We start from the raw sequence: 56,235 nt of genomic DNA on the forward strand, positions 1-56,235 counted from the left end.
AGATATATCTCGAAAGCAGCTATCGCGTTTCGCAGCGTTGTTATAGACTATTTCGGTGCAATGTCCAAACCAATTGATGAATGACCATCCCGAAGACCCCGCTCTCCATTGTATGTGAGAGCGGGGTCTTTTCTTTTAGGGTATCCGCTATGCCTATTTCCGCCAAAAAAGTTGAACAGTTTGCCTTCTCCGTAATATTGAATTCAATCATTCTTTCCAGTAATGAGAAATCAACCGGCCCATCCCACCGGATACGCACCAACTCCTTGGTGTGATCATAACCGGCCTTCGCAATTTCATTGGAAAAATGATTAATCCCAGCCTTTTCAGGCGCCACAGCCAAATGATGTTTGGATACACTAAATCCAATAATAAATGTGCCATGATCGGTAAACATGGGCTGATTCCACGCTATTTTTGGTACTAAATGTGGGTACTTCTTTGTAATCCACTCTAGAATTTCTTCCGTTCGATCCCGATGTCCCAGGTTATCAATTCGTGCTAGATATTCTGCAAAAACGTCCATGTGATCTTCTCCTAACCCAGATTTAATTCGCATACTTAATCTTGAAAAACCCTCTGGTCCAGATTTACCAAAGGGTTGAAATAATATACTGGTTATGACTCAATATAAGCAGCAGAAGTAACGATATTGATTTTCTTCGTTGTTGCACTCCAAAACAAAACTAAACCGTCATTGGTTTCGAAAGAACTCAAGATGGGATTGATTGGGCAGCTTTAGAGCATAATTTTCAAAGCAATATGATTAAATTTTTTTATACTATCCCACGTTTCCATAATCCGTTAGGAACTCCGTACACGGCAAAAGATAAGCAACGACTGGCAGAACTCGCCAAAGCCTATGACGTTTACATCGTTGAAGACAATTATCTAGCAGATCTGGAAACAAACAGTAATTCTGATCCAATACACGCGTATCATGGGGCCAGTCATGTCATTTATCTCAGAAGTTTCTCCAAAGTGCTGTTGCCTGGATTAAGGATTTCTGCTGCCGTTGTCCCCAATTCACTAATTCCATTAATGCAATGGCACAAATATACAGCGGGTTTAAGCACCTCAGTGCTATCCCAAGGTCTGCTTGAGAATTATATGAGTCGGGTATGTACGATCATTATGCAAAGCAGATGAAATCCTTGTATCATGAGCGCATTAAACATCTAAAGGAAGTTTCACAGCAATTACTACCCAAAAATGAAAGAACGTCTATCGTCTACTTGAAAGCGACTTACATTCGGCTGATCGTGAGGTACGTAAGTCCTCCACCCGGTAAAATATCCGTTTTATTTTGGCTGAACACCCGTATGTCAATAAAAGAATCGGCCTCCAGCTTCAGTTCAATCGTTCCACTCAAAGCACTGTAGTTCGGCCCGCCAATCACCCGATCATCAAGATAAGCATACGCCGAGCTGCCGGCAACCTGTTCATCATTCACATGGAGCGCCAGCCGTGTACGATTGCCATCCACTTGAGGATCTGTTGAAATATAGGCTTGTATTCTGTACTTCCCGGCTTGTTTGGCCCGCCAACGGCTGCCCGTTGCCTCAAACTCGGTCAGTTCATCATAGCTGATCTGGTTGAAGTTTACCTTCTGCCAACTGCCTGCGAGGATATTTTGTCTTGCTCCCAGATAGGCTTTGACAAAGGTTTTATCCAAATGCTCGATTCCGTTGTTCGAATATTTCTCCACGAGCAGCAAAGCCTGCCCTGTCCCGTTGTTTTTATAATAACGGTTATCCACATAATTGAAATCCAAATGCGAACGAAGCGTCGCCTGCTGAGTGGATGAGCTGCCGGAGAAGGAAACCAGATTCCTCAAATTGCGTGGATATCCACCCACCTCATCCACTAAAATTTTTTTACCAATGACCACATCTACAAAATAGTCACATACTGACCAGTAGTTGTCGTCGTTTTTGTCCTTGAATTTGTCCGCGATAGCTAAAATGGAGTCGCGAAGAGCGACATTCTTCGTCTCCTTCGTGGCACCAATTTGAATAAAAGACGGAACCGTCACTCTATGTTCTAAGCTTAGCCCCTCAAACCAGCAGCCTATAAATTCGGCATTCATAAAATCATCAATTCGAATGGGTATATCACTTGAGCTTCCGTCCTTAATGTGCTGGCTGGCCAAAAATCTGGCGCCATTGGAGCTATTCAGATCGAGCGCCGTATCATTCCCCAGTGTAAAAAGCGCAAGGCTGGTAAACTGTGAACTTCTGTTCTGCAAGTGAATACCCGTTTTATTGTAATTAATCTCCGTACAATTAAATAAATCCACATCGCTTTCGTAGCCCCAAAAGCCCGTCTCAAAATGCTCAATCAACACATTATCCAGCGTAACTCCGCCGCCCTTCCAATCTTGAATGCCTAAAGTACCTTTTCCATAATATCCGCGCTTTACTTCCTGAGAAAAAGGATTATTTAATGATGCTCGATCCGTCCCTTCGTACCGGATGGCAAGGTCATGAAACTGTACATTTTGAAAGCCGCTAAACGATGGAAGACTCTCGTCTCCAATTTGAAAACAAGGACCCGTACCATAGTATTCAATTGACGTAACCCCCTTACCCTGCCGGTATCTGCCCTTATGAATGCCAAAAATGCGTACGCCCTGTTTGCGAATCTGAAGGGTGGAGGTTATTTTGTATCGTCCACTTGGGATATGAAGTATGGAATAGTCGGGAGTCTTATTGATCAGTTCCTGCAAAGCTGCCGTATCGTCCTGGACACCGTCACCTGCTACTCCAAACCAGCTTGCATTTACACTACGTTGGATGAATTCCTTTTCAATGCTTTTAAAATTTTCATTTAATTGCTGCGGCGTTAGCTCTATGCCCGTACCACTCAAATTCAACTTCAAACGATCTGTGAAACGATCCGTCACCCGAGCACCCCCATTTATAAAAACTTTGAAAATATATCTTTCAGACAGAGCTGAAGGATTTTGCATTTTCTTAGCATGGACTGAGTATATGCACGGGACAGCTTGCTCTACACTTCGAGAAAATGAAAATGAAAAATTTTATTATTGTACAAAAAGATACATTTTGTATAAAATAGATACATATCGTATCCGGGTGGTGAATGTGTGAAGACTGTCCTTACAGTGGTCGGTTTACTGGCTTTTTCCATTCCTTATGCCTGTCAGGGCTTGTCTCCCAGAGTGATCGCAATTTCCCTGCTTATCCTGTTGTTTAGCTATCTGATGCTGTTGCCCTCGCTAAAGCCACTGATCGCAACCTTGGCTGATAATCCGTTGCTGACCTTGCTCATGATGTACATAGCTGCCTCCTGTTTATGGGCTGAACAGGAACAGACCTCATCCATGCTGATGGTGCTTAAATTCGTTACTTTTTCCACCTTCGGACTTTATCTGGTTACCCATTATACGACGCAAGGCTGCATCCGCCTGCTGGTCATTACGTTAAGTATTTTGAGCGTACTCAATCTACTGGCGGTAGTGCTCGTTCCCTCCTTTGCCATTCATGGGGGCGTCGAACATACAGGGCTGTGGAAAGGCATTTCCGGTCATAAAAACACACTGGGAACGCTCTCTCTGCTATGTTTTGTTTCACATGTCATTTATTTTTTCAGGGGAACACGCAAAGCTTTGCATGTTGGCTTTGTTTTGCTGAATGCCTTACTGCTCATCAAATGCCAATCCACCACCTCGTTGCTGCTCACTTCTTCCCTGTTCACGTTCATCCTGTTTATATTGCTATTCAAAAGAATCCGAAGCGTTGCGCTACGTGGTTTCTTCATTAGCAGCTCCTGCCTGCTTGTGCTTTTGGGTCTCGTGTTCGCCTTTAGTTACGGGGATGCGATTGCATCGGAATTCGGCAAGACAACAACCTTGACTGGAAGAACAGAGATCTGGCAGGGGATTGCAGGCGCCATTGGCAGTCACTACTGGTTTGGTTATGGCTACGGCTCCTTCTGGGCAAACCGGCCCAGCATCTATGCAAATGGAATCCGATTTGATCTGACAAGCAGCCACAGCGGGTTTCGGGATCTGTGGATCGATATCGGCCTCACAGGACTGTTGGCAACCATCACACTCGTCATAACCACTTTATTTAAATTCAGAATCGGTAAAACCGATATGTACACATGGCTGACAGCAGCTGTCTTTTTCCTATTCATTGTATTGAACAATATTACGGACAGCCGCTTTCTGAATTCTCTAGCCATCTACTGGATCATATTCGTTGTTATTGTGATCAAGGTACAGGAACGGCATAGACTGACAGTAGCAGAAAAGGCGATTACGACAGGCATACAGCACGCCTCCATCACATTAGGAACTACCAACCGAACAGCACGCAAAAAAGAACCCCGTTTTCCTACGCCTTAAATGGCGTTTGGAACGGGGTTCTTGGGATGTGACAACCTACATTTGTGGAATAATCGCCAATACGAGATTCAAAAATTTCTCACGTACCTTCTCTGCTGTCTCCATTACTTCATCGTGGGACAGAGGCTGATCCAAAATGCCTGCCGCCATGTTCGTGATACAGGAGAAGCCCAGCACCTCAATGCCTGCATGACGGGCTACAATGACTTCGGACACCGTGGACATACCCACTGCATCTGCACCCAGTGTGCGCAGCATAACGATTTCAGCAGGTGTTTCATAGTTTGGACCCAACAATCCGGCATATACGCCTTCCTGCAAGCTGAAGCCCTGCTGAGCAGCGGTTTGCTTGGCAATCTCGCGCAAGCGACGGCTGTATGCCTCCGACATGTCAGGGAAGCGAACACCCATAGCCGCATCATTCGGTCCAATCAGCGGATTTTGTCCGGTCAGATTGAGATGATCCGAGATAACCATCAGATTACCCGGCTCGTAAGACGTATTGACACCGCCTGCCGCATTCGTCACCAGCAGACTTTGAATACCCAATTGCTTCATGACCCGAACCGGAAAAGCCGTAAGCTGCGGGCCATAGCCCTCATACATATGGAAGCGGCCCTTCATCATAACTACAGCGCGACCTTCAATGGTACCTAGCAGCAATTCTCCTTCATGACCTTCTACCGTCGATACGGGAAAATGGGGAATATCCTGATAAGGAATACTAATTCCATCCTGAATCAAATCGGCCAGAATGCCAAGACCCGAGCCCAAAATAAGGCCGATTTCCGGACGGATTCCGCTCTTGGCACGGATATAATCTGCTGCTTCCTGAATCGTAGCTTGGTTGGCTGTTGACATCAATATCTCTCCTGTCTTGTACAATCGTTAGTTATAGTTGCCGTTATCGTTATTACTGTGATCGTTACTATAATGATGACTACAATCATCACCATTAGTAAATCGTCTCGTCATATACGATCCTTGCTGTCGCTGGATGGACGATTGCCGCCGTGCGGGTGATGCTTTTCGTAGACTTCCTTCATACTTCGCTTGGCTGTCTGCGCATAAACCTGCGTCGTGGACAAATCGGCATGGCCCAGCATCTCCTGTACGGAGCGCAAATCCGCTCCGCCCTCCAGCATATGTACCGCAAAAGAATGCCGCAGGGTATGCGGTGTAATATCCCCGCTTATGCCTGCTTCGTGACCATACTTCTTGATCATTTTCCAGAAACCCTGTCTGCTGAGACGCTGACCGGACACATTGAGGAACAAGGCTTCCTGTTCTATCTGAGCCTCCTCACCCTGCCCGGACCGCAGCAACAACGCACGCTGCTCGTCCATATACGCTTGTGCCCACTGCGATGCCTCACGGCTGATCGGCACGACACGCTCCTTTCCCACCTCACCGCCACAGTGAACGAAACGCAGATCGGTGCGTACATCACGCACGTTCAGGGCGATCAGCTCGGATACACGGATGCCTGTCGCATACAGCAGTTCCAGCATCGCCTTGTCTCGTCCCCCTTGCGGGGTGGAAACATTCGGCGCTGCCAGCAGACGCTCTATCTCATCCTGCGTGAGCACAGAAGGCTTCTTTTTGTTGGCCTTCGGCAGCTCCAGCAAGACAGACGGATCATGCCCCGTAATCCCCTCCCGAATGAGAAAATGGAAAAAGGAGCGGATAGAGGCTACGCTGCGCGAAATCGTCGCTGCGGCTTTTCCCTGTTCCTTCAAATGTCCCAAATACAGCACCAGATGGGAGCGTTGAATATTGTCCGGCTGCTCAATGCCACAGCTTTCAGCGAACTCGGCAAACTGCTGCACGTCCCGCTGATACGCTTCCAATGTGCTGGGCGACAAGCCCTTTTCGTCTTCCATATATCGAACAAAAGGTTGAATATACATTTTCATGAGTTCCAGAAGTCTCCTTGTCCTGCATACAACGGTTCAGTCAGATCAGCCTCAGCATCTGCTTTCTTCGAAAACGGCCTCCGTGTCATAAGCGGGTACAAGCTCAACTGTATAGGCTATTCTCCATACCAGTAAAAGAAACGTAAACGCTCCGACACTGCCGTCTTATGCTCAGATACGTCGGATAATTCCTGCCCGCCGAATACCTTGACTGCATGTCCTTCAGGTATCCGGTAATGATCCACAGGTGTAATCCAATCCCTGAACAACCCAAGGCTATAGTAAAACATACATGCCAAAGCCCCGAACAGTATGACCAGACGGAGCCATTTCAGTCCTCTCCGCAACGATAGTACCATGTGAATCAGCCGCCTTTTTTCCAGATTATAGGCCCTATTAAGGCTCTCTATGGAAGGGTATGACAAGCTGTTCCTTTTTATACCGCTTAATGTCGTATAGCAGATCCTGAACCAAAAAAGCTCCCCCCGAACGCGTCTTCGCCGGTGAGAGCTTGGGTTGTCAGCTTATTAATCCTGAGATTTGTTTTTCTTGGCTTTACCCAAAAATTTCTGGGCGGTCGTATCGTTCTTCGCCTTGCAACGATAACAAATACCGTGAAAGTCCAAACGGTGGTCCACTACGGTAAAGTTATATTCCCGTTCCAGACGCTCTTCCAGCGGTCCAAGCCAGTCCTCAAGTATTTCATCCACACTGCCGCACTGCACACATATCAAATGGTGGTGGTGATGCTTGGTCGTATCGCCGCGCAGGTCATAACGCGCAACGCCATCACCAAAATTGATTTTCTCCACGACGTGCAGTTCACTTAGCAGTTCTAGGGTACGGTATACGGTTGCCAGACCGATTTCGGGAGCTTTCTCTTTAACGAGCATAAATACATCTTCCGCACTCAGATGATCATCTTCGTTCTCAAGTAAAACTCTGACGGTGGCTTCCCGCTGAGGCGTTAGTTTGTAGCCCTGGGATTGCAGCTGCTGCTTAATTTTTTCGATCCGTGCTTCCATGTGTCTCCCTCCCCCTGCAAAAGCTACTGCCCACTGCACTTTTTTTCACTCCTATTATTATAGGGGGTCTATACAAATAAAGTCAAACATTTTGAAACGGAGTCAAGGAGACACGGAAGCAGTCAGCATAGGAGTAACCCACTGCATCATAACCGGGGTGATCCAAGTTTCAAAGGACGCGCTTCCAACGAGGAGCAACATCATTGCAGCGGTCAGCCCTGCGTAGGACAGCAACGGACGCAGCATTCCGTCAGATGGCCGTGTAGCGAGTATTTTAGTTTTGATCATATGAATGGAAAAGGTCATCGCAGCCACACTGCACACGAGCAGTACCGGAATGACGATTAAATTGTGGGGAGCCACGGAGACGAGGGAAAATAACAGCCCCTTCCACGAATATTGTCCTACCATATACCCTACCGAAAATCCGATCAACACACCCTTGAGGAAATTCAGTACGAGAATGCCAGGAAGACCGATGACCGAAAGACCACATACCCAGATTAAACCGACCCATTTTAGATGTAGAGACACACTATCCCAAAAGGTTGAGGTCGCTTGCGTACCAGCAAAGCCCTGCTCATTTTGATTAACGGTCACAAAAAAATCCTTCAGATAACGCGACAAATCCTGAAGCTGCTCCAGCGAGAGCGCGTTCACCATCAGTGCACCAAAGACGACTCCCACCAGAAACAGCACGGCCAAAAAAACATAATACGGCGTCTGGTCCTTTAACGTATGACGAAACCATTGCATCGGCGTCCTGCCCCTTTCAACTGCTTGTTTATCCAAAAAACAACCGTAATCCGACGGCTGATGGCTAGGGTTCGGGGCAGCTTGCGCTGCAAAAGAAGATTCACGAGCGATGTGCCAAGCCAACGGCATAGATATTTAATGGTTATGAACAAACAGACGCCGATATGACTTTAATAGGACATGACTTTATGGGGACAAGACTTTACTAGGACTTGGCTATTTTGCCGTAGGTTCCGCCACCACCGGATACGAGGGAAAGTCGTCCTTCCCGGGAAAGGACAATTTGCTCTGCCAACACTTCTCCGACAACCGCCGCCAATTGTTCCTGTGCGACCTCATGTAAAATATTCATTTCTGTTCCGAACGCATTCAGCAGATGGTTGAGCTTGGCTTTGCCCAGACCGGGGATAAACTCCAGCGGAATCTGGTAAATGTACGGTGGACGATGCGATGGAATCACGGGTTGCTCACGGTCAGCAATACTCCATATCCGATCCAGTACGCCCCGCACCAGCTTGGTATGACCACAGGCAGGGCAGCGTTCGTCCGCCATCTCTTGCTCATCCATAATCGTACCGCAGCTTTGACAGTAGGAACGATGGTACTTGCCCAGCTTCGGATTTAATCCGTAATTGGCAGACACCCGTCGTCCTTCCCGACGCTCCAAAGCCATTCTGAATTCATCAAAGCTCGGCTTTGCCATGGATAATTTGTTATACTCCCGTCCAATTTTGCCGAGCGAATGGGCATCCGAGTTGGTCAGGAAGCTGAAACGGTCCAGCTCCGATATCAATCCGGCCATAGACGAATCCGCACTTAACCCCAGCTCCACCCCGCTAATGAGCTGCATATCCAACAGTTCCTCCATACGGGCCGCAGAGCTGCCGTATATGCCCTTGTGAGGGGTGAATACATGCGCTGGCACCATTATGCCTCCACGGCCGTAAATTTGCTGCTGTAGCTCGCGTGGTGGAGCATAGATACGCTGCGAGCTGAGATTGACATTTTTCATGTGCCGAGCCATCCATTGCGTAAAATCCTCCATCGCCGCCAAATTGGGAAAATAGGCCAGGATGTGCGCCTCGGGACGACCTTCCGCCCGAATCTCCAACTCCGTTCCCAGCAGCACAACCGTATCCCGGTACGCGATACCGCCACCCCTGATTTCCGCCATTTCACCTGTTTGCAAATAAGCGTGGATATCCTCCTGCACGTTCGGGGCATGGCAGTCAATGATACCGATCAGTCCGATCCCCTTGCGACCAGATGCTTCCTTGGCAATGTTGGCAAAAGTCAGCTCCCGACTGCCGCTAATTTTGACCGGATCTCCCTTTTCCGTTCTGCCGATATGAATATGGAGATCAGCATAGTAATCTGTAAGTTCCACCGTATTTCCATTCATACCGCTTAGAAGCTCCCTGTGTGTTGGTGAAGCTGCCACGCATAGACGGCCAGAATCGTTTTGGCGTCACTAATCCGACCTTCGCGAATGAGTGCCTGTGCTTCCTCCAGCGTCACCTCAAACAGCTCCAGAAACTCATCCTCATCCGGTTCCATTTCTCCCAGTTCCAGTTCTTCGGCCACATACAGATGAATGATTTCATCCGCAAATCCGGGAGAAGTATAAAAGGAATGTAGCAGCTTCAGCGACTTGGCAGTATAGCCTGTCTCTTCTCTCAGCTCGCGTCCCGCCGCTTCCATTGGATCTTCACCCTTCTCCAGCTTGCCTGCCGGGATTTCCACCTCACAGCGGCCCATCGCCTGTCTGTACTGATCCACGACCAGCATTTTCCCCTCATGCAGCGCCAACACGGCCACCGCCCCCGGATGCTTCACGATTTCACGCTTACCCGTGGAGCCGTCGGGAAGCTCTACCGTATCCACCTGTAACGTAATCACCTTTCCTTCAAAAATGGGCTGCGTGGATACCGTTTTTTCCTCCAACGCAGGATTGGAATAAGGCTTGCGGTCTGGGTTGTTCACCTGTTCGTTCACTAGATTTTTCTTTTGGTTGTTCATCGGTATGTTTCCTCCTTCGTCATCTATCTTTTCATTGACTATCGCCAACTTTAGTCTAACTTGTCCACTTCGGACATATGGTGGTATTATAACAAATTTCCCTGTTCAAAGGAGATTCGCCAATGAAAAGCTACCGTACCGAAAGCACTCTCCATATTGTCGGCAAAGCCTGGCAAATTCAGGCCCTCCTGCGGCAATGGCAAAAAGAACACGGCTCCGCTGCCACGATCGCCTCGCTCATGGTTCCAAAAAAGGTTCAGGTCTAAAGACAAGGGAACGCTGTTCCTGTCTTTAGCCTGAACCTTATGTGTATCGTCCGAGTCTTACTTCGTCGCCTGTTGAATAAGAGCTACGACCACCTCGGCAACCTTCACCAGATCATCTGCCTTGATTTTTTCCTGTGTCGTATGAATGTTCTGGTAACCAACAGCCAGATTCACCGTGGGAATTCCCAGCCCGTTGAATACATTGGCATCCGAGCCACCACCGGAATGGAAGGTCGGTGTTGCCAGCCCCAGCCCTTGTATAGCACGCTGCGCTACCTGTACAATTTCATCATGCTCCGTAAAGCTGAATGCCGGATAAATGACTTCGCTGCGGAATTCTCCCTGTGCACCAAATTCACGCGCGGTAGTTTCCAGTGCTTCACGCATATGCTGGATTTGATGATTAACCTTCTCCTGTACAATACTGCGTGCCTCTGCCCGGATCAGCACAAAATCGCATACCACATTCGTTGCTCCGCCGCCCTCGAAGCTACCGATGTTAGCAGTTGTTTCCTTATCAATCCGTCCCAGCTTCATGTTGGAAATGGCCTTGGAGGCTACTTGAATGGCACTGATGCCATCTTCGGGATTTACACCCGCATGAGCAGATTTTCCAGTAATTTTCATTTCAATACGAGCCTGCGTTGGCGCAGCCACACAAATGGAGCCTACTTCACCATTGGAATCCAATGCATACCCAAAGTCCGCATCCAGCAATTCCGGTTTCATTGCCCGTGCGCCGAACAGACCGGACTCCTCACCTGCCGTAATCACAAACTGAATTTGTCCATGGGGAATTTTCTGCTCACGCACGACACGAATCGCCTCGAACAAAGCGGCAATCCCTGCCTTATCGTCTGCCCCCAAAATGGTTGAACCGTCACTGCGAATCCAGCCATCCTCACCCAGCTGCGGCTTAATGCCTTTGCCTGGTGTAACGGTATCCATGTGGCAGGTAAAAAACAATTTAGGTGCTTGCTCCGCGCCTTCCGCTTTCCAGGTTACGATCAGATTACCCGAACCATGTCCGGTTCTTTCGCGGGAATCATCTTCTGTTACCTCCAGCCCAAGTGCATTGAATTTTTCTTTCAGAACACGCGATATTTCCTGCTCGTGCTTGGTTTCGCTATCCACCTGTACGAGTTCCATAAATTCTTGTACGATTCGGTCTTTCACTACTTTTACTGTCATTGAACTTCCCTCTCTTTCCCGTTTACGCTACAATACGGATAGATAGTCTTATATCTGACTTAAACCTATCCTAAAGGAGTTACACATGCCGAACAAAAAATGGGTTCGTTTTTTCGTCTACATTATGCTCGCCGCGATGATTGGCTCTACGCTATTCATGGTGATTGAGCCGTTGATTATGCCACTATAATGGATTGCGCCGCTCAAGATATTCTCCCATCCCAGTGCTCCATGGAGACTGTAGGCGGACAAGCTGTGGCGCAAGAAAACAGGCGGGCTTCCGTGTACATCACAGAATAGCCCGCCTTTGCTTTATAGGAGGAAATGACTTTGCCATTCCGCCGCAAATGAAAATTGCTCCTCAAAGTAAGGTACAATCTCCTTCGCAATCTGCTCCACTGAAAAAGTCTGCTGTGTGCAGTCCTCCAATGAAGTTACTCCATATTCCTGAATTCCGCATGGAACGATACCCTGAAAGCCCTCATGCTGTATCCCTGATTTGATATTGAAGGCAAAACCATGACTGGTCACAAAGCCCCGACGGTGCTTACATTTGTTGAATTTGACTCCTATGGCCGCGATTTTAAGATTCCCGACCCATACCCCTGTGTATTCAGGCTTGCGACTTCCTTCAATACCATAGGAAGCCAGCAACCGAATGATCACCTCTTCCAGACTCCTGAGGTATCCGTGCAGGTCAAGCGCCTTCTGGTTGCCCAGCATAAGCAGGGGATATCCGACCAGCTGCCCCGGCCCATGATATGTAATGTCTCCCCCACGGTCAATCTGAAAGATGCTGATTCCCTGAGCTTTCAACTGCTCCGGCGTGAGAAGCAGATGCTCAGGATGCCGCTGAGAGCCAATCGTGTAGGTCGGCGGGTGCTGGAGAAGCATAAGCGTTTCCCTCGCCTCCCCCGCATCCAGCTTCCCTACAATATCCTTCTGGACATCCCATGCATGGGCGTACTCCATCCTAGTCGTATAGGTTACATCCAGCGGTCGTCTGTTCACGGCCTGTCACTTCCTCTCCGTCCATTTACCCAACTGTTCGGATGATTAGTACAGCTTCGTATCCAAGGTGTAGCCTTCCAGGTTTTCTTTGATCCGTTGCAGGAATCGTCCGCAGATCACACCATCCAAAATGCGATGATCCAGCGACAGACACAGGTTAGCCATTGAGCGAACCGCGATCATATCATCAATCACCACTGGTCTTTTAACGATGGATTCAAAGGTCAGAATCGCAGCCTGCGGATAGTTAATCACCGGATATGACAGTATTGATCCAAAAGAGCCAGTGTTGTTCACAGTGAACGTCCCGCCCTGCATATCGTCCAGCTTGAGCGTACCTTCACGTGTTTTACGTGCCAAATCGTCAATTTCACGCGCCAGTCCGGCAATATTTTTCTGATCCGCTTTTTTAATAACAGGTGTAAGAACTGCGTCCTCTGTACCCACGGCCAACGAAATGTTGATATCTCTTTTGACGATAATTTTGTCTACAGCCCATACCGAATTCATGATCGGATATTCCTTGATGGCATTCACGACCGCTTTCATGAGGAAAGCCAGATACGTAATATTAATGCCTTCTTTTTGCTTGAACTCGTTTTTGATCTTGTTGCGGAGCATCACCAGATTGGTCACATCCACCTCAATCGTCGTCCAGGCATGTGGAATTTCAGAGACACTTTGCCGCATATTGCGGGCGATCGCACTGCGAATCGGTGTAACGTCGATAAAATACTCCGATCTGTTATTGTTGCCACCCTCAACTTCGATCGCAGGAGCTTTCGGAGCTTCCGTCAAATGAATGCCGCTGTTGCGCACCGAAATTGCAGGGTCCATATTTTGAATCGGTGTACTATGCTGAACAGCAGACTGCTGTCTTCCGGCAAAAGGAGAGCCTTGCGCTGGTGTCGTTGCAGTTGGCTGTTCGGATACCCCTGCCTGAGCGGGACCACCCTGTTGTACATAATTCAGCACATCTTTGCGAGTAATTCGTCCACCCATGCCTGTGCCTGTCACCTGATTCAGGTCTATGCTGTGCTGAGCAGCCAGCGTTTGCACCGCCGGAGAAAAACGTCCCCGCATGGATTGATCTGAGGCAGCACCCTGTTGGGATTGTACTTGTGTTTGTGCGTTGCCTTGAGGTGCTGGCGCAATGGGAGTCGCTCCAGTTGATGCAGCAGGTGCAGCCGACTTCGTCTGAATACGGCAAATCAATTCTCCAACGGCTACCGTCTGACCCTCCTCTGCCAACAGATCACCCATAATTCCGTCCAATGTCGATGGAATTTCCGCGTTCACTTTATCTGTAATGACCTCGCAAATCGGTTCGAATTGCTCCACCGTTTCGCCAGGTTGTTTCAGCCATTTTGCAATTGTCGCCGATACAAGCGATTCTGCCAATTGGGGCATGGTCACGTCGGTCCATTGTTTTTGGTCTGACATTTTTTCAACTCCTTAACATCATAGGAGAGCGCGTTTTACCGCAACCCCCGCTACACTTTTGGAATGCTTTCGTCCAATCTGCTCTATATTAATACATTGCAAGACGGCGCATCGCTTCCTTAACCTTATCCTTGTTCAACATATAAAACTTCTCCATCGGCGGGCTGATCGGCATTGCAGGCACGTCTGGAGCGCACAGGCGCTCAATCGGCGCATCCAGCTCGAACAGACATTCCTCATTAATAATAGCGGATACCTCGGCACCGATGCCGCCCGTTTTGTTGTCTTCATGCACGATGAGTACCTTGCCTGTATGCTTTGCAGCTTCAATAATGGCCTGACGGTCTAAGGGCTGGAGTGTGCGCAAATCCACAACATGTGCGGTAATACCCTCTTCCTTCTCCAGCTCCTCAGCAGCCTGCATAACAAAATGTAGCGGTTGGCTGTACCCGATGACCGTAATATCGTCACCTTCACGCAGCAAATTGGCTTTACCAATCGGAACGATGTAATCATCATCAGGTACTTCACCCTTGATGAGCTTGTAGGATTTTTTGTTTTCAAAAAACAGCACCGGATCAGGGTCACGAATGGCTGCCTTCAGCAATCCTTTGGCGTCATAAGGTGTAAAAGGCGCTACAATTTTCAGACCCGGTGTGCCAAAAAAGATAGATTCCGGACACTGTGAGTGATACAAACCTCCAAAGATCCCCCCACCGATGGGCGCACGGATTACAATAGGGCAGCTCCAATCGTTGTTAGAGCGATAGCGAATTTTAGCTGCTTCACTAATAATCTGATTGGTTGCAGGAAGCATGAAATCCGAGTATTGCATTTCGGCAATTGGCTTCATTCCGTACATGGCCGCACCAATCGCAACTCCGGCAATAGCCGACTCTGCCAATGGCGTATCCAAGACTCGCTGCTCACCGAATTGATCCATAAGACCCTTGGTGGTCGTAAAGACACCACCCTTAACACCAACATCCTCGCCTAACACAAAAACCGTTTCATCCTTCTCCATTTCTTCCTTCATGGCAAGACGAATCGCATCAATATATTCCATAACCGCCATAATTACCGGCCCTCCCCATCGCTGTCAGCATAAACATGCAGTAGCGTATCTTCGGGCTTGGGAAAAGGCGCATTATCCGCATATTCAATCGCTTCCTTGATCTCGAGCAGCAGCTCAGCAGACAAATCCGCATCCTTGGCCTCATCCCAAATGCCGCATTCCAGCAAATAATTTTTCATACGGGCTACGCCGTCCTTGGCCCAGTTCTCATCCACTTCCTCTTTGGTCCGGTAAGCCAGATCATTATCCGAGGTGGAGTGAGGAGACAGGCGGTACATCATCGCTTCAATAAGCGTTGGCCCCTCGCCACGAATAGCACGTTCACGCGCTTCCTTGACGGCTGCATACACTGCCAGCGCATCGTTACCATCGACCCGAATCCCAGGGAATCCGTATCCCAAAGCACGGTCGCTCACCTTGCCTGCCATTTGCTTATGAACCGGAACTGATATCGCATATTGATTGTTTTCACACATAATGATAACTGGCAGCTTCTGCACACCTGCAAAGTTACAGCCTTCGTGAAAATCCCCCTGGTTGCTGGAGCCTTCACCAAATGTAACGAACGATACAAAATCCTTCTTCTGCATCTTGGCAGCCAGCGCTACACCCACTGCGTGTGGAACCTGCGTCGTCACCGGACTGGAGCCTGTCACAATACGCAGCCGTTTACTGCCGAAATGACCGGGCATCTGCCGGCCACCGCTGTTGGGATCATCCGCCTTGGCAAATTGCGACAGCATCAGTTCGCGTGGCGTCATACCAACCGCAAGTACGAATCCGTAATCCCGGTAATAGGGAAGAAAATAGTCCTTCTCCCGGTCCAGTGCAAAAGCCGCACCAACTTGTGCCGCCTCCTGCCCAATGCCGGAAACGTGAAAATTAATTTTCCCTGCCCGTTGCAGCAGCATGTTGCGCTCATCAAATCTTCTTGCGAGCAGCATATATCTGTACATGTCAATAACTTGTCCGTGAGTCAGTCCCAGCTGTTCATGTCTGAAGCCAGCATCTACAGCGCCTTTTGAACTCATTGAGGCACCTCCTTAAGTGTCAAACATCCTAACTACCAGCACCTAGTACCATCTTGTCTTAAAACCTGGTACTAAACTCTGGCTAACCCCATTATAATCCTTTTCTCCCCAAAAAGAAAAGCACCGATTTATTAAGATAAATTATATCCCTATCGCCTGTCCATCAACCGCCAGCATCGCTTCTCCCAAAATCTCCGACAATGTTGGATGCGGATGAGCCAGCTGTCCGACTTCCCACGGCGTAGCATCCAACAGCTGCGCAAGAGCCGCCTCGCTGATGAGATCCGTTACATGCGTACCGATCATATGTACACCGAGAATATCATTTGTTTTCTCATCGGCAATCACTTTGACGAAGCCGTCCCGACTACCGTACACCAGCGATTTTCCGATAGCTTGAAAAGGGAACTTCCCTGTCTTCACCTGATGTCCACGCTCACGGGCTTCTTGCTCCGTCAAGCCGACACTCGCTGCCTCAGGACGTGTATAAATACAACGTGGAATCAGATGATTCGGTACGCTGTGAACCACTTCGCCCGCCAGATGATGGACCGCCAGCAGCCCTTCATGGCTCGCTGCATGCGCCAGTTGTAAGCCCCCGATGCAATCCCCGATCGCATAAATATGCGGCTCATTCGTCTGCAAATGCTCGTTAACCGATATAAAGCCACGCTCTACTCGGATATCCGTATTTTCCAGCCCGATATTTTCCACATTCGCCTGACGACCTACCGAAATAAGCAGCTTGGAAGCGCTGATTGTTTCGGTTTCGTCCCCCTTTTGCACGTCAATCTGTACGCCTTCCTCATCCTTACCGTACGTTTCAGCCAGCACTTGCGAGCCCGTCAGCACCTTGACTCCACGCTTGGTTAACAGGCGCTGCATTTCACGCGAAACGTCCTCGTCCTCGGTTGGAATAAGCCGATTCGCCGCCTCAACCACCGTAACCTCCACGCCAAAATCGTTCAGCATGGAAGCCCATTCCACGCCAATAACGCCACCACCTACGATAATCAGGGAAGCGGGCAGTTCTTCCATCGTCAACGCTTCGTCACTGCTCAAAATAAATTCGCCATCCGGCTCCAATCCGGGCAGTACACGCGGTCGTGATCCCGTTGCAATAATAAGATGGGCAGGAACAATCGTCTCCATCTCGCCATCTTCCAGCTCCACGGCAACTGCACCGCTTTTTGGTGAAAAAATCGACGGCCCAATTACGCGTCCTTTGCCGCTCAGCACCGTGATTTTATTTTTACGCATCAAAAATTGCACGCCCTGATGTAGCTGCTCCACAACGGCTTCCTTGCGCTCTTGTACCTTAGGGAAAACAAGCTGCGCTCCCAAGGTCTCAATGCCGTATTGCGCACTTTCCTTGATGGTCGCATATACTTCCGCACTGCGCAGCAAAGCCTTGCTCGGGATACATCCACGATGCAGACAGGTTCCACCTAGCTTGTCCTTTTCAATAATAACGACTTCCTTGCCGAGCTGGGCTGCACGAATTGCTGCCACATATCCCCCGGTTCCTCCGCCTAAAATTGCAACATCACAATGTATAGTCATGCTTCTCCTCCATTAACATTGATTATATATAGCTTATTGTACTCTCTTTATTTCTCTGTACAAAATATAGTGTTTATGCATAGACTACGGGCCGTTTAGCAACCCGCTCGCGGCATCTGACATATATTATTCATACAAGGCGTCCCGTAACTTGGTAGACATCCTCGGCGTTTGGGCTGATTTGGCCCGTAGCGCTTTGCGAAACGATTCATTTTGCTTGCGCAGAAGATCAAGCTCTGTCTCCAGCTCCGTGATCAACTCCTGAGCCTGTGGGCTTACCAGACCTTGCTCCAGCAATGCTTCTTTTTTGGCACTATAATCCGTATCTTTTTGGTCCATGCCTGTCCCCTCTTCCCTTTATTCCACTACACTTCACCTTATCATGCTCACGGCAACAGAGCAATGACATCCACCTTTACGTTCAAAGAATAGATATACAATAACATGTCGAAAAACAATATATTTTCTCTAGTCTGTTTGCTGCACATTATGGTAATCTATAATGGCCTTTTCTTTCGGGAATAATAGATTCACAGCGTTATGCGCATGTTACAGAGAGGGGAATTCGCGTTGCACAGAGGACGAATTACGATCATTACAGGCCCCATGTTTAGCGAAAAATCCGGCGAACTGATTCGCCGCTGTCAAAAATTAATTCAATACGGGCACCGTAAGGTGGTCGCTTACAAACCGGCTGAAGATAACCGCTACGCCAAGGATGAAATTGTAAGCCGCATCGGATATCGGCTGCCCGCCATCTCCATTCCGAAAAAGCTCACAGATGAGCTCGTTCAGCGGATTTTGGAAGAAACGAAGGATGCCGATGTGGTCGCCTTTGACGAAGTACAGTTTTTCAGCCGTCATATTATGATGTTAGTGGAAGAGTTAGCCTACTGTGGCAAGCATGTGATTGCAGATGGACTCAATCTAGACTACCGGGGTAAGGAATTCGGATATGTCGGCGGTTTACTCGCCATGGCAGATGACATCGAAAAGCTAGCTTCCTTTTGCGCCGTATGTGGAAGTTCGGAAGCTGTATATACCCAGCGTATGGTGAACGGAAAGCCTTCCACTGTAGGACCCATCGTAATGATCGGCGACTCAGAGGCGTATGAGCCACGTTGCCGTAATTGCTTTATACCACCCCATAAAGTGAACTGCGATTAGCACAAAAAATTTGCCGTCAGGCTGCGATAAAGGCACGACAACCAGCGGATTTTTTCTTGTATTTTTTTGGAACGATTCGAGCAATTGCCCCGTATATCCAGTTAAGCTGTACAAGTTTTCTTAGTTTTCGTTTGAACACTATGACCATGATATTATCGGGGGGCTTACTTATGAGTTTTTTCAACAAGATCTTGGCAAGCGCAGGAATCGGTTCAGCTAAAGTCGATACATTGGTGGACCAGGCCGTGTATGTCCCTGGCGAAGAACTTAGTGGCATCATGCGTATCAAAGGCGGTAAAATTGATCAGGAAATCGGCAAAATTGACATCGAACTCAAAACAGAATATATCGAAGAGCACGATGACAAGAAGACTACTTCCACCTGCTGCATCGCTCGGGTCAAGGTATCCGACGGCTTTCATTTAAAGCAAGGTCAGGAGCTTGAAATTCCTTTTTCTTTTCGGTTGCCATTAGAAACACCTGTCACTCATGCCAAACAGCCCGTATGGCTGGATACAGCATTAGACATCGGTATGGCCTTGGATCCGACCGACCGTGACTCGCTCAAAATCGAGCCGCATCCCTATATGAGTACGGTGTTTGAAGCCGTTCACCTGTTGGGCTTTCGATTCCGTTCCTCCACCTGCGAACGTCATCCCAAGCTGGGACGCGGTGTTCCGTATGTACAGGAATTTGAATTTACGCCCGGATCGGAATATGCACGCGATATCGAGGAGCTGGAGCTAATTATGCAGTTGGAGCCTGAAGGCGTGCATGTGCTTGTCGAAGTGGATCGCAGAGGTAGAGGATTGTCCGGCTGGCTGGAAACTGCCTTTGATATGGACGAGCGTCATGCCTGGTTGAGCTTAAGCAAGCAAGAGCTGTCTTATGGACCAGATCATATCGCAGATGCGCTAGAGGAACTGATCGACAGACAGCTTCGATAAATATGTTGATATAACAAAAAATCCCCGCCGTTTAAGTCACGGTTGGGGATTTTTATGCTCTTCAAAATACTCTGCCATTTCCATATCATCTGCATCGGCTAAAGTGGCAGCATGTCCTGCCGTTCCGCCTTGTGCTTGCAATCCTTGCATACCCCGTATAGAGAACCATTGTCATCTGCGTAAAAGGTTAATTTGTCTTCTTTTTTACAAAAGGAGCATTTTTGCTTGCCCGTGCCCTGGATAGAGTCAGACAGTCCAAACCCAGATTGGACTTGAATACTAGCTGCATTTGTATTCGCGCGGGAATCCGAAGATACCTTAGATTTGGACACGTTTCCGGTCCGGGATTGTCGGGCAGACTTACGAGGACGAAATTCAACGACATTACTGTTCCGCTGTCCATTCACTTGTTTTTTGCTGCTGCGACCACGCCATGCCATAACAATCCAACCCAACGCCACCAACAACACGCCGACGATCACCCAAGTTAGACTATTCCACATGCCTTCATCCCCGCCTTTGCTTTAAAATCGTTTGGTTTGCTTCCACTTCCTCGTACAGTACAGCCTTTATTCTGTTTCGTCTAACGGAATCCCGTTCAATGCAATAACCTTGCCTATGACCTTATTCATTGAAACATATCCGAGAAAACGACTGTCTGTGCTGTTCATCCGATTGTCTCCCAACACAAAAATCATACCTTCCGGTACAACATTCGGCTCACCTCTTAACGGGAAATTAAGCATGTTAGGTAAGTCGCCTTTTTACAAATTGTACATCATTCTTCTGGAAAACGATAATATCCCCTCGCTGAAAACTGTTTTCCTTGTAATAATGCTTATCCACTGCTATATGATCCCCTGCCATCATAGTAGGCTGCATCGAAGGCCCATCCACTGAGTATGACTTTACATCATCACTTACATTGATAATACCTAGTGCTAAACAAAAACAGTCACCCCCCGAGAGGATGACCTATTCAAAAAGCATTTATCATTTACCATAATTATCAATATATTAGCATATCTGCGGTTAGTGGGCTATCTTTTTTAATCCTTCCTAATTTTCTTTGGAGTTTCGACTACAGGAGGTTTTTTAGTGACTTTCAGATAACATTCGGCACAAATCACAATTCCTCTATACAGAACGATCGACTTCGTACTGTTACAAAATAGGCAATAGTGAAAACGGGAATGAACTTTAAGTTTGTGTGAATTCTCCATCATAAATAACACTCCTCTTTTTAATATGTAGAACGAATTACCTTTGAACTCCTATTTGGTAAATGTATCATCAATACCGAGCAATTCAGCCACTAATCGCCTATATCGCTTAGCTTTGCGGGTTCCATGGATTAGATTCGATAAGCGGGACGTAGGAATTTGGTAAGTCTCGCAAAAGGTTTGTTGATCCATATGCCTTTCAACCAACTTCTGCTTAATCGCCCATCCAAAATCAGTTACAGGATGTTTATCGTTATTCAAAAGACTCACCTTTTCTGTTTATGTTTTTTAATATTCCTTGTTTTTAGGCTACCATTTAGTTATTAAAAATTGGCATTGGAATATATTGATTTACAGAATATTCACTTTGGATATAATTGACATGTATTTGGAAGAAATTATATAATCAATCTGTACATAAAAAGATCAGGTTGGAGTAATCAGCGTTGCATGTTCAGCTTTAGGAGGGATCCCTATTGGAAGGTGTCATAGCAATTCGATTAGAAATCCGAAAATGCCTGCAAGAGAGAAAATGTACAATAAGAAGCTTTGCTCGTCTGTCAGGTATAACTGCAAGTTACCTAAGCCAACTACTCAATATTGAGCGTATTAAGCCTATATCAGTAAGATATATGGATGTCATCGCAAAAACATTAGATCAACCAGAGGGCTGGCTATATGAATTATACGTGGATGAGTGTTTTGTCACTGGAAATCCTCATCGCAGTCGAGTAAAACCCTTTTTGTTACGTTGTGTAGAACTTGGCAAGATAGACAATTTGAAATCGGTTTTATCACGTATGTTGGAAGACTTAAGTGAGATTGAACTGGTATTTGAAATTGCAGAAGAATTACATAGTAATGGCAAGCAGAAAGAAGCCGTTCCTTTTTACGAATGTGTGGTTGAAAATGAGAAGTATCAGCATTCAGAGCGTCTAGCCATAAGCCATTATAGACTTTTTCGTGCTGCACTTGGAGACGATTTGGAAAAGAACAGAGAGGCAGCAATCCGGTTTGCACCGTTTCGTGACCGCTTACCTATCAATTACCAGTTAGATGGGTACTACAAATTAACAGGTACATCTTTTAATCTGCATAAGTGGGAAGAAGTCGAGACTTACGTTGATGAATTTCGAGTTGTTGTAAAAGCAATTTATAGTGAAAAGGTACGCAGGTTGGAAAATAAAAAGAAGTGCGAGCCGTTGGTGACAGAACGTCCTTTTGTCTTTTATTACGGCTATACTTATTTAATGAAATCTATAGCTTTTCAGAAGAAAGAACAGTATGAAGAAGCCAAAAAGCACATTTCCTACTATGCTGATTTAAGCTGGATGCAGGGGTTAGATGAAGAGAACCTGAAGCAGGTCCAACAGTTCAAACTTTGGGCTGAAGGCAACAACTTTACAGTTGATTTGCTCATGGGGAACAAAGGTGTCATTCCGAAATATGTACAGTATTTAAAAGAACATCCTAAAGAAATATTGGCCGGTCTGCTAACACTTTTAGAATCCGCAAATAAGCATGAATTTTCCATTGACGAAATATTAGAAGATTTCAGAGAGCAAATTTCTGGGTGGGATGGTCGTAATGATATGACGCACAGAACTTATTGCTTTTCTTTTCTTCACGAACTTGCCATCTATAACTTTAGACATTTGAGAATACATCAAGGACTCAATTGTACTTTGCAATGTCTAAATTTATCCCTAAATATGAATAATGGAGGCACTTCTAAGTAGTGCGCTGTTCTTTTTAAAATGCACAAAGAAATGGCTCTTTTGAAGCAAAAGCACGAATATAAAGCATGCTTAAGGAGAAGCCAAAGAACAAAACGTTATTAATCCCTCATTCTGGCATCAAGAAAACAATCATGGAACATGCTAAAATAGTGCACTTTGCTTATAGCAGAACACATCTATTCTCAATTGAAGCCTCATTATTAAAACAATTCATTGGACTACATTCTAATTTACTACCAAAAAAGCTCATCCCTCTTTCAAGATACGGGTTGAGCTTTTAACATTCAATTTCATTAATTCTTATGGGTGACTTGGATAATGAGCGTTAATTCCTAGCTAAACTTTTTTTCAAAAGTAGATTCATTCTCTATTTTATAATGTTTCAAATTCAAATGCCCCTGTCATTCCGTGTAGTACATCACATGTTAGCCAATCCAAAGCATTTTTGTTCATTAATTTCATGACGATTTCAGCTATTTTAAGGGGCATGTCGCCAGTTACACCAGTTGCCAATTGAATGGATGCCGTGCTTCGATCCTCAACATAAAAACGGTTCAAGCCAGTTTGATAAACTCACTCCACTCTTGCCAAATGAATAACTCCTGTAAAACATAATTGGCCCAGGAAGCGAAAGCCCGCCCGAACTTAATTTATGATATGTGTGATGGTAAGACTAAACGAATGGATTTGGATACATTAAGTCACATCCTAAACACATTGGAGGATCTTACTGGTAAGAGACATAATCTAGCCGATGTGCTGGAATATATTCCACGTAACGCAAAAGACGATCACACTCCTGCTCGATAGAGGGCGATCGTCTTCCATTTTTTCGCTAAACTATACTTTCTCTTACTCCCCTCGATAATAAAAAGAGACAGCGTGTTATTACACACACTATCTCTGCTGAATCCCAGCTTGATCTATGTTGATCTGAATTATACTTTGAATTTGCCGATTTGCCCTTGCAGGTCCTCTGCCATGGTAGACAGGTTTCTTGCAGCTGAAGCAATTTCCTCCATGGATGCCAGTTGCTCTTGTGTTGCAGCAGACACATGTTGTGTTCCTGCTGCGGCTTCCTCAGCAATCGCTGAAATTTGTCTGACAAAGCCTACAACTTCATCCGTACTTGCAGACATTTGCTCTGAGCCAGCGGACACCTCTTCAATCTCACTCGCTACTTTATTAACTGTTTCCTGAATCAGTTCAAAGGATGCACCTGCATTCTGCACGACTTCCCGACCTGTCATGACATCTTTTCCATTGGACGCTACAGCCTCGATCGCATGGGCAGTGTCCTTTTGAATCAAACCAACAAGTTCCGTAATTTGTTGAGCAGAATGAGCCGATTGTTCAGCCAACTTGCGCACTTCGCCTGCAACTACAGCAAATCCGCGACCGTGTTCTCCTGCGCGGGCCGCTTCAATCGCAGCGTTCAGAGCAAGAAGGTTGGTCTGACTCGAAATATTGGTGATTACATCAATAATCTTGCCAATTTCATCTGAACGCTCTCCCAATCCAGCCATAAGACCAGCCAATCCCTCCATGGAGTGATTTACAGCGTTCATCTGCGTAACAGCCTGTTGAATCATCTGGTTACCTTCAGCTGATTTGTGGGCCGCATCCTGAGCAGATGCAAATACATTTTGCGCACGGATAGCAATTTGTTCTACACCGATGGACATTTCCTCAATAGCCTGGGACGACTTTGTCACCATATCCACCTGTTCGCCCGTTCCTGTAGCTACTTCTTGTACCGTTTCGGTTATTTGTGCAGAAGCTTGGCTATTTTGCTCTGCGCTGGCTGTCAATTCTTCCGAGGAAGTGGTTACCAGTTCAGACGTCTTACTAACCGATTGGATCAGTTGGCGAAGGTTCTCAACCATGGCATTAAAGGAATGTGCCAACATGCTGATCTCGTCCTTGCCCTTCACAATTATAGCTTCACTTGTTAGATCACCCGATGCAATGCTTTCAGCAGCACGACTGATTCGCAGAATGGGTTTAGAAATAATTTGGGCGATGATGATTGCCACAATCAGTGCCAATACAATAGCCGCAATACTCAAAACGACGACCATTTGTCTACCTGAGATAAAGTTGTCAACGCCTTCTTGTGTAATCTGTTTTGAGCCATCTGAGTTCAGCTTGATGAGCTGAAAGATCATATTGTTCGCGCTATCCCATAGCGCATAGGACTCTTTGTGCAGAATGCTGGATTGAACATAATCGTTAGCTTTCCCTGCTGCAATCACTTCTGGCAACTTATTTAGGTACTCTGCATATTTTTTGGAGAAATCATCATACATTTCACGTTCTTTAGGAGTAGCAATTAATTTTTCATATGTTTTCCGGCCGCTCTCAACCTTTTTCAAAACCTTATCGTATTCCGCCTGAACCTTCTCCACCTCTGCCGGGTCGCGTTCTACAATAATATTCAAGGAAAGCCGTTCTACATCAGATACATCGCCGTTTAGCGTTCCCAGGATAGTCACACTTGGCATCCAATGGCTATCAATTTCCATCGAAGTGTCACCCAAGTTTTTCATTTTTGAGATGGATACCAAACTAATGATGATTAATAAAGCAATTACCGCAAGAAAACCCAATAACAATTTTGCTCGGATGTTAAATTTCATACATTCGCTCCTCAATCTCTTTATAGTACATATTATATCGACATGAATCGACACATTGTTTATATCAATTTAAAGAGATTTTTCAGAACTGTTTCCAAAAGGAAAATTTTACTTGTGATGATTAGTGAAGCTGATTCTGGTTTGTTTTATAAACAGCGTGGAATGTGTTATGTTTCATGATTTCGAGCAATTGTTCCGCCATATAGCGAGGGGAATGCTTAAAATCTTTATTTACCCATTCTATGATCATCCCCAAAATAGCGTAGGCGTAGTAACTAGCTTGGGATATCCGTTATGGTAATGTCCTTTAAATCTTTTTCTTTTAAAAGGAGAACTATAGATTCCCTTATTAGTTTTTTCGTTCTTCGAATGCGTTTATCCTCAACTAATTTTGGATTAGGCATGAAGCATCACCGTTAATTTAAAATTTATTTACACAAGGCAGAAATACTGTTCAAAAAGCAACAAATTCCTGCTTATTTGCTGATTTTTATTCATTAATAAGTATGATTATACTATAAATAAGGTATAACTGTACTTTATTGAACAAGTGTTTAACGAAATGAATTACACTTAACTGAACGTGCGGAGGGATCATCATGAAAATTCAAGGTAAGGTGGCAGTAGTCACAGGAGCAGCCTCTGGAATGGGTAAGGAAATAGCCATTTTGTATGCTAAAGAAGGGGCTAAAGTGGTTGTATCTGATATCAATGTAGATGCGGCAAACTTGACTGTAGCAGACATTAAATCCAATGGCGGAGTCGCTACTGCTATTGTAGTTCGGAAGGTCCTTCCTATTTTCACGGACAAAGGTGCCGGGGTCATTATTAATGTTGCCTCACTTGGCGGATTGCAAGGCTCTAGAGCTGGTGCAGCTTATATATACTGCAGCCAAACATGCCGTTGTTGGCCTGACTAAAAATGTAGGCTTCCAATACGCTAATAAAGGCGTACGTTGTAACGCAATCGCTCCTGGTGCTGTTTCCTTGCTTCGGATGATTCCAGCTTTGTGAATGGGTACCGTCATTACAGCCGATGCTAGTTGGTCTGCTTATTAAAAGATGTAGGTAATGTAAAAAACCAGTCCAAACACGAAAGTGTCGGCTGGTTTATTTGTTGTACTACGTAAAATATTTAGCTCTGCGAACCTTCTTTATTCGCTTACTTTCCCTAATTAACCCTTTCAGGACACCTTATTCTCAATCCGCAGCTTGTCAGCTACCATCGCAATAAACTCTGAGTTGGTCGGCTTGGATTTGGAGATATTAATGGTGTAGCCGAAAAGGTGAGAGATACTGTCGATATTGCCACGTGTCCATGCTACCTCGATGGCATGACGAATGGCGCGTTCCACGCGGGATGCCGTCGTTTTAAATTTTTCGGCGATTGCGGGATATAATGTTTTGGTGATGGCACCCAAAATTTCGATATTATTGTACACCATGGTAATGGCTTCGCGTAAATATTGATAGCCCTTAATGTGAGCTGGCACACCGATTTCATGGATAATGGCCGTAATACTGGCATCCAGGTTTTTCGTTTTACCCATTGGCACCACATTAGACCGCATGGAAGAAACGGTCAACGGACTGCTACTGACTAATTGTGGTCCCACCAATTGACGAACACGGTTGGCAAGCACTTCCATGTCAAACGGCTTCAAAATATAATAAGATGCCCCGAGCTGTACGGCCCTTTGCGTAATATTTTCTTGACCGAATGCAGTCAGCATAATGATTTTCGGCTGTGGAGACAGGTTCATTTCTCTCAAGCGCTCCAATACGCCGAGACCATCCAGATGAGGCATGATAATATCTAAAATAAGTACATCAGGTACGTTGCGGGATTCTGCGATGTGTTGGAGCACTTCTTCACCATTATAGGCGATTCCAGTAACTTCCATATCCTCCTGATCGGAAATATATTCGGCAAGCAGATTCGTAAATTCCCGGTTGTCATCAGCCAACAATACCTCAATTTTTTGCAATGTACTTCCTCCTTATTGAGTGTTATTCAGTTGGGACATCAGTTTACAGCAAATAAATATTTCTTGTCGGAGTATATGATTTCGACATCGAATTATGAATTCCTTCTGTCGAAAATTATTTTTATTTATTTTTTTTATGGTTTCCATTATAATTAATTCTTTAACTTGCTATTACGAGTTTATTCTTGGCATTTCGACAAAAAAAATCTTAAGGCCACTAGCTCGCCTTAAGATTAGAGGATGATTTCAAGCTTACGTTATTCTGCATGATTCCTGCATCGCGCAGCATCCATTCAATAAAGCAGCCGTAGCCTGATTTCGGATCGTTAACAAATACATGCGTCACAGCCCCGATGAGCTTGCCGTTCTGAATAATTGGGCTTCCGCTCATCCCTTGTACAATTCCCCCGGTCTTATCCAGCAGCTTTGGATCTACGATACGAATAACAAGTCCTTTGGTTGCCGGTTTATCCTGTTGAGAAATGTGTACGACCTCTGCCTGAAACCGCTGAATCTGCTGACCTTCCAATACAGTCAAAATTTCTGCGGGTCCTTCCTTTACTTCATTCGCAAGTGCCACAGGAATCGGCTTTGAATACAAACCATATTGCGGCTCATCTGACATCTTCCCAAAAATCCCAAAGTTCGTGTTTCGTTCAATATTACCTAACACCCGATGATCCTTGAGAAAATGTGCGCGTTTTTCCCCAGGTTCACCACTTTGACTTTTCGCAATTGACGTCACATTGGATTGCACTATTTCCCCGCTCCCCACAACAATGGGGGTCTGGGTATTCATGTCGGTAATCACGTGCCCCAAGGCCCCGTATACCCCCTGATCCGGTGCGTAAAAGGTCAAGGTGCCTACACCCGCAGCCGAGTCCCTAATATACAGTCCAAGCCGCCATGCTTTGTCATCACGATCATAAACTGGTGTTAGCTTGGTGGAAATCGTCTGCTCCCCTCGGCAAAGCGTGATGTCGAGCGGCTTTTTGTTCTTGCCTGCTTCCTCTACAGCCTCCGCTACCCTTGTCAGGCTATCGAGCGGTTTGCCATTCATATGGGTGATCCGGTCACCGAGACGAATCCCAGCAGTCTCTCCAGGTGACACCTTGCGGTCCATACTTTCCTGAATGACATGATGACCAACGACAAGCACTCCTGAAGATTTTACTTTGACCCCGATCGTCTGACCCCCTGGATACACCTTCAAGTCGGGGATCATGTTTTCTTGAGGCTTCGTCACTGCATGGGAACCGAATAATTCCAGAGAAGCTTGTGAAGGCAGCGCTGCATGCACATGCTTGGCGTTACCGATACAACAAATAAGAAAAACAAGCAAAAGACCGAGCAATTTGATCCTGGAGTAAAAATTCAATGGCTGTCACGCTCCCTTTGCTTCTTTCGCTTGACGAGTAAAGGTGGTCGCCAATTGCGTACCTATAAGGTAACCTTGCCCCCAGGCTTTTATAACTGTTAATCATTACGCCAGCCGCTCTTTTCAGGCTTTCTTTCCTTCCGCCAAATTCAGCATTTCCTGTGCGTGATGCAAAGTTTTTTCGGTAATTTCCACGCCGCCCAGCATACGTGCCAATTCCTTCACACGTCCGTCCTCATTTAACGCTTCAATTTGCGTCATTGTACGTTCGTCATGAACATTCTTCTCGATAAGGTACTGGTGATCCGCCATACATGCCACCTGCGGCAAATGAGTAATGGAGAATACCTGGCAGACAGAAGACAAACGATACAGTTTTTCGGCAATGGATTGAGCCGCGCGACCGCTTACCCCGGTATCCACCTCGTCAAAAATGAGTACCGGAATTTGATCATGACGTGCAAAAATACTTTTCATCGCCAACATGATACGGGACAGTTCACCACCAGAAGCAATCTTGCCTAGCGGACGAAGCGGCTCCCCCGGATTCGGGGAAATCAGAAATTCCGCATTATCGATGCCCTGCTTGGTTGGTCGTACCCGCCGACCTTTATATTCATATCCGCGCGGATCTTCAATCGGATCAATACTTACCTTGAGTGACGTTCTTTGCATTTGCAGATCCTTTAGCTCCTGCTCTACCTGCTCGGCCAACTCTTCAGCACAAATTTCACGCGCTTCTGTAAGCTCTTCTGCAATCTGAAGTAAATCCGAAAGCAACTCATCCCGCTTTGCAATTAATTGCTCCAGCCGTTCATCCTTATTCTCCAGCATATCGGTTTCCTGCTCAATACGGCTATAGTATTCCAAAATCTGCTCTATACTATCACCATATTTTCGCTGTAACCCGGTAATTTGATTTAGCCGTTGCTCCACTTCATGCAGCTTGCCCGGATTAAATTCAATATCTTCACGGTATGAACGTAATTGGAACGCCGCATCCTCCAACTGGTAAAAAGCAGATTGAATCTGCTCCGCAATAGGCTGAAGGCTTTTGCTGTCGTAGCTTTGGACATCATTCAGTCTGGACAACACGTTATTGATCATATCCAGTCCACCTCTGCCGCTTAGCAGATCGTAGGCTCCTGATATCCCATCCATCATTTTCTCACTATGGGATAGCTTGACCCGTTCTTCTGTCAATAATTCATCCTCTCCCAATTTAAGCTCGGCAGCGGCAATTTCCTCCAACTGAAACCGATACATGTCCAATAACTGATAGGCCTTTTGACTGGAGCTTTGCAGCTCCCGCACTTCTTTTTCCGCTTTGACAAAAGCATTATAACGCTCTCTGTAGAGCGTTTTGACTGGACCGATGACCGAATCACCGAACGTGTCCAGCAGCGTCAGATGGCGGTCTGCACGTAGCAAACTTTGATGCTCATGCTGACCGTGAATATTGACGAGCTGCTCACCCACCTCACGCAACATCGTTAAATTGACCATTTGACCGTTAATCCGCGAAGAACTTTTTCCTTGTACGGTCAATTCTCGCCGAATCAATAGATGTTCTTCAGCATTCGCCTTGATTCCTTGCTCTTCTAACGTTGCCCAAACCGGATGCTTAACCGGCAACTCAAACAGCGCCTCCATCTCTGCTTTATCACACCCATAACGGACCAGATCGGCGGAACCTCTGCCTCCAGCAATCAGACCGAGGGCATCAATAATGATGGATTTACCTGCGCCTGTTTCCCCGGTCAATACGTGGAACCCTTTATAAAAATGAACATCGACAGCCTCTACAACTGCCAAATTTCGTATAGATAAAGTGACTAGCATCGTTCTTTCACCTCTATGATGTACAAATTCAAACGTCTAAATAGGCCTAAGAAATCATGTTTAGGAAATGTAGCCCATAAGACGATTCACAATGGCCTCGCTGTTCTCTTCTGATCGGCAAATAATCAAAATGGTGTCATCCCCACTAATGGTACCCATAATTTCAGGCCATTCAATGTTGTCCAATAATGCAGCAATCGAGTTCGCCGTTCCCGGAAGACACTTCATCACGATCAGATTGGTCGTATAGTCAATATGTAAAAAGTTGTCGACCAATGTACGTTTCAGTTTCTGGGCAGGGTTATATCGCTGATCTGAAGGCATCGAATATTTGTACCTGCCATCATCCATCGGAACTTTAATAAGCAGCAGTTCCTTGATGTCCCTAGATACAGTGGCTTGAGTGACCTGAAAACCAGCCTTGCGTAAGGCTTCAACCAGATCGTCCTGCGTTTCAATTTCCCGTTGTGAAATAATTTCCCTGATTTTAATATGTCGTTGACCCTTCATAAAATCCTCCTATGGATTAATCCTCATATTCCTCTTCTTCGATGTCTTCCACCAATGTAATAAGGCGGATACTCCGATCGTCCGTATCAACGTACAATACGCCCGCACAGCCCGGATAAAGCAGCAGATAAGGCATAAGCCTATCCCGCAAATCAGGACCACTCCACTCCATCGGTCTCTTGCGACGTGACGTTTTGACCATATATGTCGAACCTTTTCGCACAGCCACATAGTCTATAAACAAACGGCTATACACGGTATGTCCATTCACTTTAAAAGCAAGCGGTATTTTCATCTTTCCGCCCACCAGTTCATAACCCGCGTCTTCCAGCAAGTCCACAGCAGGCCCTTTGTCCATCTCCTCGTTAATCGGTATAGTCTTTAACACAAGCGGTCCCGGCTCCTTTAACCAGGTACGCAGGCCGTAAAATGCCCATACCGCTAATATTACGCCGATCACAACAATGATAACCGTATCATATCGCGTGTCCATGAATCGATCACCTCATGGACATATTCTAGGACAGGAGGTGGAATCCCTTTTCTCCTGTATATCTCAATTATAAGCGAACGTGAGTTCGTTAATCAATCCCTCACACCAAAAAGAGGTTCCCTTAAGTTCACAGAACTCTTGAGAACCCCTGAATGTTACTTACGCGACGGACCATTATTGAAGGTTTGACCTGCTTCCTGAACAGAAAGGTCAATTAACGGACGGAAATCAACATTTTCATGTTGCGGGTCTACACTAGCAGACTTATCCAAACGCCAATGCGCCAAAAATTCAATATTACCTTCCCCACCCGTAATAGGGGAATAAGCTAAACCTTGCAGCGAAAGTCCTAGCTCGTGGGAGAACGTCAGGATGGTTTGCAACACTTCTTTGTGCGTTGCAGGATCGCGGACGACGCCGGATTTCCCCACCTTTTCACGTCCGGCTTCAAATTGTGGCTTAATCAGAGCCACAATGTCAGCAGGCTGATGCAGCAACGCAAGCAATGGTGGCAAAATAATGCGCAGCGAAATAAATGAAACATCAATACTTGCAAAATTCGGTACAGGACCGTTCAAATCTGCAGGTGTCATATACCTGAAATTCGTTTTCTCCATTACGCATACCCGTTTGTCATTACGGAGAGACCAGTCCAGCTGATTATATCCCACGTCAATGGCATATACATACTCCGCTCCATGCTGGAGGGCACAATCCGTAAAACCTCCGGTGGAAGAGCCGATATCCAGCATCGTCCTGCCCTTCATATCCAGCTCGAATTGACGGATAGCTTTTTCCAGCTTCAACCCTCCACGGCCTACATATGGATGCACTGCACCCTTTACTTTAAGCTCGCTGTCACGTGGTACCTTCATACCCGCCTTCTCGATTCGTTCACTGTCGGCCAGTACCAGACCTGCCATAATTGCGGCTTTGGCTTTTTCACGGCTTTCAAAAAAGCCTTGCTCTACAAGTAATACATCAATGCGTTCCTTCGGAACAGACATGTTAATCTCCCTTTAAGGCAGCTACGCTGCTCTTGTCATACTTTTTCATAAATATCATCGTTGTCACAAATTTCCCTATACCGATTGTCCCATGCCATACACTGGCTCGGAAGCCCATTTGCGAAGCTTAAGGCACACAGCTTCAACGGTAAGACCCACTTCGGCGCGTTGCTCCTTGATCGAACCATGCTCCACGAACATATCGGGAATCCCCATCAGGCGCACCTGTGCATCCTGTATTTCTTCTTTGGCGTAAAATTCCAGCACAGCACTACCCAAACTTCCCGCTTCGGAAGCTTCTTCCAATACAATCAGCTTTGTATGCTGGCGAGCCAGTTCACGCAACATATCTTCATCCACCGGCTTGAGGAAACGGGCATTCACAACTCCCACCTGCAAACCTTCTCGTTTCATCGCGTCCGCAGCCTCTGTTGCCACCTGGAGCATCGGCCCCGAAGCGATTACAGCGAAGCCCTCACCCTTGCGTAAAGGCTCCCAACTGCCAATAGGTATAGCTTGCAATTCTTTGTCCATCGGCACACCAACCACATTTACACGCGGATAGCGGTAAGCAATCGGGCCATCGTCATAATCGAGCGCTGTCTTCATCATATGTCGCAGTTCGTTTTCATCCTTGGGCATCATAAGCACGAGATTCGGGATATGACGCAAGAACGCTACATCAAACACGCCATGGTGGGTTTCCCCATCCGCCCCGACAAAACCGGCACGGTCTATCGCAAACATCACGTTCGCATTGTGACGGCAGATGTCATGTACAATTTGGTCATAAGCACGCTGCATAAAAGTGGAGTATACCGCAAATACCGGCTTCATCCCTTCCATTGCCAAGGCGGCACACATGGTAGCTGCGTGCTGCTCGGCAATGCCGACGTCAATCATGCGTGCAGGAAATTCCTTACTGAACGGCACCAGCCCTGATCCACCAGGCATAGCAGGTGTAACCGCAATGATACGCTCATCCTGCTCAGCCAGCTCAATCAGCGTTTGCCCGAAAATTTCCGTATACATCGGATTGCCCACGGCCTTGAGTACCTGACCGGATTCAATTTTGTATGGGCTGATTCCGTGCCATTTATGTGAATCTACCTCCGCAGGCTTATAACCTTTGCCCTTGGTAGTTACAACATGCACCAACACGGGGCCAGTGACGTTATCCGCCTGCTGGAAGGTTTCAATCAACTTGGGCAGATCATGTCCGTCTACCGGACCAAGATACGTCAGACCCAGTTCCTCAAATAGCACGCCCGGAACCATCATATATTTAAGACTGTCCTTGACACGGCCAGCCGATTTGGCAAGTTTACCACCGATAGCAGGAATCTTTTTTAGCAAAACTTCCAGCTCATCCTTCGCCCGCAAATAATGACGGTCTGAGCGGATTTTGCTCAAATAGTTATGCATGGCCCCTACATTCGGCGCTATCGACATTTCATTGTCATTCAGAATGACCATCAAATTTTTACGTTCATGTCCGATATGGTTTAGAGCTTCGAAGGCCATGCCTCCAGTCAGCGCTCCATCTCCGATCATAGCAATGACTTTATTGTCCTCGCCCTTCAAATCACGAGCCAATGCCATCCCCATCGCGGCCGATAGAGAAGTGCTACTATGTCCAGCTTCCCAAACATCATGCTCGCTCTCGCTTCTTTTTACAAAACCGCAAAGTCCATCACGCTGGCGAAGGGTATCAAAACGATCCATCCGCCCTGTCAATATTTTGTGCACGTAGGCCTGATGCCCAACGTCATAAATCATTTTGTCCTTCGGACTGTTATAGCAGTAATGCAGGGCGATTGTGAGCTCAACCACTCCCAAATTCGATGCCAGGTGCCCCCCAGTCACGGACAGCTTCTCAATCAAAAAGCTCCTGATTTCCTCGGCTAGAGAATCCAACTCCTCAACCGACAGTGATTTCAGATCGCCTGGTTGCTTTATGTGTGGAAGCAGCACGCATATCTCCCCGCTTTCCTTCAAGTTTGTGTGTAAAGTTAACAAATATTATATCACACTTTTTCGTCATGCTTAAACGCAGACAAGTCAAAACAGACCTATCCGTGCTAATGATCTCGCTTCATCAGGTAATCGGCAATCTCCAGCAAACGCGAAGAATCAGGTATACCGCCCTCAATTAACGCATTTTTAGCTGAAGCCGTGAGTTCCTCCACCTGCTGCAAGGAAGCCTCCATACCGATAAAATACGGATACGTAACCTTCTCCTGTTCAACATCGCTTTGCGTTTTTTTACCCAGCTTGCTCTCATCGCCCACCAGATCCAGGATATCATCCTGAATTTGAAATGCCAGTCCCAGATCACGTCCAAAACGACGAAGCGCTTCTAATTGACCCTTATCCGCTCCCCCGATCCGTCCACCAGCCAGCAATGAGAAAATGATCAAATCAGCAGTTTTGTGAAGATGGATATACTCCAGTTCCTCAATTCCTGTCATCCCTTGTTGGCCGGACATATCCGCGACCTGACCACCCACCATGCCCCGCGCTCCGCTCATTTCGGATAATTCCTCCACGATGGACAGTAGCGCATCGGAGGAAACTCCGTAACGCCGACCTGCTTGTACGACGCTATGAAAGGCATGAGTCAGTAACGCGTCACCGGCAAGGATAGCAACCGCTTCTCCATATACCTTATGATTCGTCAGTTTGCCCCGGCGATAATCATCATCATCCATGGCTGGTAAATCGTCGTGAATCAGGGAGTACGTATGTACCATTTCTACCGCACATGCTACTGGTAACGCGGCCTCCCGGCTTCCGCCGAATGCTTCGGCAGCTGCGATCACAAGCAGAGGCCGCAGGCGTTTTCCGCCTGCGGTGAGTGAATAATTCATGGATTCACGGAGAACGGCGGGAATGCTCCAATGAGCTGGGAATTGCTCAGTCAATGCGGACGAAACCGCATCCACCGTCCCGGTCAAATATTCCTTGAATGACGATCTATTCAACGCCTTCACCACCGTTTTCATCTAACCCGCCGGCAAAAGGCTTCTTGCGCAAATCTCCATCCTCTTCCACAATCATTTCAATTTTACGTTCAACCTGCTCCAGCTTCTGACTGCAAAGCTGAGACAGCTTCATGCCACGCTGGAACAGATCAATGGCTTGCTCCAGAGGAACGTCCCCGTGCTCCAGTTGTCCGACAATTTCTTCAAGAGCGGCCATGGCCGCTTCAAAATTCAATTCCGCTTCATTCGCCACCGTGCTTCGCGTCCTCCTTCATTCCCCATACTTGGCAGTCCAACTGCCCGTCACTCACTTTAATCTTAATGGAATCTCCCGGCTGTACGTCTTTTAGCGACTTGATCAACCGTTTCTCCTGCTCATCATACACAAGGCTGTAGCCTCGCGACATGACCTTGAGCGGGCTAAGCGCATCCAACTGACGAATACCCGCGTACAGTTGCTGCCGTCCCGTCTTGGTAATAGCACGCATTGCAGACTCCAGCTGACGCTGTGCCGCATCTGTCTGCTTGCGGGCCGACCGGATTTGTTCGCGCGGGTTAAACCGCTCCAGCACCTGACGCATACGCGCGTTCTTCTCAGCGTTCAAACGTGAACGGTTGCTTGCTGCCCGAATGAGCCGCTGATGCAACATATCCATCCGCTCCGCATGCTGTAGCATATAGCGGCGCGGGTGCAGCAGCACCGGGGAGCGCCGAAGCCGGGTCAACCGTTCACGGCTGGTTTCCAGCCGCTGTCGGAGTGCGTTACGTAATCGCTGTTCCCTCTGGAGCAGCTGATCTCGCAACTCTTGCTGATGAGGCACAGCCAACTCGGCGGCAGCGGTCGGCGTAGCCGCACGCAAATCGGCCACAAAATCGGCAATCGTAAAATCCGTTTCATGACCGACGGCTGAAATGACCGGAATCCCCGATGCAAAAATGGCACGCGCAACCGCTTCCTCGTTAAACGCCCATAACTCCTCCAAAGAACCACCGCCCCGCCCGACGATCATCACCTGAACCTCCTGCATACGGTTCATGGCTTCAATCGCCTTAACAATAGCGGGCGCAGCACCTTTTCCCTGCACAAGCACAGGATATAACACAATTCCAGCCTGCGGATATCTCCGTTGAAGCGTCGTGATAATATCGCGTACGGCAGCTCCGGTTGGCGAAGTAATGACACCGATTGTCGTAGGGTGAGCAGGCAGATTGCGCTTGCGAGCGCTGTCGAACAGCCCTTCAACATCCAGCTTTTGCTTGAGCTGCTCATATGCAAGGTAGAGACTTCCGACGCCATCAGGCTGCATCTGGGTTGCATAAAATTGATATTGTCCATCCCGTTCGTACACAGATACGTTTCCCCGGGCAATAACACGCGTACCTTCCTTTGGCACGAAGGGAAGCCGCTGATTATGGGTTGCAAACATAATCGAACGGATGCGGCTGCCCTCATCCTTGAGTGTAAAGTACATGTGACCACTCGAATGATGCGTAAAATTAGAAATTTCCCCACGTATCCATACATCGGACAGCACCTGATCCGATTCCAGCTTCATCCGGATATAGCGATTCAGGTCCTTAATAGAGTAAATACGCTGTTCAGCCACAGGTAACCGCCCTTAGGCCAAACCGTGCGACCGCTTGGCCGCTACGAGCGTATTTTGCATCAGCATGGTAATCGTCATTGGACCTACACCGCCGGGAACAGGGGTAATCGGACCAGATACTTGCTTCACGCTCTCAAAATCAACGTCACCCGCCAGTTTTCCGCTCTCCAGACGATTCATGCCTACATCAATGACTACCGCTCCAGGCTTCACGAACGAAGCATCAATAAAGTTGGCTTTTCCGATGGCAACCACCAAAATATCCGCTTGCCGACTTAACTCGGCGATATTCGCCGTACGAGAGTGACACATGGTCACCGTAGCATTTTCGCGCTGCAACAACAGCGATACCGGCTTGCCCACGATATTACTTCGACCAATGACCACCGCATGCTTACCCGCAATTTCTACCCCCGCACGCTTGATCAACTCAATGACTCCAGCAGGAGTACAAGGCAGGAGGCTATCATCACCGATGACCAGATTCCCCACGTTTACCGGATGGAATCCATCCACATCCTTCTCGACTGCAATGGCGTCAATGATTGCTTTTTCATGAATGTGCTTTGGCAACGGAAGCTGTACCAGAATCCCGTGAATATTACTTTGGTGATTCAGCTTGTCCACCAACTCCAGCAATGCTTCCTGTGAAGTATCCGCTGCCAACCGATGTACCTCGGAATAATAACCGAGATCATGACATGCCTTTTCCTTGTTTCTAACATACACCTGAGAAGCAGGATCTTCACCTACCAGTACGACAGCCAGTCCAGGCTGAAAGTTGTGCTCCTTCAGACGGATGACTTCCTGCTGAATGCTTGCGCGAATATCCTTAGAGATTTGTTTGCCATCAATGATCAGTGCTGACATATTAACCACTCTCCAACCTGAGTAAAATAATCTCAACTTAAAACTGTGCTTTCAGTTGCTCCAGCTCTTGTATAATCCGTCCCAGAACACCGTTGACAAATTTACCCGACTCCTCGGTGCCAAAATGCTTGGACAATTCAATCGCTTCATTGACTGCAACTTTAGCTGGAACATCCTCACGGAAAATCATTTCATATGCCGCCAGTCTCAAAATTTGGCGATCCACGCGTGAAAGTCTGCTGATCTGCCAGCCTTTAAGATAATCCACCAGAAGTTTGTCAATCGCTTCCTTGTGTTCCCAGGTACCCCGTACATGCTCCAGTACGTAAGCCCTTAACACTGCTGCATTTTTGATGACTACTTCCGCTTCGTTATCCTCTGCCGCTTCCTGAAGCAACATATCTACTGCTGCTGCTGCATCCACTTCATTCATTTCCATATGGTACATGCTTTGTACCGCTATTTCCCTCGCCAGACGTCTTTTCATGCCCTGCCTCCTACGCTTGCCTGTATCTATTTTTTCATTTTAACCAATTCCACAAAAAAACCTGTGAACGCATCCTCCAAAACGTTGGGCGCAAAGAAGCTACAGCTCTATTTTGGAGAAAGCGTATCACAGGGTTCATTTAAAAGGACGCCAACGTTGCGACAGCCAGTCGCTCCATTCCTTCCAAGGGAGGAGGGAACCAAGCGCTGCGTCGCTACGTCTTCCTAGCGTATATCCGAAGAACACCATCAATGCAAAGAACAACATATTCCAAAAGCCTGCCCACAAATAAATAAACCCGAAAAAAATGCCGGCCGTAATCCCTGTGATCCGGCCCTTGTAACTTCCCCATATTTCTTTCCAGGGCATCAGGGAAAATCACCTCTATTCCACACGACTCTTAAAGCTTGGTGACTGAGAAACATTGGCGATGTACACAGATACATTGGACACAGGAATTCCCGTAATTTCTTCCACATGGTCGTGTACCCCCTTTTGTACTTCGGAGGTTAACACCGGAATAGAACTTTCCCCGTCCACAACCGCCCGAATCGTAATATCAAGTCCCGATTCCAGCACGCGAATACGTGCTTTCAAATCCTGTATCCCACGAAATCTGGAGGCCGCTTTGAGACACAGATTTTCGATAGTATCCACTGAAATCTGAATGTCACCGTACTCCGTTCGTTGATCTATAGAATGCTGTACCGTTTGGTTCCGGCGAATGGAGATATAGAAAACCCGGAGACTCAAAAGCAGCAGCACTCCAGCAATAATCAAGCTGGTAAACCACACAATCCGCTCATCCTGAATGCTTAAGGCATACGGAATGGCCCCGCTCAGGAGGAGGATGGCGAGAATGGAAATAATTCCGATACTTAAGCTGTACAAGAACAGCAGAAGTCTGTCCATAACTTTAGCCACGAAACGCACAGCCTCCTTAAATTAGAGTAAACCCTCGACCCTTAAGGGTCGGGGGTTTGTACAAAGTATCGCTCTATTTAACCCGTCCGGCGCCCAGAACTTCCGGCTCTTCTACTTTTTCGGCACTTTTGAATTGAACATCATGAATTTGCACGTTCACTTCAACAACGTTAAGACCTGTCATGGTTTCAATGGAACGCTTAACGTTCTGCTGAATAGCAGCAGCCACCTCGGGCAGACGGTTACCGTACTCGATAATGACGGAGACGTCTACAGCTGCTTCACGCTGTCCGACTTCCACTTTTACACCTTTGGACAAATTTTTGCGGCCCAGTAGTTCGGCAAACCCGCCTGCAAATCCGCCACTCATTCCCGCTACGCCCGGCACCTCAACGGTTGCCAGTCCGGCAATGACTTCAATAACCTCCGGGGCAATCTGAATCTCCCCAATTTCCGTACGCTCGAATTCAGTTGGCACTGTGCTCATACCTTCAACACCTTTCGGTCAAAATAAGTTTCACTTCAGCTTTGGATTTCAAAGCAGACATGCTCACTTATTATCCATACTATATCATTTGGCGTTCATTATGACAAACTAAGGAAATATACCGATTAAACTTCGTTTTCCTCCAAAAATTTAATATCAAAATCGCCCTTGACGAAGGTCGGATGCTCCAACAAACGTTGATGAAAAGAAATCGTTGTCGGTATGCCTTCAATAGCAAATTCGGACAGAGCCCGCTTCATTTTGGCAATCGCTTCCTGACGTGTAGGCGCCCACACAATCAATTTGGCGATCATGGAGTCATAATAAGGAGGAATGCTGTAGCCCGGATAAGCTGCGCTGTCTACGCGTACCCCAGGGCCGCCTGGAGGCAGATAAAATCCAATTTTACCCGGTGCAGGCATAAAATTGCGATCCGGGTCCTCGGCGTTAATACGGCACTCCATCGCCCATCCATTGATGGTGACTTCTTCCTGTGTGAAGGAAAGCGGATGCCCCTCAGCGACCAAAATCATTTCCTTAATCAAATCCACACCGGTAATCATCTCCGTTACGGGATGTTCTACCTGAATACGTGTGTTCATTTCCATAAAATAAAATTGATTATCCGGTCCAAGCAAAAATTCCAGCGTTCCCGCACCGGAATATTGTACAGCCAAAGCCGCACGAACGGCTGCCTGACCCATTTCTTCACGCACATCCTGCGAAAGTACAGGACACGGCGCTTCCTCCAGCAGCTTCTGGCGACGGCGCTGCACAGAGCAGTCCCGTTCACCCAGATGCGCAACATTGCCGTGCTTGTCCGCTATGATCTGAATCTCCACGTGCTTCATACCGGTCAAATATTTTTCCAGATACACACCCGCGTTACCAAACGCTTTTTGCGCTTCCTGCTGGGCGGTAGTAATTTGTTGAATAAGATTATCCTCATTCTCGGCGATACGGATACCTTTACCGCCGCCACCTGCTGTGGCCTTGATGATCACCGGATAGCCAATATCGCGAGCAATGGTAATGGCATCCTGCAAATCCTCCACCAGCCCGTCCGAACCCGGAATGACCGGAACCCCGGCATCCTTCATCGTCTGCTTGGCGACAGCCTTATCCCCCATTTTGTTAATCGCTTCTGGAGAAGGACCAATAAACGTAATATTGCAAGATTCGCAAATTTCAGCGAAGTCGGCGTTTTCAGCCAAAAATCCGTAACCTGGATGAATCGCATCACATTCAGTCAATGTCGCAACGCTCATCAGGTTCGTAAAATTCAGGTAGCTTTCCTTGGACAGCTTCGGTCCGATACAGTAAGCCTCATCTGCGAGACGCACATGTAACGAATCCTTGTCGGCTTCCGAATATACGGCAACCGTCGAAATATTCATTTCGCGGCAAGCGCGAATGATACGAACCGCAATTTCTCCACGATTCGCAATCAATACTTTTTGAAATGTCATGACTTTATCCTCCCTGGGAGCAGCCTGGCTGAACCCTCAAAACAGAGGGTACAAGCGAGCGTCTTACTCCGGTTTCACAAGGAACAATGGCTGGCCATACTCGACCAACTGTCCGTTTTCGGCCAAAATTTCCACAATTTCGCCCTTCACTTCAGCTTCCAGCTCGTTCATCAGCTTCATCGCCTCAATAATACACACCGTTGTTTTCTCGCCTACTTTACTGCCGATACTCACATACGGAGCCGTATCCGGGGTTGAAGAACTATAGAAAGTGCCTACCATCGGAGATACGATTTTATGTAGATTGCTTGCATATTCCTTAGTCTCCCCAACAGATGTATGTCCTGCATCGGACTGTGCTTGTGGATTCGGAATAGCAGCTTGTGGTGCCATCGTATAAGCAGGTGCTGCCACAGGTGCCTGTACCGTAACGATCTCGCTTTTACCCGGTTTACGGATCAACAGGCGAGTTCCTTCGTTTTCAATTTCAAGCTCATGTACAGACGTTTCATCCACCAGCTTGATCAATTCCTTAATCTCGCTTAATTTGAACATCTCTATTAATCACTCCTTCAGCATTTTGCCGGTTGCTGATAACATTGTTGAAACAGCTTTATGTATTATATCACAATCATTAAAAATAGAAAGAGCCCGGAAATGTGCAGAAATCCGGGCTTTTTCTCGATTTTTGTCTTATTGTGTAACATACTGGACGCTGATCTTGTCCTGTGTTACGTTCAGTTCTTTCATGACCTTATCGACGATCGTTACCGCTTGTTTGGCATCCAGTTTTTCACTCAGAACTACTACCTTGTATTTATCAGCATCTTCCTCACGAACAACTGCATTGGCAAACTGCTGCTGAAGCTCTTCCTCAATTCCGGTGATTTTCGCCTGTTTGTCTTCCAACACATGTAATTCCTTTTGTGCTTCTGCGGCTTTCTTGGCAGTGCTATCGTTCATTGCAGTCGTCAGCTCATCATTCTTCTTTTGATTTGCCACATCCCGCTCCAGCAAGTAGTTGTCGATAACAGCAGCGGCCGTTGGCTTCGCGGCTTGTTCCGTTGCCACCTGATCGAGCACCTGCTGATCAGTTTTCGCAGTGGATGCTGCTTTGTCGTCACTTTTTGCCGCAGTATCCGGCGCGGTAGCAGCAGTATTTTGATCCGATTTAGCAGACTCAGTAGCCTGGGCAGCGGCCGTATCTTTATTTTCGCCTGTAATAGATTCGGTAGCAGGATCCGTTGCGGCAGCCGTGTCCGTCTTCGTGGAAGAGGAAGTTCCTTCTCCGGTTACTTCTCCATTGGTCACCACTTCATTCACTTTCAGCTCGTTCAATTGCTCTTCTGCCTTGCCTGTCGCTTCCTGGGCGGTATCCTGCTTGACCTTGCTCACTTGTTCACTGTCCGCCACAGGCGGGTTAGCCGGGCTGGAGTCCTCCGTAAACAGATAGTACGCAGACAGCACGACCATTAAACTCAGCATGGACACCAGCCAAACGGTTTGTCTTTTATTATTCATGTTCCGTCCTCCAATATCATTAAATTAGGATTTTCATTTATCCCTGCTTATGATTTCAATTATCCCTGCTTGCGCGGGACGACTGAAATTTTATAGGAAGGCACATTAAGCCCCTTCTGTACGGCATCCACAATCAACTGCTTCACGGTGGGGTTTTCTGCTCCCATCGCCACCACCAGCACTCCCCTCACCTGTGGCTTTACTTTTTTTGTAACAATTGGGGTGTGTTGACCTCCTGACGATTCATAGGTGACAATCTCTCCATCGCGTGTATATTGAGTGGTATGTCGCTGACCGCCATTGGCATCCGTCTCGTTATTTTCTTCCTGCATATCCTTTACATTACGCTGAACGATGACTTCCTCGGTGGAGTCAACTGTAACCATGACATCGACCGTTCCTACACCAACAATCTGCTCCAGCATCTGCTTCATATTATCTTCGAACACCTTCTCAATTCCGGCAAAGGAACTTTCCTCACCCGCCGTTGTCTGAAGTGCGGGTTCATTTTTCATCACGCCAGGCGGCTCCCGCCCCACGTTTTCCGGGTCCACCTTTTTCACATTGACAAACGAGTTAAAAAGCATGATCGCGACCCCGATTAGACCGAGAATAAGCAGCCAGCGAAATGAATTGAACCTTTTGGGTCCGTCTGCCCCCCCCCCATCCATTGCTCCAGCTTTTTCATCCATTTGCCCATTTCTGCTCACCTCCTGTTACCATTCATGTGTACCGTCCTGCGAAGAAAGAACCTGAACATTTTTGCTGTCGATCCCCCATTTTTCGTACAACAGTCCCGTAATTAAGCCGAAAGCTTGTGTATCTGCTGTCTTTCCACCATCAGAGCCCTCCGCATGGTTGTTGGCACCCTCTAACGTTCCCTTCTCTTGGTCCGATGCTTTTACAGGTGTTGGCTCTATGCGGATATTTACTGCTTTTTCAGCGACAGGCTCTACCATAATCGGCTTGGAGTCCGAATCTGGCGGGACATTCATGTTTTTCTCCTTTCGCCCAGACTGCTGCTCCGCCAACTTAACCACAACCGACTGAATCCCCGTTCCAGCCTCCAGATCGGACACTCCCTGCTTCATCTGAGCAAGCGTAACCTGAACCGATTGAATCGCTAACCCGGTACTTTGCTCCAGCTGTCCCTTGATTTCCTTGGCGACCTCTTGGCCAGCCCATTGCATGGAGCTTTGCTCCTGTCGCTGCTTCAACTTGTTGCCTTTTGCCAATATTTCCTCCAATGTCGGTTCGCCCTTGCCAGTCTCTGCCTGACGTTGAAGATCAAACGCGCGTCCCAGAAGCTCGGAAGGACTGGTACTCAGCAAACGCACGACCGGAGAAAGTAGCGTCAGTAGAATAAGCAGGCTGAGTACGAGCTTGACATACCTTTCCATGGAACGGCTTGGCAAGATCATATCGATAAAAGAAGCCAGCAGCACAATCAGCACCAGTTCCTTAAGCCAGCCTCCCAGCCAGGTCACGTCACTCCCCTCCCCCTGTTTGATTTTCGATCATTCACTCACCTCATCATGACCGTCATATTGCCTGCCGCGAGCATGACCGTAATCGCAAGGAAGGACATTAAACCCACTGCCGCCAGCGCTGCGAAGACATATATCATGCTTTTACCGATTGCGTCCAGGCATTCCACAATAGGCGTATCTCCCAAAGGCTGCATAATCGCTGCTGTGACTTTATAGATCAGGGCCAGCGTTAGAATCTTGAGGGCAGGAAAGGCGCAGAGGAACAGAATAATGATGACTCCCACCAGACCAATGGCATTTTTCACGAGCAACGAAGCCGAAATGACCGTATCTGTCGCATCTGCCAGCGCCTTGCCAACCACCGGAACAAAACTGCCTGTAATATACTTGGCCGTGCGGATCGTTAATCCGTCAGTTACAGACGATGTCAAGCCCTGTACGGAAATGACACCCAGAAAAATGGTCAACAGCACCCCCAGCACCCCCACTCCGGCGTTACGCAGCAGATCGGCTAACTGGGTCAGCTTGTATTTGCCTGTCAGTGAGTTGACCAGATACAACACCGCCGAGAAGAACAGTAGCGGGAACACCAGCGTATGAATGACCGTCCCAACCGTATTGATCATAAATACAATCAGCGGGTGGGTGACCGAAACCGTTACGACGTTGCCCATCGAAGCCAACATGGTAAACAGCAGGGGCAGCATCGCCATCATAAACTGAATCATGCTGTCAATGGCTTCCTTTGCATAACCGATCGCTACACTAAAGCTGTTAATCGCCAGGATGATAATGACCATGTAGACAATAGCGTAGGCGACTTTGCTGACCTGATTACTTTCGAAAGCACTTTGCAGAGTTTCCAGCACCATACTCATAATGCTGAGCATGACAATGGTGACGAGCAGCTTGGCATTAACCCGAATTTCGTGGATGAAAAAGTCAGCTATGGCGCTCAATACACCTTTAATACTGAATCCTTCACCGCCCGGAAGCAGCATGTCCATGAAGGAAGGCGTTTTCTGATCAGGGAAAAATCCGCCATATTGCTGCATCAGCCCGTCCCAATAATGCTCTACCTCATCTTTGGGCATCTGCTCCGCCTGTTGTCTGATATATTCATTCGTAGGTGTATCTGCAAAGATAACCGCAGCCGAGGCACACCAGAGGCATAATAGCAAAATGACCACCACTTTGAGATTCGGCATGCCCTCCAGCCTTTTCATGGCATCACCCCCTCAGGCGGGCATCAGCTTCAGAATCGTGTCAATAATTATGCTGATAACCGGGATGGCCAGCACCATAATAAGCACCTTTCCTGTAAGCTCGATTTTGGAGGCAATCCCGTCTTGTCCCGCATCCCGAACCACCTGCGCTCCAAATTCGGCAATATAAGCGATACCGATAATTTTCAGAACGGTTTTAAAATAAATCATATCCATGCCCGATGACCTTGCCAGACGCTCCAGCACAGCAACCACGGACCCAATCTTGCCAATCAACAGTAAAAAAATGACGATTCCCGCGGCTGTCGCAATCAGAAAAGCAAACATCGGCTTCTGTTCCTTAATGACCAAAATAAGAACTGTGGCAATCAGGGCGAAGCCGACTACCTGAATGATTTCCATGTGTCCACCTACTGAAAAAGAAAGATAGATTTGATCTCTTGCAGAAGGTTATCCAGCATTCGTACCACCATGAACAGCACTACAACAAAGCCGATGACCGTTACCCAGTGGGCCATGTCTTCTTTGCCCATTTGCTTGAGTACGGTATGAATCATGGCGATAATAATGCCAATTCCGGCAATCTGAAAAATAGCGTTCACTTCTAAATTCATTCGAGCACCCCGCTAATAGATCAAAATGACGATCAATGCTCCGATCAGCAGTCCCAGGCTTCTGCTCATGCGCTCGTATCTCACCTGATCCGCCTGCGCCTGCGCTTCCTCATGGGATAGCTGCTGGATGGTTAGCGCAATGTGCTTGATCTGGTCTTCACGGTCGCTGGTTCCGAGACTGTAAGCAAGTTGCCGCATCGCTTCCTTCTCGGCCTGCTGCATACTGGAGCGGCTCCACGAGGCTTCAATCGCTTTATGCAGGCTTTCTCTGGCGGTCAGCCCAAAGGAGGGGTGCATCCAGTGTGAGGCTTGCTTGAACAAAGTTCGCAGCGGCTCCCGCAACGGCTCTCCCGTCTTGGCAAAAGCATCCGGCAGTGGGGACACCCCATAGGAAACCTCAGTGGTCAGCCTTTGCAGCGCGAGAATCAGCTCTCTGATCTGCCGCGGCCTCAGCGCAAACTGCCTTGCCCGCTGCCAGCCAGCCAGCGTAGCGGCGAGTATAACCAACGCGGCACCCAGCAGCTTAAGCATAGGATATGCCTCCGTTCTGCCCTTCCCCAGACAGTGTCAGCCTGCGCTGTTTGGCGTCTGCCAGCCGGAAGGAGACGCCCCGGCTCGTCCGCTCCAGCATGACGTAGAGCTGAAACAGCTCCTGTCCTGTAGTCAATCCGGCAAAAGCAGGCCGGGTCGCCATTTCAGCCACATCACGTCCATGTGCGGAAGCAATGACTGCGATCCCCGCATGAAGCGCTTCACGCACCGCTTCGGCATCCTCAGGTCGGCCGATTTCATCGACGATCAGCACATCTGGCGACATGGAACGAATCATCATCATCATGCCTTCTGCTTTCGGACATCCATCCAAAACGTCGGTTCGAGGTCCAACATCAAAACCGGGAATGCCCTTGTGACTGCCGGCAATCTCCGAACGTTCATCTATAATGCCTACCTTGAGCCCGCTTCGACGCCCCCCATTGCTTTCCAGCCCCCCGTAGCTTAGTTGCCGGGCCAAGTCCCTAAGAATTGTTGTTTTGCCATGCTGAGGCGGGGACAAGATGAGGGTATGAAGGATTTTACCGGACTTTCGATCCGCTACATAAGGCAATATGCGATCAGCTATACCGGGAATCGCCCGGGCAATTCTTACATTAAAGCTGCTTATATCCCTCAAATGCTCCACTCGCCCCCTGCTAAGCACCGTTCTCCCCGCCAATCCGATCCGGTGACCCCCGGGAATGGTAATAAACCCTTTGCGAAGCTCCTCCTCCATGGTGTACAGGGAATGATTGCTGATAAAATCCAGCAAACGGTGGGCATCCTCCCGGTCCGGCTTATAGGCTTCCATATGGTTCAAAGTCAGCCGCCCGGCGGACGTTACAAAATGATGTTCACCATTCGTATTAATTTCCAGCGGCCTTCCTTCCCGGACCCGAATTTCCTCCAGTTGCTTGAATACCGTTTCCGGAAGCTTTCCGAGTATACCGTGCAACGGTTCGGGAAATAACTCCAGCCATTCCATACCGATGCCGCCCCCTCACAGTTGTCCTTTTTCTTTAAGACAAGTCTATGGCCGACTCTCGCTTTTTATGCCGAAAATATATCGAAAACCTAGTCATTGATTTCAAAGCTCCTATCCGCCTTTAACAAACATATTCCCCGCCACCTAAAGCTCCTTCATGGAATCTGCAAAAATCAAAAAAGGCACCCCGAAGCCTTGACGGCTAAGGGATACCCTGGAATAAAAACAATAGATTCACAATAAAAGAGGCTGCCCTTCAGCCCATCACTCGCTGAAAAAACAACCTCTTAACCTACCGCTATATTCTATGATTATAAAACTATGAATTTAGGAGGCGCAATATTCCCATTCAATTACCGACGGTCCTGCGGCCCACCTACAAATGCTTGCTCCTCAGTATCCAGATTGTACGCTGTATGCAGCGCCTGAATAACCCCATGGAGTTTGCCAGCCTCGATCACACACGATACCTTGATTTCAGATGTGCTTACCATTTTAATGCTCACGCCTTGTTCTGCCAACACAGCAAACATTTGCGCTGCAACGCCTGGATGGCTGACCATACCTGCACCTACGATGGATACTTTGACGAGGTTTTCTTCAGACGTCACTTCACGGTATGGAAGCTCTGTGCGAATGCCTTCCAACGTCTTCAAAGCTGCTTCGCGATCCGTTAGAGCCACTGTAAAGGAAAAGTCTGCTTTGCCAGCCTCAACACCGCTTTGCACAATAATGTCTACATCAATTTTGGCTCCCGCCAGCGTTCCGAATACTTTCGCCAGTACACCAGGAGTATCGACTACGCCCAAAATACTGATTCTTGCTACATTTTTATCATATGCAATTCCACTGACTACTACGCCCTGCTCCATTACTGCATCCTCCTTTACGACCGTTCCTTCATTATGGTTAAAACTGGACCGCACAATCAGCGGTACCCGGTTATGTTTCGCATATTCTACCGCACGTGGATGCAACACTGCCGCACCCAGATTGGCTAATTCCAACATTTCATCATAGGAAATTTCTTTAAGCTTACGGGCAACCTTCACGATCCGTGGATCTGTAGAATATATGCCATCCACATCCGTGTAAATTTCGCAAGCATCCGCCTGGATCGCCGCCGCCAGCGCAACCGCCGTTGTGTCAGAACCACCACGTCCCAGCGTCGTAATATCTCCTTCAGCAGACATCCCCTGGAAACCCGCAACCACGACAATTTTATTACTGCTTAGTGCATCCAGTACCCGCTGAGGTTGGATGTCCGTAATTCTCGCCCGACCGTGCTCGGATTCGGTACGGAAACCAGCCTGCCATCCCGTAAACGATACCGCCTCATGTCCCAACTGCTGAATAGCCATCGACAACAATGCAATCGAAATTTGCTCGCCAGTCGTCATCAGCATATCCAACTCACGTGCAGGCAACTGCTCATTCAGCAATTTGGCCTGGTCGATCAGTTCGTCTGTTGTGTCCCCCATCGCAGAAACAACAACTACACATTGATGCCCTTCACTCTGTTTCTCAACAACGCGTTTTGCCACGCGTTTCATGCGCTCCGTATCACCGACGGAACTGCCTCCGAATTTCATGACATACAAAGACAACGATATTCACTCCCTCAGACTCAACAGTATGTAACCTTGAGATGGCACAACCGACTTTGAACGTGACATCCTACGGCATAACTTTAGTACAGTATAATACGAAAGTGCTATGCGGAGCCAATGTTTTTTAATAACAGTTGTTCATAACAAATAATCCTCTGTCCTTGACAAGGACAGAGGATATAAAGAAGCTAGACCATTTTATGCGCGGGAAATATATTTACCATCGCGTGTATCAATCAGCAGTACATCATCCTGGTTGATGAACAAAGGAACCTGAACGTTCAGTCCTGTTTCAACTTTAGCATTTTTGGTAGCACCTGTAGCCGTGTTGCCTTTAATGCCCGGCTCCGTGTCAATAACCTTCAGCTCTACGCTGTTAGGCAGGTTAATCCCGAGAATTTCACCATTATAGCTAATGATGTTTACATTCATGTTTTCTTGCAGGAAGTTAAGTTCCCATTTCAGTTGATCACTGGAAAGGTTGAATTGATCGTATGTTTCGTTGTCCATGAATGTATGCTCGTCTGCGCTCGCATAGAGGTAAGACACACCACGGTTTTCAATTTGCGCGCGGCCAATCGTTTCACCCGCACGGAATGTACGTTCAACCGTGTTGCCGTTACGCAGGTTTTTCAGCTTGGAGCGCACGAATGCCGCACCTTTACCTGGTTTTACGTGTTGGAAGTCCAGCACTGTAAAAATATCTCCGTCTACCTCGACGGTCAAGCCTGTTTTGAAATCATTAACGTTAATCACTAAAATACCCCTCCTACAGGACTGTTATCGTTATTAAACGACTGTAAATTCTTTGCTTGAATGTGTTAATACCTTGATGCCGCTATCTGTAATAACGATATCATCCTCGATCCGTACGCCGCCCAATCCAGGTACATAAATACCTGGTTCAACCGTTACAACCATGCCAGGCTCCAAAATATCATCGCTTGCCTTCGACAGACGCGTGGATTCATGGACTTCCAGACCCAAACCATGACCTGTGCTGTGTCCGAAATTGTCTCCATAGCCATGGCTTGCAATAATATCCCGTGTCAGCGCATCCGCTTCTCGGCCCGTCATGCCCGGCTTAATATGTTCCAGCGCGTGAAGCTGCGCCTTGAGCACAATATCGTAGATCTCACGTAGCTGCGGCGACAAATCCCCTTGCGTAGCTACTGTACGTGTCACATCGGAGCAATAGCCATCCAGCAACGCACCGAAATCAAACGTAATCAGTTCGCCCGCTTGTACCAACTTGGAGCTAGCTACACCGTGAGGCAGTGCCGAACGAACCCCGGATGCCACAATCGTGTCAAAGGAGGAAGACGTAGCTCCCTGCTTGCGCATGAAGAATTCCATTTCCAGATCCAGCTCACGCTCGCTGACACCCGGTTTGATGTAAGGCAAAATGTGTGCAAATGTAGCATCTGCCAAATCCGCCGCCCGCTGCATCACTTCCAGCTCTTCCGCATCCTTGTACACCCGTAGCTTTTCTACAATTCCCGATACCGGAATCAATGTAACAGGGGACAAATCTTCACTGTAAGCTTTATGCGTCGCAACAGATACATGGTCCTGCTCGAAGCCTGTTTCACCGATCTGATGGGAGGACAGCAACTCTTTCACCGTTTCCATGACCTGCGCAGCATGTTGTACCACCGTGAAGCCTTCCGCTTGTTCGGCAGCCTGCGTCATATAACGAAAGTCGGTCAGCAGATAGCTGTGAGATTCCGTAATCAGCACATAACCCGCCGAACCGGTGAAGCCTGTCAAATATCGGCGGTTGACAGGGCTTGTAATCAATATAGCCCGCAGATCATGCTCGCCCAGCGCCTGCCGCAGCTTTAACACCCGGTCATTCTTCATCTTTCATCCCGCTCCCCTCTGTCAAATAACCAAATGCTATTTTAACACAGGCGATAGCCGCTTGAGAAGTTTTTGTTGTGCTCAGTCCCCAGCTTTCTTAGGCTCGCGCTTTCTCTCATCCGTATACTCAACAGCAACGGTGTATCCGATAAATAGCCCCCACAGTATAAACACACAAATTTCCGTATATATGGAATCCCAGGTCAAACGATGGAGCGGATTCATCATCCCGAGCTTGGGACCTGTCAACACGAATAAAATAACCCACCAGACCAGACCGTAAACGATGCCAGGCAAAGGCCCCTTATATCTACGAAACATCAATGTGTACACCAGTGATGCTACAACTGATAATGCGATAAAAAACAGTAGACCCACCAGATGTCCCGCCGTCGTTTTCATGAACGAATGCTTGAAAAAGGGCTCTGCCAAAAACCCCGGTGCAACTACGGTAAAATGCAATGTATAAAACAGCCAGCGCAGCAATCCCCAGAGCAAGCCCGCGAAAAAACCCAGTTCGAGTGCAAAAGGAATAAGTGGCGTATGTATTTTGCCTGACTGCTGCCTGCCTCTACGGCTGTTATTATTATTATTATGGTCGCGTTGATCCTGTGATTCGCGAGTCTGTTCCTGATCATGGCCTGCCTTGGGTATGGAGTAGGCTTCACTCATGTTGTTTGATCCCCTTTCAAGATGCAAAACTTTTTCCATGCTAAAAGGATGACTTTTATTGGCGCATGAAGAAGGCTGCATTTCCGATGGATTCGTGCATCATTTTGCTGGTAGTATGCTCCGATGGGGGTTAGTTTAACACTGAACTTGATGAGTGGTTTTTACATATGGGGAAGTGCTGCTGGGGTGGTGACTCATTATGTGTGCATATGTGTCCGCTACGAGAACGGATCATTCTTCCGATCGCTGTTGCCTCCAGATTTCTGATTTATACCCTCAAGGGTAGAAATCCGGAGGCAAAGGCGAACGCTATCGCTTCTTCAGAACGATTCCGTTCTCTCCGCTGCTTTATGTGGTTAAGCCAACTTTTGTGCTTTTCAACACCCGCAACGAGCATTGGAAAAGGAACATATTTACATTTATTGTTCAACCACTCAAAAGCTCTGAGTCTAAAAATTCACATCACTTGTTGCGTTAAAAAGGTTAATTACGCAGACCAAGCATTGATACCATATTTAAATACATCACTTGTTAAGGTTAAAGCCAGTAAAATCAGACTTTTAGCATTTGAAGTCCAACTTCCCCTCCCCCAACCAAGGCAAATCGAGAGGTGGGTAGTAGCGGAAAGCTCGGAATCATCCTGAAGAAGCGGTAGCGTTCGCCTTTATCCTCGGATTTTTACCCCTACATCTTTTATCTAATCTAAAAATCCGAGGATAACAGCGATCGGAAGATGATCCGAGCTTGAAGCGGCCTAAATACAGCCTCTCATGTTCCCCCAACTAGATATTCCCTTCCAAATTCGATACAATATACAAAAAAGCACGTGTAAAGAGAGGTGAGACGGTTGTCACAAGCATCCAAGCCTGTAAGCTACGGTGGTCAGGCAGTCATTGAAGGTGTCATGTTCGGCGGCAAGCGTGTCAATGTCACGGCAGTTCGCCGCAAGACTGGCGAAATCACATATTTGGAAGTACCGCGCAAGGAGCAATCCTGGGTGTCCAAATTTCGCAGAATCCCGTTGTTGCGGGGGATTGTAAGCATCATCGACTCCAGCGCCAAGGGTACGAAGCATTTGAACTATTCAGCCGATGCGTATGCCGATGATGAAGTGGACCCGGAAGAACGCGCTGAACAAAAGAAAAAAGAAGAATCTCGCTGGAGCCTGAGTATGATGATCGGCGTGGCGGCGGTCGGCATTTTATCCTTCCTGTTTGGCAAAATTGTGTTGACCCTCGTTCCGGTTATGGTGGAAGATTTCCTGTTCGGGAATTTATTTCACAACCAGATTCTGCATAACCTCGCGGAAGGGGCGATTAAGCTGATTCTGCTATTGGGTTATTTATGGGGCATTTCCCAAACTCCGTTGATTAAGCGACTGTTCCAATATCACGGAGCGGAACATAAGGTGATTACCGCATATGAAGCGGGTGAAGAACTAACTCCTGCTAATGTGCAAAAATACAGTCGTCTGCATTACCGTTGCGGTAGCAGCTTTATCATGCTCACGGTGATCATCGGGGTACTCGTATATTCCCTGTTTACGTATGATAATCTGTGGGAGCGTATGGGACAGCGGCTTTTGCTGCTTCCAATCGTGCTGGGGCTTTCCTTTGAATTTCTCAAGCTGACCAATGCCCTGCGGGAGATCCCGGTACTCCGTTATTTGGGATACCCCGGCCTGTGGCTGCAACTACTTACCACCAAAGAACCGACCGATGATCAAGTAGAGGTATCCATTGCTTCATTCAAGCGTATGCTGGAATTGGATGCCGAGTTGGAAAATGCACCTGTAAAGGAGACCTTTAACAGCTCGGTCCTTGATCCTGTGAAAGGATGAGTGAAAGATGAACAGACATGCGGTTATTTTCTGGCTTACCCTTGCCTTGGGCGCATATGGGATTGTGGATATGGTATGGAGAGGAAGCTGGGGCTTTCTTATGAGTTTATTAATTCCTGTCCTTGTTTTTTCAGTTATATTTCTGCTGTACAAATACCTGCCAGGACGACGCACCCGTACTCCCAAGATTAAACCCTCTGCACGCACTATGGCCAAAACAGCCAACACACGCAAGCAGCAGACTACAGGCAAGCGTAAAGCGTATCCTTTTCATGTTATTGAAGGTTCTAAGGGCAAAAACGAAGAAGAACAACCTAAGTATCATTAGTCGATCACACTCTAACATGATACACAAAGGAGCCATCACCCGCGTAATGAAAAATGACCGGGAAATGGCTCCTTTTTTAACCTCTTGATTCCAGCTCCAACTAGCAAGTAATTATTTCATGGCATACATCGTATCCTTCATTAATTGATACTTGTTATACTGCTGTTGGTAAGAAGCGATGCTCCATTTGTGGAAAAAAGCGTCTCCTGCCTGCACACCAGAATCATACAGCAAATTGCTCTGCTCAAGAGAAATATTGAACTGTGCTGTGCGAATACCTAGCGTCGGGATTTTAATCGTCCGATATCGGTTCTCCTGCTCAATATAACGCTCATCATGCGCTGATAGCATCGTATCAAAAATAGCTTGCAGCATCGTCAACGGCCCCCGTATATATGAAACCTTCGTTTCGGTTCCCGTTTTGCCCACCATCTGAAAGCCTACTGTTGGAATAGTTTTGGCCTTTCGTTCATTTACAGGCTCATCAAAAAGCCATAAAGGCAGATTACTTAACAATGCCCCATCGACAACAAACACAAATTGCTGTGAGAATTTTTTCCCTTTCGTGTGCAAAGGATCAAGTCTTAGCATAACGGGGTCGAAAAAATATGGGATGCTTGTGCTCATCCGAATGGCTTTGGCCACCTCCAGTGAAGAGGAGTTCATACCGAAACGTTTGATATCCTCAGGAAGCACCAATATGCGTCCGTTCGTTATGTCTGAAGCAATAATGCGCAGCTTGCCTGGAGGCAGATCCGCGAACGTACGCACTCCCTTGGCAAGCAACAACTCCCGCACCCAATGCTCCAGTGCTTCTCCGGAGTACAGCCCTTTTTTAAGAAAAATACGAGCTGCCGGTCCAACCCATTTGAGGTTAAACACCGGAGAACGCCGTAACAAGCTGACCAAGGGGGTTTTCTCGATCACGGCTTTCATTTCATCTGCTGAATATCCTGCCGCCAACAAAGCAGCTACAATAGCACCTGATGATGTACCCGCTACGCGGTTGAATACAATTCCATGCTCCTCCGCAGCCTTGACTGCACCCGCCAGCGATATACCCTTAACCCCTCCACCCTGGAACACAGCATTGATCAGCATAGATCAAAAAACCTCCGTTCTCTTGGGAGTAAGCAGTACTACTGCTTATGTATGAGAACGGAGGCTTATTTAGAACCTTATGATCCATTTTACATAATTATTGATAATAATTTTGAAGAAGCTGAATGAGTCCGTACGGATTTTTCCGTAAATGCTGGGCACTAAAATAAATGTCCCCTTTGATCTGGTTATAATTTTCGTTCAGCTTGAGTTGCTTAATCAGCTCTTCGGCAGATTGCCAGCCCTTTTCAGGGGTGCCAATTTTATAAGGAGAATGTCCGATGTACAGCTTAACATCTGAATTTTTGACCTCATTGGACCACCATGCCACAAGCTTGTCATAGCCAGCTGCCGGGAAACCGATACTCCAATAAATCTGTGGAGCTACATAATCAATCCAGCCTTTGTTAATCCAGGTCCGTACATCGGCAAATGTTGTATCATACGCTGTAACGCCTGCCTTCGTATCTGATCCGGTTAAGTCCTGAGACTTGTTGCGCCACACTCCAAAAGGACTAATACCAAACTGCACTTTGGACTTGCTTGCATGAATGCTTTTGCCCAGATCACGGACAAAGCTGTTCACATTATCTCTACGCCAGTCGCCCTTATTAGAAATATTGTTGGCGTTATACGCTTTAAAGGTCGCATCATCATCAAAAGTGCCGCTGTATGGATAAAAATAGTCATCCAAATGAACGCCGTCAATATCATATCCGTCCACAACCTCCATAATCGCATCAATAACATGCTGGCGAGCAGCAGGAATCCCCGGATTGATGTAGAGTTGACTGCCATTCTTAACGATCCAATCCGGATGCTGGTTAGCCACATGGTTTGCAGCTAAACCACTGGTCGTTCCTGTAGAATTGGCGCGGAAAGGGTTAAACCAGGCATGGAACTCCATCCCCCGCTTGTGCGATTCGCTAATCATAAATTTCATTGGATCATAGCCCGGATTTTTACCTTGGGTGTTCGTCAGGTACTTGCTCCATGGCACCAGATTGGAGTCGTCGTGT

Annotated in this window: 60 protein-coding genes and 3 pseudogenes; 10 read left to right on the forward strand and 53 right to left on the reverse strand. The window is 47.3% G+C overall.

Going from position 1 to position 56,235, the window contains the following annotated elements; all coding sequences use genetic code 11:
* Nucleotides 1-166 precede the first annotated feature (166 nt).
* Nucleotides 167-526 (reverse strand): annotated as a pseudogene (locus QD47_RS19040) (iron chaperone); the annotation flags it as partial.
* 236 nt (nt 527-762) lie between these two features.
* On the opposite strand from QD47_RS19040, the gene QD47_RS34195 reads away from it, so the two are divergent.
* Nucleotides 763-1,149 carry an aminotransferase class I/II-fold pyridoxal phosphate-dependent enzyme gene (locus QD47_RS34195; protein ID WP_152643828.1) on the forward strand — a complete coding sequence of 129 codons (387 nt, stop codon included), beginning with the start codon at nt 763-765 and terminating at the stop codon, nt 1,147-1,149.
* Between the two features lie 97 nt (nt 1,150-1,246).
* Here QD47_RS34195 and QD47_RS19045 read toward each other — a convergent pair whose 3' ends face one another.
* On the reverse strand, nt 1,247-2,905 hold the full coding sequence (locus QD47_RS19045; protein WP_044647624.1) for a glycosyl hydrolase family 28-related protein: 1,659 nt from the start codon (nt 2,903-2,905) through the stop codon (nt 1,247-1,249).
* A gap of 204 nt (nt 2,906-3,109) precedes the next feature.
* Between QD47_RS19045 and QD47_RS19050 the strand changes: the two genes are divergently transcribed.
* Nucleotides 3,110-4,375 carry an O-antigen ligase family protein gene (locus QD47_RS19050; protein ID WP_044647625.1) on the forward strand — a complete coding sequence of 422 codons (1,266 nt, stop codon included), beginning with the start codon at nt 3,110-3,112 and terminating at the stop codon, nt 4,373-4,375.
* Between the two features lie 36 nt (nt 4,376-4,411).
* Here QD47_RS19050 and QD47_RS19055 read toward each other — a convergent pair whose 3' ends face one another.
* The 7 genes from QD47_RS19055 to QD47_RS19085 all read right to left on the reverse strand — a co-directional run bounded on the left by QD47_RS19055 (nt 4,412) and on the right by QD47_RS19085 (nt 10,091).
* The gene (locus tag QD47_RS19055; protein ID WP_044647626.1) at nt 4,412-5,236 is read right to left on the reverse strand and encodes a purine-nucleoside phosphorylase; all 825 of its coding nucleotides are present in this window, start codon (nt 5,234-5,236) and stop codon (nt 4,412-4,414) included.
* A gap of 110 nt (nt 5,237-5,346) precedes the next feature.
* Nucleotides 5,347-6,291: a site-specific tyrosine recombinase XerD gene (gene xerD / locus QD47_RS19060; RefSeq protein WP_044647627.1), complete on the reverse strand. Its 945-nt coding sequence runs from the start codon at nt 6,289-6,291 to the stop codon at nt 5,347-5,349.
* Nucleotides 6,292-6,407: 116 nt separating this feature from the next.
* On the reverse strand, nt 6,408-6,650 hold the full coding sequence (locus tag QD47_RS19065) for a YqzK family protein (protein ID WP_044647628.1): 243 nt from the start codon (nt 6,648-6,650) through the stop codon (nt 6,408-6,410).
* Between the two features lie 168 nt (nt 6,651-6,818).
* Nucleotides 6,819-7,316, reverse strand: a complete 498-nt coding sequence (gene fur, locus QD47_RS19070; RefSeq protein ID WP_044647629.1) for a ferric iron uptake transcriptional regulator — start codon at nt 7,314-7,316, stop codon at nt 6,819-6,821.
* 102 nt (nt 7,317-7,418) lie between these two features.
* Nucleotides 7,419-8,072: a stage II sporulation protein M gene (gene spoIIM, locus QD47_RS19075; RefSeq protein ID WP_044647630.1), complete on the reverse strand. Its 654-nt coding sequence runs from the start codon at nt 8,070-8,072 to the stop codon at nt 7,419-7,421.
* 205 nt (nt 8,073-8,277) lie between these two features.
* On the reverse strand, nt 8,278-9,474 hold the full coding sequence (locus QD47_RS19080; RefSeq protein WP_044647631.1) for an endonuclease Q family protein: 1,197 nt from the start codon (nt 9,472-9,474) through the stop codon (nt 8,278-8,280).
* Between the two features lie 5 nt (nt 9,475-9,479).
* The gene (locus QD47_RS19085; protein WP_044647632.1) at nt 9,480-10,091 is read right to left on the reverse strand and encodes an NUDIX domain-containing protein; all 612 of its coding nucleotides are present in this window, start codon (nt 10,089-10,091) and stop codon (nt 9,480-9,482) included.
* A 122-nt stretch (nt 10,092-10,213) separates the two neighbouring features.
* On the opposite strand from QD47_RS19085, the gene mciZ reads away from it, so the two are divergent.
* Entirely contained in the window at nt 10,214-10,357 is a 144-nt protein-coding gene (gene mciZ, locus QD47_RS30960) for a Z-ring formation inhibitor MciZ (RefSeq protein WP_082067235.1), read from the forward strand.
* Between the two features lie 57 nt (nt 10,358-10,414).
* Here the strand turns inward: mciZ and QD47_RS19090 are convergent, their stop codons facing one another.
* Nucleotides 10,415-11,548: a tripeptidase T gene (locus QD47_RS19090; RefSeq protein ID WP_044647633.1), complete on the reverse strand. Its 1,134-nt coding sequence runs from the start codon at nt 11,546-11,548 to the stop codon at nt 10,415-10,417.
* 85 nt (nt 11,549-11,633) lie between these two features.
* Between QD47_RS19090 and prli42 the strand changes: the two genes are divergently transcribed.
* Complete coding sequence (gene prli42 / locus QD47_RS31740) at nt 11,634-11,738, forward strand: stressosome-associated protein Prli42 (RefSeq protein ID WP_014282171.1); 105 nt, start codon at nt 11,634-11,636, stop codon at nt 11,736-11,738.
* Between the two features lie 122 nt (nt 11,739-11,860).
* On the opposite strand, the gene lipB is transcribed toward prli42, so the two are convergent.
* The 6 genes from lipB to QD47_RS19120 all read right to left on the reverse strand — a co-directional run bounded on the left by lipB (nt 11,861) and on the right by QD47_RS19120 (nt 18,010).
* Nucleotides 11,861-12,559 (reverse strand): lipoyl(octanoyl) transferase LipB, encoded by a 699-nt coding sequence (gene lipB / locus QD47_RS19095; protein WP_044647634.1) that lies wholly within the window; start codon nt 12,557-12,559, stop codon nt 11,861-11,863.
* Nucleotides 12,560-12,604: 45 nt separating this feature from the next.
* Nucleotides 12,605-14,002 (reverse strand): dihydrolipoamide acetyltransferase family protein, encoded by a 1,398-nt coding sequence (locus tag QD47_RS19100; RefSeq protein ID WP_044647635.1) that lies wholly within the window; start codon nt 14,000-14,002, stop codon nt 12,605-12,607.
* Between the two features lie 88 nt (nt 14,003-14,090).
* Entirely contained in the window at nt 14,091-15,077 is a 987-nt protein-coding gene (locus tag QD47_RS19105; protein WP_044647636.1) for an alpha-ketoacid dehydrogenase subunit beta, read from the reverse strand.
* Nucleotides 15,078-15,079: 2 nt separating this feature from the next.
* Complete coding sequence (locus QD47_RS19110) at nt 15,080-16,108, reverse strand: thiamine pyrophosphate-dependent dehydrogenase E1 component subunit alpha (RefSeq protein ID WP_044647637.1); 1,029 nt, start codon at nt 16,106-16,108, stop codon at nt 15,080-15,082.
* A 141-nt stretch (nt 16,109-16,249) separates the two neighbouring features.
* Nucleotides 16,250-17,671: a dihydrolipoyl dehydrogenase gene (gene lpdA, locus QD47_RS19115; RefSeq protein ID WP_044647638.1), complete on the reverse strand. Its 1,422-nt coding sequence runs from the start codon at nt 17,669-17,671 to the stop codon at nt 16,250-16,252.
* 126 nt (nt 17,672-17,797) lie between these two features.
* Nucleotides 17,798-18,010, reverse strand: a complete 213-nt coding sequence (locus tag QD47_RS19120) for a hypothetical protein (protein ID WP_044647639.1) — start codon at nt 18,008-18,010, stop codon at nt 17,798-17,800.
* A 231-nt stretch (nt 18,011-18,241) separates the two neighbouring features.
* On the opposite strand from QD47_RS19120, the gene QD47_RS19125 reads away from it, so the two are divergent.
* Together QD47_RS19125 and QD47_RS19130 are read left to right on the forward strand one after the other, a co-directional pair.
* On the forward strand, nt 18,242-18,838 hold the full coding sequence (locus QD47_RS19125) for a thymidine kinase (protein ID WP_152643829.1): 597 nt from the start codon (nt 18,242-18,244) through the stop codon (nt 18,836-18,838).
* Nucleotides 18,839-19,008: 170 nt separating this feature from the next.
* Nucleotides 19,009-19,785: a sporulation protein gene (locus QD47_RS19130; RefSeq protein ID WP_044647640.1), complete on the forward strand. Its 777-nt coding sequence runs from the start codon at nt 19,009-19,011 to the stop codon at nt 19,783-19,785.
* 98 nt (nt 19,786-19,883) lie between these two features.
* Here QD47_RS19130 and QD47_RS19135 read toward each other — a convergent pair whose 3' ends face one another.
* The 4 genes from QD47_RS19135 to QD47_RS33320 form a co-directional block, all read right to left on the reverse strand.
* Nucleotides 19,884-20,288 (reverse strand): hypothetical protein, encoded by a 405-nt coding sequence (locus QD47_RS19135; RefSeq protein ID WP_044647641.1) that lies wholly within the window; start codon nt 20,286-20,288, stop codon nt 19,884-19,886.
* A 66-nt stretch (nt 20,289-20,354) separates the two neighbouring features.
* Nucleotides 20,355-20,531, reverse strand: coding sequence for a signal peptidase I (gene lepB, locus QD47_RS33760; RefSeq protein ID WP_082067236.1), 177 nt, complete (start codon nt 20,529-20,531; stop codon nt 20,355-20,357).
* 1 nt (nt 20,532) lies between these two features.
* Nucleotides 20,533-20,757 (reverse strand): signal peptidase I, encoded by a 225-nt coding sequence (gene lepB, locus QD47_RS34200; RefSeq protein WP_412177986.1) that lies wholly within the window; start codon nt 20,755-20,757, stop codon nt 20,533-20,535.
* 302 nt (nt 20,758-21,059) lie between these two features.
* Nucleotides 21,060-21,269 (reverse strand): XRE family transcriptional regulator, encoded by a 210-nt coding sequence (locus QD47_RS33320; RefSeq protein ID WP_152643830.1) that lies wholly within the window; start codon nt 21,267-21,269, stop codon nt 21,060-21,062.
* Between the two features lie 215 nt (nt 21,270-21,484).
* Here QD47_RS33320 and QD47_RS19140 point away from each other — a divergent pair, with 215 nt between their 5' ends.
* Nucleotides 21,485-22,747, forward strand: a complete 1,263-nt coding sequence (locus QD47_RS19140) for a helix-turn-helix domain-containing protein (protein WP_044647642.1) — start codon at nt 21,485-21,487, stop codon at nt 22,745-22,747.
* A 938-nt stretch (nt 22,748-23,685) separates the two neighbouring features.
* Here QD47_RS19140 and QD47_RS19145 read toward each other — a convergent pair.
* Together QD47_RS19145 and QD47_RS30985 are read right to left on the reverse strand one after the other, a co-directional pair.
* On the reverse strand, nt 23,686-25,386 hold the full coding sequence (locus QD47_RS19145; protein ID WP_044647643.1) for a methyl-accepting chemotaxis protein: 1,701 nt from the start codon (nt 25,384-25,386) through the stop codon (nt 23,686-23,688).
* A gap of 121 nt (nt 25,387-25,507) precedes the next feature.
* Nucleotides 25,508-25,636: a TetR-like C-terminal domain-containing protein gene (locus tag QD47_RS30985; RefSeq protein ID WP_161797185.1), complete on the reverse strand. Its 129-nt coding sequence runs from the start codon at nt 25,634-25,636 to the stop codon at nt 25,508-25,510.
* Between the two features lie 349 nt (nt 25,637-25,985).
* On the opposite strand from QD47_RS30985, the pseudogene QD47_RS19150 reads away from it, so the two are divergent.
* Nucleotides 25,986-26,445, forward strand: a pseudogene (locus QD47_RS19150) (SDR family NAD(P)-dependent oxidoreductase).
* Between the two features lie 125 nt (nt 26,446-26,570).
* Here QD47_RS19150 and spo0A read toward each other — a convergent pair.
* From spo0A to QD47_RS19295, 29 genes and pseudogenes are all read right to left on the reverse strand, one after another.
* Complete coding sequence (gene spo0A, locus QD47_RS19155) at nt 26,571-27,374, reverse strand: sporulation transcription factor Spo0A (RefSeq protein WP_044647644.1); 804 nt, start codon at nt 27,372-27,374, stop codon at nt 26,571-26,573.
* A 217-nt stretch (nt 27,375-27,591) separates the two neighbouring features.
* The gene (gene spoIVB, locus QD47_RS19160) at nt 27,592-28,752 is read right to left on the reverse strand and encodes a SpoIVB peptidase (RefSeq protein ID WP_044647645.1); all 1,161 of its coding nucleotides are present in this window, start codon (nt 28,750-28,752) and stop codon (nt 27,592-27,594) included.
* Nucleotides 28,753-28,875: 123 nt separating this feature from the next.
* Nucleotides 28,876-30,594, reverse strand: a complete 1,719-nt coding sequence (gene recN / locus QD47_RS19165; RefSeq protein WP_044647646.1) for a DNA repair protein RecN — start codon at nt 30,592-30,594, stop codon at nt 28,876-28,878.
* Nucleotides 30,595-30,654: 60 nt separating this feature from the next.
* Complete coding sequence (ahrC, locus tag QD47_RS19170; RefSeq protein ID WP_014282217.1) at nt 30,655-31,104, reverse strand: transcriptional regulator AhrC/ArgR; 450 nt, start codon at nt 31,102-31,104, stop codon at nt 30,655-30,657.
* 16 nt (nt 31,105-31,120) lie between these two features.
* Nucleotides 31,121-31,597: a hypothetical protein gene (locus QD47_RS19175; protein ID WP_044647647.1), complete on the reverse strand. Its 477-nt coding sequence runs from the start codon at nt 31,595-31,597 to the stop codon at nt 31,121-31,123.
* A gap of 155 nt (nt 31,598-31,752) precedes the next feature.
* Complete coding sequence (locus QD47_RS19180; RefSeq protein WP_044647648.1) at nt 31,753-32,604, reverse strand: TlyA family RNA methyltransferase; 852 nt, start codon at nt 32,602-32,604, stop codon at nt 31,753-31,755.
* A 75-nt stretch (nt 32,605-32,679) separates the two neighbouring features.
* Complete coding sequence (gene dxs, locus QD47_RS19185; RefSeq protein ID WP_044647649.1) at nt 32,680-34,578, reverse strand: 1-deoxy-D-xylulose-5-phosphate synthase; 1,899 nt, start codon at nt 34,576-34,578, stop codon at nt 32,680-32,682.
* Between the two features lie 107 nt (nt 34,579-34,685).
* Nucleotides 34,686-35,609, reverse strand: coding sequence for a polyprenyl synthetase family protein (locus tag QD47_RS19190; RefSeq protein ID WP_044647650.1), 924 nt, complete (start codon nt 35,607-35,609; stop codon nt 34,686-34,688).
* Nucleotides 35,581-35,841 (reverse strand): exodeoxyribonuclease VII small subunit, encoded by a 261-nt coding sequence (gene xseB / locus QD47_RS19195; RefSeq protein ID WP_044647651.1) that lies wholly within the window; start codon nt 35,839-35,841, stop codon nt 35,581-35,583. Before xseB ends, QD47_RS19190 begins: the two co-directional genes overlap by 29 nt.
* On the reverse strand, nt 35,831-37,195 hold the full coding sequence (gene xseA, locus QD47_RS19200; RefSeq protein WP_082067240.1) for an exodeoxyribonuclease VII large subunit: 1,365 nt from the start codon (nt 37,193-37,195) through the stop codon (nt 35,831-35,833). The genes xseB and xseA overlap by 11 nt, the downstream gene beginning before the upstream one ends.
* Nucleotides 37,196-37,207: 12 nt before the next feature.
* Nucleotides 37,208-38,065: a bifunctional methylenetetrahydrofolate dehydrogenase/methenyltetrahydrofolate cyclohydrolase FolD gene (gene folD, locus QD47_RS19205; protein ID WP_044647652.1), complete on the reverse strand. Its 858-nt coding sequence runs from the start codon at nt 38,063-38,065 to the stop codon at nt 37,208-37,210.
* Between the two features lie 37 nt (nt 38,066-38,102).
* Entirely contained in the window at nt 38,103-38,552 is a 450-nt protein-coding gene (gene nusB / locus QD47_RS19210; protein ID WP_044647653.1) for a transcription antitermination factor NusB, read from the reverse strand.
* A gap of 135 nt (nt 38,553-38,687) precedes the next feature.
* Entirely contained in the window at nt 38,688-38,921 is a 234-nt protein-coding gene (locus QD47_RS19215) for a DUF2273 domain-containing protein (RefSeq protein ID WP_044647654.1), read from the reverse strand.
* A 15-nt stretch (nt 38,922-38,936) separates the two neighbouring features.
* Complete coding sequence (gene amaP / locus QD47_RS19220) at nt 38,937-39,476, reverse strand: alkaline shock response membrane anchor protein AmaP (protein ID WP_025683329.1); 540 nt, start codon at nt 39,474-39,476, stop codon at nt 38,937-38,939.
* 73 nt (nt 39,477-39,549) lie between these two features.
* Nucleotides 39,550-39,963, reverse strand: coding sequence for an Asp23/Gls24 family envelope stress response protein (locus QD47_RS19225; RefSeq protein WP_014282228.1), 414 nt, complete (start codon nt 39,961-39,963; stop codon nt 39,550-39,552).
* A gap of 125 nt (nt 39,964-40,088) precedes the next feature.
* Complete coding sequence (accC, locus tag QD47_RS19230; RefSeq protein ID WP_044647655.1) at nt 40,089-41,432, reverse strand: acetyl-CoA carboxylase biotin carboxylase subunit; 1,344 nt, start codon at nt 41,430-41,432, stop codon at nt 40,089-40,091.
* Between the two features lie 63 nt (nt 41,433-41,495).
* Nucleotides 41,496-41,987 carry an acetyl-CoA carboxylase biotin carboxyl carrier protein gene (gene accB / locus QD47_RS19235; protein WP_044647656.1) on the reverse strand — a complete coding sequence of 164 codons (492 nt, stop codon included), beginning with the start codon at nt 41,985-41,987 and terminating at the stop codon, nt 41,496-41,498.
* Nucleotides 41,988-42,125: 138 nt separating this feature from the next.
* Entirely contained in the window at nt 42,126-42,953 is an 828-nt protein-coding gene (locus tag QD47_RS19240; protein WP_044647657.1) for a SpoIIIAH-like family protein, read from the reverse strand.
* 59 nt (nt 42,954-43,012) lie between these two features.
* Nucleotides 43,013-43,653: pseudogene (spoIIIAG, locus tag QD47_RS19245) on the reverse strand (stage III sporulation protein AG).
* 16 nt (nt 43,654-43,669) lie between these two features.
* Nucleotides 43,670-44,440 carry a stage III sporulation protein AF gene (gene spoIIIAF, locus QD47_RS19250; protein WP_044647658.1) on the reverse strand — a complete coding sequence of 257 codons (771 nt, stop codon included), beginning with the start codon at nt 44,438-44,440 and terminating at the stop codon, nt 43,670-43,672.
* A gap of 38 nt (nt 44,441-44,478) precedes the next feature.
* Nucleotides 44,479-45,669 carry a stage III sporulation protein AE gene (gene spoIIIAE / locus QD47_RS19255; RefSeq protein WP_044647659.1) on the reverse strand — a complete coding sequence of 397 codons (1,191 nt, stop codon included), beginning with the start codon at nt 45,667-45,669 and terminating at the stop codon, nt 44,479-44,481.
* Nucleotides 45,670-45,681: 12 nt separating this feature from the next.
* A complete protein-coding gene (spoIIIAD, locus tag QD47_RS19260; protein ID WP_044647660.1) occupies nt 45,682-46,071 on the reverse strand; it encodes a stage III sporulation protein AD in 390 nt (129 codons plus the stop codon).
* 8 nt (nt 46,072-46,079) lie between these two features.
* Nucleotides 46,080-46,283, reverse strand: coding sequence for a stage III sporulation protein AC (gene spoIIIAC / locus QD47_RS19265; RefSeq protein ID WP_010345636.1), 204 nt, complete (start codon nt 46,281-46,283; stop codon nt 46,080-46,082).
* Between the two features lie 12 nt (nt 46,284-46,295).
* On the reverse strand, nt 46,296-46,814 hold the full coding sequence (gene spoIIIAB, locus QD47_RS19270) for a stage III sporulation protein SpoIIIAB (protein WP_014282236.1): 519 nt from the start codon (nt 46,812-46,814) through the stop codon (nt 46,296-46,298).
* Nucleotides 46,807-47,802 (reverse strand): stage III sporulation protein AA, encoded by a 996-nt coding sequence (gene spoIIIAA / locus QD47_RS19275; RefSeq protein ID WP_044647661.1) that lies wholly within the window; start codon nt 47,800-47,802, stop codon nt 46,807-46,809. The genes spoIIIAB and spoIIIAA overlap by 8 nt, the downstream gene beginning before the upstream one ends.
* A 353-nt stretch (nt 47,803-48,155) precedes the next feature.
* Nucleotides 48,156-49,409, reverse strand: a complete 1,254-nt coding sequence (locus QD47_RS19280; protein WP_044647662.1) for an aspartate kinase — start codon at nt 49,407-49,409, stop codon at nt 48,156-48,158.
* A gap of 201 nt (nt 49,410-49,610) precedes the next feature.
* On the reverse strand, nt 49,611-50,168 hold the full coding sequence (gene efp, locus QD47_RS19285) for an elongation factor P (RefSeq protein ID WP_044647663.1): 558 nt from the start codon (nt 50,166-50,168) through the stop codon (nt 49,611-49,613).
* A 33-nt stretch (nt 50,169-50,201) separates the two neighbouring features.
* Nucleotides 50,202-51,275, reverse strand: coding sequence for a M24 family metallopeptidase (locus QD47_RS19290; RefSeq protein ID WP_044647664.1), 1,074 nt, complete (start codon nt 51,273-51,275; stop codon nt 50,202-50,204).
* An 81-nt stretch (nt 51,276-51,356) separates the two neighbouring features.
* On the reverse strand, nt 51,357-51,947 hold the full coding sequence (locus tag QD47_RS19295) for a YqhR family membrane protein (RefSeq protein ID WP_044647665.1): 591 nt from the start codon (nt 51,945-51,947) through the stop codon (nt 51,357-51,359).
* Nucleotides 51,948-52,794: 847 nt separating this feature from the next.
* On the opposite strand from QD47_RS19295, the gene QD47_RS19300 reads away from it, so the two are divergent.
* Both QD47_RS19300 and QD47_RS19305 read left to right on the forward strand, forming a co-directional pair.
* A complete protein-coding gene (locus tag QD47_RS19300; RefSeq protein ID WP_044647666.1) occupies nt 52,795-53,787 on the forward strand; it encodes a DUF1385 domain-containing protein in 993 nt (330 codons plus the stop codon).
* A 7-nt stretch (nt 53,788-53,794) separates the two neighbouring features.
* A complete protein-coding gene (locus QD47_RS19305; RefSeq protein ID WP_044647667.1) occupies nt 53,795-54,115 on the forward strand; it encodes a hypothetical protein in 321 nt (106 codons plus the stop codon).
* A 111-nt stretch (nt 54,116-54,226) separates the two neighbouring features.
* Here the strand turns inward: QD47_RS19305 and QD47_RS19310 are convergent, their stop codons facing one another.
* Nucleotides 54,227-55,216 carry a patatin-like phospholipase family protein gene (locus QD47_RS19310; protein ID WP_044647668.1) on the reverse strand — a complete coding sequence of 330 codons (990 nt, stop codon included), beginning with the start codon at nt 55,214-55,216 and terminating at the stop codon, nt 54,227-54,229.
* Between the two features lie 97 nt (nt 55,217-55,313).
* The coding region (locus QD47_RS19315) for a glycoside hydrolase family 10 protein (RefSeq protein ID WP_044647672.1) at nt 55,314-56,235 on the reverse strand (922 nt) is incomplete at its 5' end.

The organism is Paenibacillus terrae (assembly GCF_000943545.1).
GTDB lineage: Bacteria > Bacillota > Bacilli > Paenibacillales > Paenibacillaceae > Paenibacillus > Paenibacillus terrae_A.

Coding starts and splice junctions, on each gene's coding strand:
- QD47_RS19145 (WP_044647643.1), bottom strand. CDS start 25,386: ATGAAATTTAACATCCGAGCAAAATTGTTATTGGGTTTTCTTGCGGTA.
- xerD (WP_044647627.1), bottom strand. CDS start 6,291: ATGAAAATGTATATTCAACCTTTTGTTCGATATATGGAAGACGAAAAG.
- lepB (WP_082067236.1), bottom strand. CDS start 20,531: ATGCTTAATTTCCCGTTAAGAGGTGAGCCGAATGTTGTACCGGAAGGT.
- spoIIIAE (WP_044647659.1), bottom strand. CDS start 45,669: ATGAAAAGGCTGGAGGGCATGCCGAATCTCAAAGTGGTGGTCATTTTG.
- prli42 (WP_014282171.1), top strand. CDS start 11,634: ATGCCGAACAAAAAATGGGTTCGTTTTTTCGTCTACATTATGCTCGCC.
- QD47_RS19295 (WP_044647665.1), bottom strand. CDS start 51,947: ATGAGTGAAGCCTACTCCATACCCAAGGCAGGCCATGATCAGGAACAG.
- QD47_RS19240 (WP_044647657.1), bottom strand. CDS start 42,953: ATGAATAATAAAAGACAAACCGTTTGGCTGGTGTCCATGCTGAGTTTA.
- QD47_RS19290 (WP_044647664.1), bottom strand. CDS start 51,275: ATGAAGAATGACCGGGTGTTAAAGCTGCGGCAGGCGCTGGGCGAGCAT.
- QD47_RS30985 (WP_161797185.1), bottom strand. CDS start 25,636: ATGATCATAGAATGGGTAAATAAAGATTTTAAGCATTCCCCTCGCTAT.
- spoIIIAA (WP_044647661.1), bottom strand. CDS start 47,802: ATGGAATGGCTGGAGTTATTTCCCGAACCGTTGCACGGTATACTCGGA.
- QD47_RS19135 (WP_044647641.1), bottom strand. CDS start 20,288: ATGTGGAATAGTCTAACTTGGGTGATCGTCGGCGTGTTGTTGGTGGCG.
- accB (WP_044647656.1), bottom strand. CDS start 41,987: ATGTTCAAATTAAGCGAGATTAAGGAATTGATCAAGCTGGTGGATGAA.
- QD47_RS19120 (WP_044647639.1), bottom strand. CDS start 18,010: ATGGACCAAAAAGATACGGATTATAGTGCCAAAAAAGAAGCATTGCTG.
- accC (WP_044647655.1), bottom strand. CDS start 41,432: ATGACATTTCAAAAAGTATTGATTGCGAATCGTGGAGAAATTGCGGTT.
- QD47_RS19225 (WP_014282228.1), bottom strand. CDS start 39,963: ATGAGCACAGTGCCAACTGAATTCGAGCGTACGGAAATTGGGGAGATT.
- mciZ (WP_082067235.1), top strand. CDS start 10,214: ATGAAAAGCTACCGTACCGAAAGCACTCTCCATATTGTCGGCAAAGCC.
- QD47_RS19310 (WP_044647668.1), bottom strand. CDS start 55,216: ATGCTGATCAATGCTGTGTTCCAGGGTGGAGGGGTTAAGGGTATATCG.
- spoIIIAB (WP_014282236.1), bottom strand. CDS start 46,814: ATGCTTAAGCTGCTGGGTGCCGCGTTGGTTATACTCGCCGCTACGCTG.
- QD47_RS19130 (WP_044647640.1), top strand. CDS start 19,009: ATGAGTTTTTTCAACAAGATCTTGGCAAGCGCAGGAATCGGTTCAGCT.
- spoIIIAC (WP_010345636.1), bottom strand. CDS start 46,283: ATGAATTTAGAAGTGAACGCTATTTTTCAGATTGCCGGAATTGGCATT.
- spoIIIAD (WP_044647660.1), bottom strand. CDS start 46,071: ATGGAAATCATTCAGGTAGTCGGCTTCGCCCTGATTGCCACAGTTCTT.
- QD47_RS19105 (WP_044647636.1), bottom strand. CDS start 15,077: ATGGCGGTTATGGAATATATTGATGCGATTCGTCTTGCCATGAAGGAA.
- fur (WP_044647629.1), bottom strand. CDS start 7,316: ATGGAAGCACGGATCGAAAAAATTAAGCAGCAGCTGCAATCCCAGGGC.
- spoIIM (WP_044647630.1), bottom strand. CDS start 8,072: ATGCAATGGTTTCGTCATACGTTAAAGGACCAGACGCCGTATTATGTT.
- QD47_RS19215 (WP_044647654.1), bottom strand. CDS start 38,921: ATGCCCTGGAAAGAAATATGGGGAAGTTACAAGGGCCGGATCACAGGG.
- QD47_RS34195 (WP_152643828.1), top strand. CDS start 763: ATGATTAAATTTTTTTATACTATCCCACGTTTCCATAATCCGTTAGGA.
- QD47_RS19305 (WP_044647667.1), top strand. CDS start 53,795: ATGAACAGACATGCGGTTATTTTCTGGCTTACCCTTGCCTTGGGCGCA.
- QD47_RS19085 (WP_044647632.1), bottom strand. CDS start 10,091: ATGAACAACCAAAAGAAAAATCTAGTGAACGAACAGGTGAACAACCCA.
- QD47_RS19190 (WP_044647650.1), bottom strand. CDS start 35,609: ATGAAAACGGTGGTGAAGGCGTTGAATAGATCGTCATTCAAGGAATAT.
- QD47_RS19100 (WP_044647635.1), bottom strand. CDS start 14,002: ATGTCAGACCAAAAACAATGGACCGACGTGACCATGCCCCAATTGGCA.
- QD47_RS19110 (WP_044647637.1), bottom strand. CDS start 16,108: ATGAGTTCAAAAGGCGCTGTAGATGCTGGCTTCAGACATGAACAGCTG.
- QD47_RS19180 (WP_044647648.1), bottom strand. CDS start 32,604: ATGTCTGTTCCGAAGGAACGCATTGATGTATTACTTGTAGAGCAAGGC.
- QD47_RS19055 (WP_044647626.1), bottom strand. CDS start 5,236: ATGTCAACAGCCAACCAAGCTACGATTCAGGAAGCAGCAGATTATATC.
- lpdA (WP_044647638.1), bottom strand. CDS start 17,671: ATGACTATACATTGTGATGTTGCAATTTTAGGCGGAGGAACCGGGGGA.
- folD (WP_044647652.1), bottom strand. CDS start 38,065: ATGTCAGCACTGATCATTGATGGCAAACAAATCTCTAAGGATATTCGC.
- ahrC (WP_014282217.1), bottom strand. CDS start 31,104: ATGAAGGGTCAACGACATATTAAAATCAGGGAAATTATTTCACAACGG.
- nusB (WP_044647653.1), bottom strand. CDS start 38,552: ATGAAAAGACGTCTGGCGAGGGAAATAGCGGTACAAAGCATGTACCAT.
- recN (WP_044647646.1), bottom strand. CDS start 30,594: ATGCTAGTCACTTTATCTATACGAAATTTGGCAGTTGTAGAGGCTGTC.
- QD47_RS19090 (WP_044647633.1), bottom strand. CDS start 11,548: ATGACAGTAAAAGTAGTGAAAGACCGAATCGTACAAGAATTTATGGAA.
- QD47_RS19175 (WP_044647647.1), bottom strand. CDS start 31,597: ATGGACACGCGATATGATACGGTTATCATTGTTGTGATCGGCGTAATA.
- QD47_RS19080 (WP_044647631.1), bottom strand. CDS start 9,474: ATGAATGGAAATACGGTGGAACTTACAGATTACTATGCTGATCTCCAT.
- QD47_RS19065 (WP_044647628.1), bottom strand. CDS start 6,650: ATGGTACTATCGTTGCGGAGAGGACTGAAATGGCTCCGTCTGGTCATA.